The 57,671-nt window shown below is 44.5% G+C and carries 45 protein-coding genes (2 of these 45 cut by a window edge); 32 read left to right on the top strand and 13 right to left on the bottom strand.

Annotated elements, in window-relative coordinates; genetic code table 11:
- The 6 genes in view from L0U88_RS06685 to L0U88_RS06710 are tightly spaced (at most 53 nt apart) and all read left to right on the top strand, a layout consistent with a single transcriptional unit that may run on beyond the window.
- Positions 1-1,354, top strand: the 3' portion of a protein-coding gene (locus L0U88_RS06685; protein ID WP_234864871.1) for a sensor histidine kinase. Its footprint begins 275 nt before the window's first position; only the last 1,354 of its 1,629 coding nucleotides appear in the window; its start codon lies off the left edge, out of view; the stop codon is at positions 1,352-1,354.
- A 53-nt stretch (positions 1,355-1,407) separates the two neighbouring features.
- Positions 1,408-2,808: an ethanolamine permease gene (eat, locus tag L0U88_RS06690; RefSeq protein ID WP_234864873.1), complete on the top strand. Its 1,401-nt coding sequence runs from the start codon at positions 1,408-1,410 to the stop codon at positions 2,806-2,808.
- Positions 2,741-4,102, top strand: a complete 1,362-nt coding sequence (locus L0U88_RS06695) for a glutamine synthetase family protein (RefSeq protein ID WP_234864876.1) — start codon at positions 2,741-2,743, stop codon at positions 4,100-4,102. The genes eat and L0U88_RS06695 overlap by 68 nt, the downstream gene beginning before the upstream one ends.
- 9 nt (positions 4,103-4,111) lie before the next feature.
- The gene (locus L0U88_RS06700) at positions 4,112-5,263 is read left to right on the top strand and encodes an iron-containing alcohol dehydrogenase (protein WP_234864878.1); all 1,152 of its coding nucleotides are present in this window, start codon (positions 4,112-4,114) and stop codon (positions 5,261-5,263) included.
- Between the two features lie 3 nt (positions 5,264-5,266).
- On the top strand, positions 5,267-5,974 hold the full coding sequence (locus L0U88_RS06705) for a gamma-glutamyl-gamma-aminobutyrate hydrolase family protein (protein ID WP_234864880.1): 708 nt from the start codon (positions 5,267-5,269) through the stop codon (positions 5,972-5,974).
- On the top strand, positions 5,971-7,344 hold the full coding sequence (locus L0U88_RS06710; protein WP_234864882.1) for an aldehyde dehydrogenase family protein: 1,374 nt from the start codon (positions 5,971-5,973) through the stop codon (positions 7,342-7,344). Before L0U88_RS06705 ends, L0U88_RS06710 begins: the two co-directional genes overlap by 4 nt.
- Before the next feature lie 13 nt (positions 7,345-7,357).
- On the opposite strand, the gene rbp is transcribed toward L0U88_RS06710, so the two are convergent.
- The 3 genes from rbp to L0U88_RS06725 all read right to left on the bottom strand — a co-directional run bounded on the left by rbp (position 7,358) and on the right by L0U88_RS06725 (position 10,385).
- Positions 7,358-7,636: an RNA-binding regulator gene (rbp, locus tag L0U88_RS06715; RefSeq protein WP_234864884.1), complete on the bottom strand. Its 279-nt coding sequence runs from the start codon at positions 7,634-7,636 to the stop codon at positions 7,358-7,360.
- A gap of 146 nt (positions 7,637-7,782) precedes the next feature.
- Positions 7,783-8,895 carry a family 20 glycosylhydrolase gene (locus L0U88_RS06720; RefSeq protein ID WP_234864886.1) on the bottom strand — a complete coding sequence of 371 codons (1,113 nt, stop codon included), beginning with the start codon at positions 8,893-8,895 and terminating at the stop codon, positions 7,783-7,785.
- A 2-nt stretch (positions 8,896-8,897) separates the two neighbouring features.
- Positions 8,898-10,385 (bottom strand): S10 family peptidase, encoded by a 1,488-nt coding sequence (locus L0U88_RS06725; RefSeq protein ID WP_234864888.1) that lies wholly within the window; start codon positions 10,383-10,385, stop codon positions 8,898-8,900.
- Between L0U88_RS06725 and L0U88_RS06730 the strand changes: the two genes are divergently transcribed.
- From L0U88_RS06730 to L0U88_RS06745, 4 genes are read left to right on the top strand one after another with little or no spacing between them, the layout of a single operon-like run.
- Entirely contained in the window at positions 10,373-11,116 is a 744-nt protein-coding gene (locus tag L0U88_RS06730) for a hypothetical protein (RefSeq protein ID WP_234864890.1), read from the top strand. The two genes, L0U88_RS06725 and L0U88_RS06730, sit on opposite strands and share 13 nt — an antisense overlap.
- Before the next feature lie 9 nt (positions 11,117-11,125).
- A complete protein-coding gene (locus tag L0U88_RS06735; RefSeq protein WP_234864892.1) occupies positions 11,126-13,852 on the top strand; it encodes a TonB-dependent receptor in 2,727 nt (908 codons plus the stop codon).
- A 2-nt stretch (positions 13,853-13,854) separates the two neighbouring features.
- Positions 13,855-15,000, top strand: a complete 1,146-nt coding sequence (locus tag L0U88_RS06740; RefSeq protein WP_234864894.1) for a DUF4249 domain-containing protein — start codon at positions 13,855-13,857, stop codon at positions 14,998-15,000.
- 33 nt (positions 15,001-15,033) lie between these two features.
- Positions 15,034-16,665: a hypothetical protein gene (locus L0U88_RS06745; RefSeq protein WP_234864896.1), complete on the top strand. Its 1,632-nt coding sequence runs from the start codon at positions 15,034-15,036 to the stop codon at positions 16,663-16,665.
- A 10-nt stretch (positions 16,666-16,675) separates the two neighbouring features.
- On the opposite strand, the gene L0U88_RS06750 is transcribed toward L0U88_RS06745, so the two are convergent.
- Positions 16,676-16,825 (bottom strand): hypothetical protein, encoded by a 150-nt coding sequence (locus L0U88_RS06750; protein WP_234864898.1) that lies wholly within the window; start codon positions 16,823-16,825, stop codon positions 16,676-16,678.
- Between the two features lie 90 nt (positions 16,826-16,915).
- Between L0U88_RS06750 and L0U88_RS06755 the strand changes: the two genes are divergently transcribed.
- From L0U88_RS06755 to L0U88_RS06765, 3 genes are all read left to right on the top strand, one after another.
- Positions 16,916-17,320, top strand: a complete 405-nt coding sequence (locus L0U88_RS06755; protein ID WP_234864899.1) for a hypothetical protein — start codon at positions 16,916-16,918, stop codon at positions 17,318-17,320.
- 66 nt (positions 17,321-17,386) lie between these two features.
- Positions 17,387-18,805: a sialate O-acetylesterase gene (locus tag L0U88_RS06760; RefSeq protein ID WP_234864900.1), complete on the top strand. Its 1,419-nt coding sequence runs from the start codon at positions 17,387-17,389 to the stop codon at positions 18,803-18,805.
- Positions 18,806-18,816: 11 nt separating this feature from the next.
- Positions 18,817-19,587 carry an NIPSNAP family protein gene (locus L0U88_RS06765; protein WP_234864901.1) on the top strand — a complete coding sequence of 257 codons (771 nt, stop codon included), beginning with the start codon at positions 18,817-18,819 and terminating at the stop codon, positions 19,585-19,587.
- 3 nt (positions 19,588-19,590) lie between these two features.
- On the opposite strand, the gene L0U88_RS06770 is transcribed toward L0U88_RS06765, so the two are convergent.
- Positions 19,591-20,223, bottom strand: coding sequence for a class I SAM-dependent methyltransferase (locus L0U88_RS06770; RefSeq protein ID WP_234864902.1), 633 nt, complete (start codon positions 20,221-20,223; stop codon positions 19,591-19,593).
- An 8-nt stretch (positions 20,224-20,231) separates the two neighbouring features.
- The gene (locus tag L0U88_RS06775) at positions 20,232-21,272 is read right to left on the bottom strand and encodes a LacI family DNA-binding transcriptional regulator (RefSeq protein ID WP_234864904.1); all 1,041 of its coding nucleotides are present in this window, start codon (positions 21,270-21,272) and stop codon (positions 20,232-20,234) included.
- A gap of 52 nt (positions 21,273-21,324) precedes the next feature.
- Here L0U88_RS06775 and L0U88_RS06780 point away from each other — a divergent pair, with 52 nt between their 5' ends.
- The 13 genes from L0U88_RS06780 (at position 21,325) to L0U88_RS06840 (ending at position 38,624) form a co-directional block, all read left to right on the top strand.
- A complete protein-coding gene (locus L0U88_RS06780; protein ID WP_234864906.1) occupies positions 21,325-22,662 on the top strand; it encodes a sugar porter family MFS transporter in 1,338 nt (445 codons plus the stop codon).
- A 106-nt stretch (positions 22,663-22,768) separates the two neighbouring features.
- Positions 22,769-23,785 (top strand): sugar kinase, encoded by a 1,017-nt coding sequence (locus tag L0U88_RS06785; RefSeq protein ID WP_234864908.1) that lies wholly within the window; start codon positions 22,769-22,771, stop codon positions 23,783-23,785.
- The gene (locus L0U88_RS06790) at positions 23,778-24,437 is read left to right on the top strand and encodes a beta/alpha barrel domain-containing protein (RefSeq protein ID WP_234864910.1); all 660 of its coding nucleotides are present in this window, start codon (positions 23,778-23,780) and stop codon (positions 24,435-24,437) included. The genes L0U88_RS06785 and L0U88_RS06790 overlap by 8 nt, the downstream gene beginning before the upstream one ends.
- A 14-nt stretch (positions 24,438-24,451) precedes the next feature.
- Positions 24,452-25,744 carry an MFS transporter gene (locus tag L0U88_RS06795; protein WP_234864912.1) on the top strand — a complete coding sequence of 431 codons (1,293 nt, stop codon included), beginning with the start codon at positions 24,452-24,454 and terminating at the stop codon, positions 25,742-25,744.
- Between the two features lie 25 nt (positions 25,745-25,769).
- Positions 25,770-26,687, top strand: coding sequence for an ROK family protein (locus tag L0U88_RS06800; protein ID WP_234864914.1), 918 nt, complete (start codon positions 25,770-25,772; stop codon positions 26,685-26,687).
- A gap of 14 nt (positions 26,688-26,701) precedes the next feature.
- Positions 26,702-27,916 carry a glycosyltransferase family 2 protein gene (locus L0U88_RS06805; RefSeq protein ID WP_234864916.1) on the top strand — a complete coding sequence of 405 codons (1,215 nt, stop codon included), beginning with the start codon at positions 26,702-26,704 and terminating at the stop codon, positions 27,914-27,916.
- 274 nt (positions 27,917-28,190) lie between these two features.
- Positions 28,191-28,595: a response regulator gene (locus L0U88_RS06810; protein WP_234864919.1), complete on the top strand. Its 405-nt coding sequence runs from the start codon at positions 28,191-28,193 to the stop codon at positions 28,593-28,595.
- A 27-nt stretch (positions 28,596-28,622) separates the two neighbouring features.
- Positions 28,623-29,786 (top strand): sugar transferase, encoded by a 1,164-nt coding sequence (locus L0U88_RS06815; RefSeq protein ID WP_234864921.1) that lies wholly within the window; start codon positions 28,623-28,625, stop codon positions 29,784-29,786.
- 91 nt (positions 29,787-29,877) lie between these two features.
- Positions 29,878-31,083 carry a glycosyltransferase family 2 protein gene (locus tag L0U88_RS06820; protein ID WP_234864923.1) on the top strand — a complete coding sequence of 402 codons (1,206 nt, stop codon included), beginning with the start codon at positions 29,878-29,880 and terminating at the stop codon, positions 31,081-31,083.
- A gap of 27 nt (positions 31,084-31,110) precedes the next feature.
- Complete coding sequence (gene recG, locus L0U88_RS06825) at positions 31,111-33,231, top strand: ATP-dependent DNA helicase RecG (protein ID WP_255722993.1); 2,121 nt, start codon at positions 31,111-31,113, stop codon at positions 33,229-33,231.
- 74 nt (positions 33,232-33,305) lie between these two features.
- On the top strand, positions 33,306-36,944 hold the full coding sequence (locus L0U88_RS06830; RefSeq protein WP_234864925.1) for a DUF7948 domain-containing protein: 3,639 nt from the start codon (positions 33,306-33,308) through the stop codon (positions 36,942-36,944).
- A gap of 16 nt (positions 36,945-36,960) precedes the next feature.
- Positions 36,961-38,007, top strand: coding sequence for a PorP/SprF family type IX secretion system membrane protein (locus tag L0U88_RS06835; protein WP_234864927.1), 1,047 nt, complete (start codon positions 36,961-36,963; stop codon positions 38,005-38,007).
- Positions 38,008-38,021: 14 nt separating this feature from the next.
- Positions 38,022-38,624, top strand: a complete 603-nt coding sequence (locus L0U88_RS06840) for a hypothetical protein (RefSeq protein WP_234864930.1) — start codon at positions 38,022-38,024, stop codon at positions 38,622-38,624.
- Positions 38,625-38,626: 2 nt separating this feature from the next.
- Here L0U88_RS06840 and L0U88_RS06845 read toward each other — a convergent pair whose 3' ends face one another.
- Positions 38,627-39,166 (bottom strand): LOG family protein, encoded by a 540-nt coding sequence (locus L0U88_RS06845; RefSeq protein ID WP_234864932.1) that lies wholly within the window; start codon positions 39,164-39,166, stop codon positions 38,627-38,629.
- A 67-nt stretch (positions 39,167-39,233) separates the two neighbouring features.
- Between L0U88_RS06845 and L0U88_RS06850 the strand changes: the two genes are divergently transcribed.
- From L0U88_RS06850 to L0U88_RS06875, 6 genes are all read left to right on the top strand, one after another.
- Positions 39,234-40,688, top strand: a complete 1,455-nt coding sequence (locus L0U88_RS06850) for a sodium:solute symporter (protein ID WP_234864934.1) — start codon at positions 39,234-39,236, stop codon at positions 40,686-40,688.
- Between the two features lie 102 nt (positions 40,689-40,790).
- A complete protein-coding gene (locus L0U88_RS06855) occupies positions 40,791-41,486 on the top strand; it encodes an LOG family protein (RefSeq protein WP_234864936.1) in 696 nt (231 codons plus the stop codon).
- A 32-nt stretch (positions 41,487-41,518) separates the two neighbouring features.
- Complete coding sequence (locus L0U88_RS06860) at positions 41,519-42,160, top strand: O-methyltransferase (protein WP_234864938.1); 642 nt, start codon at positions 41,519-41,521, stop codon at positions 42,158-42,160.
- A gap of 4 nt (positions 42,161-42,164) precedes the next feature.
- Positions 42,165-43,373, top strand: a complete 1,209-nt coding sequence (locus L0U88_RS06865; protein WP_234864940.1) for a glucosaminidase domain-containing protein — start codon at positions 42,165-42,167, stop codon at positions 43,371-43,373.
- A 1-nt stretch (position 43,374) separates the two neighbouring features.
- Positions 43,375-43,917 carry a hypoxanthine phosphoribosyltransferase gene (gene hpt / locus L0U88_RS06870; RefSeq protein ID WP_234864941.1) on the top strand — a complete coding sequence of 181 codons (543 nt, stop codon included), beginning with the start codon at positions 43,375-43,377 and terminating at the stop codon, positions 43,915-43,917.
- Positions 43,918-44,110: 193 nt separating this feature from the next.
- Positions 44,111-45,751: a vWA domain-containing protein gene (locus L0U88_RS06875; protein ID WP_234864944.1), complete on the top strand. Its 1,641-nt coding sequence runs from the start codon at positions 44,111-44,113 to the stop codon at positions 45,749-45,751.
- Here L0U88_RS06875 and L0U88_RS06880 read toward each other — a convergent pair.
- From L0U88_RS06880 to dnaJ, 6 genes are all read right to left on the bottom strand, one after another.
- Complete coding sequence (locus L0U88_RS06880; protein WP_234864946.1) at positions 45,706-47,688, bottom strand: adenylate/guanylate cyclase domain-containing protein; 1,983 nt, start codon at positions 47,686-47,688, stop codon at positions 45,706-45,708. The genes L0U88_RS06875 and L0U88_RS06880 overlap by 46 nt on opposite strands.
- A 24-nt stretch (positions 47,689-47,712) precedes the next feature.
- Positions 47,713-53,307, bottom strand: coding sequence for a S8 family serine peptidase (locus L0U88_RS06885; RefSeq protein ID WP_234864948.1), 5,595 nt, complete (start codon positions 53,305-53,307; stop codon positions 47,713-47,715).
- Positions 53,308-53,513: 206 nt separating this feature from the next.
- Positions 53,514-53,969, bottom strand: coding sequence for a Crp/Fnr family transcriptional regulator (locus tag L0U88_RS06890; RefSeq protein ID WP_234864950.1), 456 nt, complete (start codon positions 53,967-53,969; stop codon positions 53,514-53,516).
- Between the two features lie 9 nt (positions 53,970-53,978).
- Positions 53,979-56,732 (bottom strand): Npt1/Npt2 family nucleotide transporter, encoded by a 2,754-nt coding sequence (locus tag L0U88_RS06895; RefSeq protein ID WP_234864952.1) that lies wholly within the window; start codon positions 56,730-56,732, stop codon positions 53,979-53,981.
- Positions 56,729-57,346 carry an HD domain-containing protein gene (locus tag L0U88_RS06900; protein WP_234864954.1) on the bottom strand — a complete coding sequence of 206 codons (618 nt, stop codon included), beginning with the start codon at positions 57,344-57,346 and terminating at the stop codon, positions 56,729-56,731. The genes L0U88_RS06895 and L0U88_RS06900 overlap by 4 nt, the downstream gene beginning before the upstream one ends.
- Positions 57,347-57,434: 88 nt before the next feature.
- Positions 57,435-57,671, bottom strand: partial view of a molecular chaperone DnaJ gene (gene dnaJ, locus L0U88_RS06905; RefSeq protein WP_234864956.1) — the 3' end only. The gene runs 933 nt beyond the window's last position; only the last 237 of its 1,170 coding nucleotides appear in the window; its start codon lies off the right edge, out of view — the gene reads right to left on this strand; the stop codon is at positions 57,435-57,437.

Raw genomic sequence — 57,671 nt, forward strand, 5'->3', positions numbered from 1 at the left:
CCAACTGAGAACGGAGATCAATGAACAGCTTCAGGGTAGCCAGGAAAGTCCGGGTTTATCAAGGCTGAACGCACAGATTGCTACCATCCGTTCTATAAAAAAACATTCTGCTGTACAGGAGAACCGGCTCAGGACATTGCAAAGCATGTTACTGAGATGGCAGGCTTCCGGAAATCAGATCGAAACAGATGAAAAAAATCTGCACAACCTGCTGGATGGAATCATGGCTGAAGAACAGCGGAATCTGGAGGTTCGAAAAGCTGATGTGGAGTTAGGCAATTCCATTGATCAGCGATTGTATGTGCTGTTGCTGGTAACCCTTGTAATCCTGGTACTTTTTGCCGGTTATGTATTATACAAAAACCAGCTGGCTACCCTGCAGGCCAAACAACAACTGGAAAACAACAAACAGATTTTACAATCGATTATTGATAACAGTTCCACGATGGTATATGTGAAGGACATGCTGGGACGCTTCATCTTCAAGAATAAAAACTTTGAAGAAGTGTTTGGCAAATCCGGTGAACACCTTAATGAAAGCCTGGATGAAACTGTTCTCGAAACCAGGACCACTACGGAAATCCAGGAAAATCTCCTCATTGATGGTGTTACCTGTCATTTTTATTCCATTCGTTTTCCTTTGCTTAACAAACACAACCAGGTGTATGCAACCGCCGGTATTCTGACAGATATCACGGATATGATTCAGAAGCAGGAAGCCAGTAAAGAAAAGGAACTCCTTAAAAATACGTTGGCTGTTCAGGAATCGGAACGTATGGAAATTGGCATGGAGCTGCATGATAATATTACACAGCTGCTTGCTTCCGCTAAACTGATGCTGGATACGGCGATTCGCCAAACCACGAGAAAGGATGAGCACCTGGAAAAAGCCCGGGACGATGTGTTCACAGCTATTCATGAAGCAAGGAAATTATCGCATAGCCTGGTGGTACCCGGACTCGAAACCGAATCACTCACGGATGCGGTTATGCGCTTATTGGAAAGGCTCAAAACAGATAACCGGCTGATGGTTCAATTGAAACTGGTTTCCAGGAAAAAAATCAACAGCCTGGAGCCGGGAGTGCGACTGGCACTGTATCGGATTCTACAGGAGCAGGTGAACAATATCATCAAACATGCGGATGCCAGTTCCGTGCTGGTGGAACTGAGATATGTTTCAGATTCCATCCAGCTGATTGTAGAAGATGATGGTGTTGGATTTGATCCAGATCAATATCGGCCGGGCATTGGTTTGTCCAATATCAATCGCAGGGTCAGGCACCTGGGAGGCGATTGCCGGGTACACAGCATGCCCGGGGAAGGTTGCCAGTTAAAGATTCTCATTCCACTCTAGAATTTCCAAAAAAGCGAATTCCGTTTTTTCTTAAATTCACCGAAAAGCAAGTAATGGAGGCCCAAAACCCAACAACAGCCTCCGAGACTCACCTGGCAAGGTCACTCGGATCCTTGATGCTATGGGGTCTTGGAGTTGGATATGTTATTTCTGGAATGTACTTCGGTTGGAATCTTGGATTAGCGGAAGGCGGCACACTGGGAATGGCAATCGCAACCGGTCTGATTATTCTTCTTTATATCACGTTTACGTTTTCTTATACGGAGCTGGCCTGCTCCATCCCTAAAGCGGGAGGAGTATTTGATTATGCCCACCGGGCATTAGGAAAAAAATGGGGCTTTATTGCAGGCATGGCCCAGGTGATTGAGTTTGTATTTGCTCCGCCTGCAATTGCTGCTGCTATTGGGGCTTATTTTCATATTTTTCTGCCGGCTGTTCCCGTGGTGGTGATTGCCATCTTTGCCTATTTTATTTTCACCTCGCTGAATATCGTTGGAGTAAAAGCCGCTGCCAGTTTTGAATTGATCATAACCGTATTTGCGGTATTGGAGTTATTGATTTTTGCCGGCATCACACTGCCTCATTTTGAATGGAGTAATCTCGAGAAAAATGCATTGCCCCATGGTACCACGGGTATCTGGGCCTGTATTCCATTTGCTATCTGGTTTTTTCTTGGGCTCGAGGGCATTGCGAATGTGGCGGAGGAAACCATCAATCCGCAGAAGACCATCATTAAAGGATTTGGTTCTGCCTTGCTGACCCTTATCATTCTTTGTATATTGGTTTTTGTTTCGGGAGTTGGAGTTGCGGGCTGGGAAGCCATCGTGTATGCATCACCGGGAGCACCACCATCTGATTCACCGCTTCCACTGGCAATGGCTAAGGTAACCGGCGACAGTGGCTGGATTTACCATTTACTGATCACCATCGGTTTGCTGGGACTCATTGCTTCTTTTCATGGTATCATCCTCGCCGCGGGCAGAGCCAGTTTTGAATTCGGCAGGATGGGTTATTTTATAAAATCCATGGGGCGCATTCACCCCAAATTCAAAACGCCGGCAACAGCTTTGCTGGTGAACATGGGTATCGGGATTCTTGCCCTGTTAACCGGTGAAACAGGCTCTATTATTACCATTGCCTGTTTTGGTGCGGTAACACTTTATATTCTTTCAATGATTACCTTGTTACGGTTACGTAAACAGGAGCCGAACCTGGAACGTCCATTTAAAGTTCCGTTTTATCCTTATTTCCCTGTGATCGCTTTGATCATTGGCATTATTTGTATGATTGCCATGATCTCGCTGTATCCTGTATTAAGCCTGTTCTATTTTGGAATTCTGGCAATTGCCTATGCCTGGTTTTATTTCTTCGTAAAAAATAATGCTGATGAGCAACACCCAATCACTTCAGGACCTGTTAACCTACCTGGAGAGTCAATCGATCACAAAGGTTAAGATCGCCGTTACGGATATGGATGGTATCCTGCGCGGTAAACTGATTAGCTGGGATAAATTCAAATCAGTTGTACAATCCGGTTTTGGATTTTGCAATGTGGTGTTTGGATGGGATTCCAGTGATGTAGCCTACGACAATGTGCAGTACACAGGATGGCACAGCGGTTATCCGGATGCACAGGCCACTATTGATATTTCCACCTTCCGCCAAATTCCCTGGGAGCAGAATGGTGCCTTCTTCCTGGCTGACTTCACCAATGAAAAGGGCTACAGCCTTGATATTTGTCCGCGTAGCCTGCTGAAAAAAATTGATGCTGAAGCGAAAGCCATGGGTTTTTATCCTTCTTTCAGCCAGGAGTTTGAATGGTTTAATTACAAGCGCCCATCTAAGATCCGGGATTTTCAATCCCTTGAACCAATCACTCAGGGCATGTTCGGTTATTCCATACTGAGAGCTTCCCAGCAGTCCGATTTTTGCCAGGACCTCTTTGATCAACTGACCAAATTTGGTGTGCCTATTGAAGGCTTGCATACGGAAACGGGTCCGGGTGTTTATGAAGCAGCGGTATTGTATGGGCATATCCTGGAAGCTGCCGACCGGGCGGTTTTATTTAAATCAGGCGTGAAAGAAATCGCGCACCGGCATGGTTACCTGGCTACTTTTATGGCTAAAGTGAGTGAAACCTTGCCAGGTTGCAGTGGCCACGTGCACCAGAGTTTATGGACACTGGATAAATCAGAGAACCTGTTTTACAGCAGCAGTTCGGCTAACCATATCAGTGGGTTAATGGAAAGTTATATGGCCGGACAACTCTACTGTCTTCCCTATATATTGCCCATGTTGGCACCAACGATCAACAGTTACAAACGATTGGTAGAAGGGGCCTGGGCACCCACTACCTTAACCTGGGCAGTAGATAACCGGACCACCGCATTGCGCGCATTGCCGGGCAGTCCGTATTCAACGCGACTCGAAACCAGGGTAGTAGGTTCTGACAGCAATCCCTACCTGGCGATGGCTGCCTGCCTGGCTGCCGGTTTATATGGAATAAAACACAAAATGAAACTGGAGATTCCGGAGACTGTCGGTAACGGATATGCGAATAAGGTACATGGTATATTGCCATCCAACCTGCATGAAGCTACCCAAGCCATGAAAAACTCACCGGTTGCCAGGGAATTATTTGGAGATGCCTTCACCGATCATTTCACCGCATCACGTGAGTGGGAGTGGAGAGCATTTGCCAAAGTAGTAACCAATTGGGAAACACAACGATATTTAGAAATCATTTAATAGCAGTTTATGACAAGTTTTGATGTAGTACGTCAGTATAATTTTCCAACTACCATTCGTTTTGGTGCAGGGGCATCCGAAGAATTGGGGCCTCATTTGAAAGGAGCCGGATTTAGTCGCCCTTTAGTAGTTACAGACCCTACCGTGCGGGATTTACCTTTCTTTAAAAAGATCCTTGCTGATCTGGAGCGACTGGGATTAAAGCCGGATGTTTTTTCCAACATTCATAAAAACCCGGTGAAGTCGGATGTGCTGGCCGGCAAGCAGGCATTCCAGGATGCCGGTGCAGATTGTATTGTAGGTATCGGTGGCGGTGCCGGTATGGATGTGGCAAGAGCTATTACATTAAGCATTCATCACCACCGCGATTTGTTTGATTACGATGACCTGATTGGTGGTGATAAATATGTAACAGAAGAAGTGCCTTATTTCGTGACGCTGCCCACCACCAGTGGAACAGGAAGTGAAGTAGGTCGCAGTGCGATTATCTCTGAAGATGATACACACCGGAAGCGCATTCTCTTTTCTCCCAAGTTGCTGGCGAAGATGGTATTTGCTGATCCCGTACTGACCATGGATCTGCCACCCTTTGTGACAGCCGCTACAGGTATGGATGCACTGACGCACAATATGGAAGCCTACATTGCGAAAGGATTTCATCCCATGTGTGAAGGCATCGCCTTGCAGGGTATGACCCTGATTAGTGAATCAATTGTGCAGGCAACCACTGCTCCGGACCTGGCCTCGCGCTCCAAAATGATGATCGCATCTTTGATGGGCGCTGTTGCTTTTCAGAAAGGATTGGGCATTGTGCACTCCCTGGCTCATCCGCTTTCCTCTTTGCTGGATACGCACCACGGATTGGCGAATGCGGTGAATCTTCCCTATGGAATGGATTTTAATGCACCCGGACTGGAACCTGCTTTCCAGCGAATGGCACAGGCAATGAATGTTTCTGGCGGAGATGCAGCTTCTCTGGTATCTTATCTGTTTGATCTGAACGAACAGTTAGGCTTACCCGAAAACCTGGCTGCAATCGGGGTTAAAGAAGAACATCTGGAAACCCTGGCCAGCCTGGCGGAAGCAGATTTTTGTCATCCCAACAACCCCAAACCGGTAAGCAGGGAAGATTTCCTGGCGATTTATAAAAAAGCACTGTAGGAGATGAAAAAGAAAATCGGGATCAGTTTCTCTCGTACCAATTTCCAGAATTACTGGGATTGGTTTACGGAAGCAGATCTTGGCCAAGACCTGGAGCTGGTGTTGTTATCGTTTGAAACACCCGACCATAAGGCGGTTAAGCAATGCGATGCCTATGTATTGACAGGTGGTGTAGATATTGATCCTGTTTATTACCAGGGTGCTGCGGTATATCCAAATCAACCTGATACCTATCAACCGGATCGTGATCAGTTTGAAGCTGCCATTTACCGGCACGCCAAAGAAAAACAGGCACCAGTACTCGCAATTTGCAGGGGTATGCAATTGGTTCACACCCTGGAAGGAGGTAAGCTGATCCAGGACCTGGGGGAGCAGAATCGCCGGCATAAAAAAGATACCGACGAGGATAAACAACACACGGTACAACTGCAACCCGGAAGCCGGCTGGCAGCATGGGCAGCGGAATCAGTTGGACAGGTGAACAGCGCGCATCACCAGGCATTGGATAAGGAAACGCTTTCAGGTAATTGGCGAATCAGCGCACTTGATGATACAGGCCTGATTGAAGCAATTGAGTGGAAAGATGAAAAGGATCAGCCATTTCTGATTGGAGTGCAATGGCATCCGGAAAGAATGCTGAACAAAGAAAAGAATCCATTATCACAAGCCATTAAAGAACATTTTATACAAACTATCCGAGAACAATCATGAGCACATTTAACGTTATAAATCCGGCTACTGAAGAAGTACTGGCAACGCTGGATGAAGACAACCAGCAAACCATTCAGGAAAAATATAACCTGGTAAAAAAGGGACAGTCAGCCTGGGCGGAAGTTCCATTGACAGAACGAATCAATTGCATCCGCCGATTTGACCAGGCTTTAGGAGAGCAAATCGAAAAGCTGGCAGGAACCCTGAGTGATGAAGTTGGTAAGCCCATTCAGCAGGCCAGAAATGAAATCAATGGTGCAAGAGGGCGAATCGCTTTCTTCCTCAATAATTCGGAGAAATGGTTGCAGGATGAGTGGATGGTACTGGATGGAGCTACCAAAGAGAGAATCAGTTATGAACCCCTGGGTATAATCGCCAATATTTCTGCGTGGAATTATCCATATCTGGTAGGTGTGAATGTGTTTATTCCTGCTTTGATTGGAGGGAACGCAGTGCTGTATAAGCCATCTGAGTTTTCCAGCTTAACCGGACTCGCCATTCGTGATTTGCTCTATCAGTCGGGTATACCCGAAAATGTATTCCAGGTAGTATTGGGCGGCGGACTGGTGGGAAGTTATCTGCTGGATCTTCCTCTGAATGGATATTATTTCACGGGAAGCAATCGCACCGGGAAAATCATTGCATCCAAAGTTGCGGAGAAAATGGTTCCCTGTCAGTTGGAACTGGGTGGCAAGGATCCTTTGTATGTTACGGATGAAGTGGCAGATATCAACCAGGTGGCTGGTGCTGCATTGGAAGGAGTGGTATACAACAATGGTCAGAGTTGTTGTGCGGTGGAAAGAATCTACGTGCACGAAAAAGTGTACGATGATTTCCTGAAGTCATTTACTGAGCAGGCGAAGGCCTTAAAAATCGGAAATCCAAAAGAGGAAGGAATTGATATCGGTCCGCTTACCCGAAAAGAGCAACTGGCATTTATCCTTGATCAGATCCAGGACGCGCAAAACAAAGGAGCGGAATTAATAGCAGGTGGTTATCGCCTTCAGCAACCGGGCTATTATATGGTGCCGGCTGTTCTTTCCAACGTGAATCATAACATGAGTGTGATGAAGGAAGAAAGTTTCGGTCCGGTTATTGGCATTCAGAAAGTAAGTAATGATTCGGAGGCTATTGATTTAATGAAAGATACCAGTTATGGATTAACAGCGGCTGTATATACTTCCAATGAAGAAAGAGCAGAAAAAATCCTAAGGCAAATGAATACCGGAACGGTATACTGGAATTGCTGCGACCGTGTGAGTGCAAATCTTCCCTGGTCAGGAAGAAAGGACTCGGGTCTGGGTTCTACTTTATCTTACAGTGGGATACGTGCCTTTGTTCAACCCAAAGCCTGGCATCTCAGAAAATAAATTGCATAAAGAATCAATAGAAGTTGCGGCCGCTTGACTTGCTACGGTCTTCGCGTGGCTTGGCTTCATTTACTTTGATGGTTCTTCCTTCCATGGAAACACCATTCAATTCTTTGATCGCGTTTTCAGCTGCAGTAGAATTTGGCATGTCTACAAATCCGAAACCGCGACTTCTATTGGTAACTTTGTCGATGATTACGTTTACAGAGGAAACTTCTCCATAGGGAGTGAATAACTTCTCTAATTCTTCGTTCTGAACCCCAAATCCGAGGTTGGATACATAAATGTTCATTTCAGTAAATTTTTATAATGAAAATTTTCTGAGGAAAAAAGCAGGAGGTAATTGAAGGCAATTAAGAAGGGATTCTTTTACAAGATGCTGATTAACTCAAATCGTTAACCCGCTCAAGGTAGACTTATAAATCGGTATGAAGGGATTTATTTTGATTCTGCCGGAAACATCGCCCTGAAACAGTTCCAGGGAGTATTGACCTGTGGCTGTTTCCGATCGTCTTTGTTTTTATCGTAATAGCCTGTGAAGAAAGACGTTACGGGCGACCATACAGTTTCCATCACACCCAGGAAACGTTCTTTCATGGGGCCGGTTGCAGACTGCCGGAACTCCGCCATATCCTGCACCTGCTGCACACCCACAGAGGGTTTATTCCAGGAACAGGTAATTACAGAAAAACCTTTCATAGCAAAATATACCGCCGTTTTATCTGGCCGCTCATAGTGCCAGTCGCAGATGACTACATCTTTTGGAATCAGATCAATGGCACGATGTGTGGAATTAAAACTGCCTTCCCACATGCCAATACCGGTTGTTTTTCCATCAATGAGACGATCACCCCAGATCCAGAGTTTGCGGTTGCTGGCTGCTAATCGGTTACGGATGAGTGTTAGTTCTTTCGCAAATAATTCTGCTTTATCCAATCCTCCGCAGCGCGGGCATTTTTCTTCTCCTATATAAAACACTTCATCCATTCCGGCATGAAAAGCTGTTGATTCAAAGGCATCACATAATTCATCCATTAAGGAAAAAACTACTTTGTGCACATCCGGGTGAGAAGGGCAGTAGCTTTTGCAATAGAGCCCGTCTTTATTGGGCCATTCATATTTTTCAGGCATTTCTACCCAGGGCGTTTCATCAAACTGGGGGTACACCCGCAGGAGCTTACCTGTTTTACTGGCCCAGGATTGATGACCCAGCAGGTTAATCTGTGGAATAACTTCTATTCCATTGCTGCGCGCAGTAGTCACCAGTTTTTTTACATCTTCTTTCCGGAGAAAAGGAGTGTCAATGAGTTCGGGGTGAGATTGAAACTGGTAACCATAATCTACCCGTAATACCAGGCGATTAATTTTACGGGGTGCCAGTTCTTTTTGCATGAATACCAGGAAAGAATCCAGATTTTGTTGTGTTGGAGCTGCAATGCTGAAGGCGCGCACCGGAAAGGAATCAATGATCGGTTTTTGTGCAGTTGCGTTCAAATTAGCAACAAGCATTAATAACAAACAAAACTGCCGGATATTATTTACTGGAATCATGATTAATATTTTGCCGGTTGATTGGATGCTGGCAGGCTCTGCTTAATGAATTGACGGATGTCTTCATTGCTGCTCGCCAGGTCTTCTTTTCTAAGATACATCATATGTCCGCTCCGATATCCTTTAAAACTCATTCGGTTCGTAAATCTTCCGGCGGCATCGAGTTGCCAAAGATTGTATTTCGCATTAAAATAATCACAGGCGCCATCATAATATCCCGATTGCACCATCACATGCAGATAAGGATTCATGGCCATTGCTTTGCGCAGGTCTTCACCGGTTTGATCATTGCTGCGATCCCAGGGTGAAACATTCCCAAATACATTGTATTTGAAATCCGTTTTGTATTTCAGTGTTTCTCTCAAGTACATATTGATGGGTGGAGTAAAAGAATGTAACCAGGAGTTTAATTCGGCATTGTAATCCGGGCGATCTCCTGCCTCTTTTCGGTCTATGCCCAGGTAGCGGGAATCCAGCCGGCCAATTGTAAATCCTTTGTCTCGCATCAACTCCTTCCAGAAATAAGTGACAGGCAGATCCAGGTTATGCTGCAACCAAACCTGTTCAGCAATGCCGGAGTAGTTCGCCATTCTCGCAGCTATCTTTTTTTTCTCCGCAGGGCTGAGTTGTCCGCCTCTGTGGATTGCGGGTAATACTTCACGCATGGTAAATTCTTCCACTTCGGGAAGTACCTGCAGCAGATCTTTTTGTTGAAGTTCTACCGGCAATTTTTTATGATACCAAGCTGTGGCTGCATAATAGGGCAGCCGCAGCGCAGCATCGGTGGCAGTTCCTCTTTCAATACCCAGTTCAGTGGGAGATACCAGGATCACACCATTCAGGTAAATCCATTGTGATTCCTGCAATTCACGTGCGAGTCCGGATACCCGGGTAGTGCCATAACTTTCTCCAATCAGGTATTTGGGGGATGCCCATCTTTGGTAACGGGATAGAAAACTGTTAATCCATCCCGCCAGGTATTTGATGTCTGCCTGCACACCAAAGAAGGTCGACTTGGGAACAGTGGAATCCACGATCCTGGAGAAGCCCGTATTTACCGGGTCAATGAACACGATATCTGCCACATCCAGGATGCTGTGGGGATTGTCCTTGAATCCATAAGGCTGAAGCGGATAGCCTTCGTCGTCGATATGCAGGATCTTGGGGCCTGTAAAGGCCAGGTGCATCCATACGGAAGCAGACCCCGGGCCTCCATTAAATGAAAATATCAGTGGCCGGTTGGCTCTGTCTTTTATATCAGTTCGCTCATAATAAGTGTAAAAGAGTCCGGCTATTGCTTTTTCCTGTTCATTCCATACCGGTAAAGTGCCTGCAATTGCCTTATATGTAATTTTCTGGCCTTTTACCTGAACTTCTTGTGGAGTTACAATACTCGTATCAGGATTAAAAATTAAATTATTCCTGGATTGTGCAACGGTAGCTATACTTAGTTGTGTCAACAAGCTAACCAGAACGAATGCTTTTATCATATTCCCATGTTTGCAGTATGAATGTAAAACTATTTAGGGTAATCTTTTTCACCCTGATGGTTCCTCTCTGCATGCTATTTTGCCTGCAAAGCCATGCGCAAACGAAGAATCCATTTTGGCAACATAAATATGATAGTACCCTTGGAATGAACCGTCCGCTTTTCATTGGCTTTAGTTATATGCGGATTGGATACAAAACCAACGGGCATCCTTTTTTTCTTACAGACAGCCTGCTGGCTTGCACTCTCAGTTACAATAAAACCATCTATCGCAATTTACCAGTTCAGCTGGATATTCATCAGCCTGCGCTTGTTACGAATGATGGTAGTAATAATCTGATTTCATTAATTACGGAGCAGGTGGATTCACTGCAAATTGCAGGGAGGTATTTTTTTCCGGTCATACAGGTAGTGGATGGGAGGGCGGTTAATGAATTGATGGAACTGGTAGAAAGAGGACCCATTACTTTGTATAAAAGGCATCGTAAGGTATTACAGAAGCCATCCGGACCGGATGCAAATGTTTTACCTGCATTCAAAGATCGACCTGAATGGCTAGTCAAATCTGCCACTGGATGGAACTGGATAGAAACTGAAAAACAGCTCCTGCAACTGGCACCAGCGCAGTCAGAAGAAATCAAAAGCCTGATCAGAAAAAACCGATGGTCTTTCAGGAAGAATCCGGATCAACTCATCCGATCGGTTGTTCACTATATAAATAGTACGCTTTAAAGCAGCAGTATGAAACAGTTCCTCTTGTTTATTGGATGTTTTTTACTGCTGCAACTACCAGGTACTGGTCAGGAAAAGAACCGCTATTCTGGTACCTATTCGCTTTCCTTTCCTCAACTGATACAGCTGATAGAAACTAAGGAAAAGATCCGGATATTTTATCCGCCTGGTGAACTGGATACACTGCAGGTACTGCTCACCGTTAGTGATCTCACCAAAATTCAATTATTGGATCAATTGCTGGGCAAGCGGGGTTGGTTTGTAGCTGAGGATACTGACGGATCTGTATACCTTTCAAAGGGCAAACCGGTACTGACTCAGTTTCCGGGAACAGGTCAAGCAGCCATAATCCCCAAACAGCCAGAACTTCCTGAAAAGGAAGTATTGCCTGTAGAAAACAGGTTGATTACCATTGGAGATGTTGATAAGAATCCCGCCGGATCAACTGTAGTATTATCTGGCTATATAAAAGCAGCTTCCTCTGGCGAAGGACTGGCAACTGCTGAAGTTCTTGCAGCCGGTAAATCCAAAACTGTTTATACGGATGTGTATGGTTACTATTCCATCGTACTTCCAAGAGGCAGATACCTGTTGAAGATTAACAGTGCGGGTATGCAATCAACCCAGCGACAGGTGCAGCTCAACCAGAATGGAAGGCTGGATATTGAACTGCAGGAGGCAATTAAAAGTTTACAGGCTGTAGTTGTAACAGCAGAAAAAAGTTCTGTTACCCGTAGCCTGCAGGTAGGAGCAAGCCGGCTCAATATTCAAACCATTAAACAGGTCCCGGTTATTTTTGGGGAAACGGATGTATTAAGAGTGGTATTGTCACTACCCGGTGTTACTTCAGTAGGTGAAGCTTCCAATGGCTTTAATGTTCGGGGTGGAACAGCCGATCAGAACCTGATCCTGCTGGGTGATGCTACCGTATTTAATCCTACGCATCTCTTTGGTTTCTTTTCTGCATTTCATCCAGACCTGGTTAAACAGGTAGAATTATACAAAGCCAGTATTCCTGAAAAATTTGGTGGCAGATTATCCTCTGTTCTTGATATAACCTTGCAGGATGGTAATGCAAAAAAATGGACAGGCAATGCAGGAATTGGTCCGCTTACCAGTTCATTGAGCATAGGCGGACCTATTAAAAAAGAGAAAGCAACCCTTTCTTTGGGAGCCCGAACCAGTTACTCCAACTGGATCATGAACCAATTGCCTGATAAGGCATTCAGACAAAGCAGGGCTTCTTTTTATGATATCAACCTGCGTACTGCTTTTAACCTTAATAAAAAAAACACACTCTATCTGACCGGGTACCTGAGCGAGGATGCTTTCCGGTTTAACCGTGATACCAGTTTTCAATATGGAAACAGAAACCTGAATATTAAATGGAAACATCAGTTCAACGCCCTGCTTTCCGGAACATTTACAATTGGTACGGATCATTACCAATACCAGGTTGAAAGTGCAACCAACCAGGTGAATGCCTTCCGGTTAAGGTATGCTATCAATCAGCAATTTTTCCGGTCTGATTTCAATTGGCTCCTGAATGATAAACACCAGCTCAACGCAGGTTTGCAATCCACCTACTACAGTTTGCAGCCAGGCAATTATGACCCTCTTGGAACTTCTTCCCTGGTGCAACCCAAAAAATTGAACCGGGAGCAGGCATTGGAAACTGCTATCTACCTGGGGGATCAGTATCGTATCAATTCCAATTTATCTATAAGTGCTGGAGTCAGGTGGAATCTGTTTCAGCATTTTGGTCCGGGTACAGAGTTTAAATACCTGCCGGGGCAACCCAAAGATACCACTACCATCATCGATACACTGCAATACCGAAAAGGTGAAACCATACAGCGCTGGACTGCACCCGAATGGCGACTGAGCATGCGCTATCTGCTCACAGAAAACAGTTCGATAAAAGCAAGCTTTACCACAACAAGGCAATTCCTGCACATGTTATCGAATACAGTTACTATTTCACCTACTGATATCTGGAAGTTGAGTGATCAGCATATTCGTCCGCAGGAAGGCTGGCAGTTATCAGCAGGTTATTATCGAAGTTTTGCTTCCAATAAATGGGAAGCTTCTATTGAAGTTTATTTTAAAAGAATTGCAAACTATCTCGATTTTAAAAGTGGTGCCCGCCTGCTTCTCAATGAACATCTTGAAACTGATTTGATCAATACAAGGGGTAAGGCCTATGGCGCGGAATTTTTACTGAAAAAACCGGACGGCAGATTGAATGGCTGGTTCAGTTATACCTACTCACGGATTTTGCTCAAACAGGATGATCCATTGGCGGGAGAGTTGATTAATAGGGGCAACTATTATCCGGGCAATGCTGATCGCCCGCACAATATGAACCTGATTGCGAACTATCGGTTTTCACACCGGTTGAGTTTGTCCTGGAATCTGATTTTTACTTCAGGCAGACCGATAACCTTACCGATAGCAGTTTTCAACCAGGGTGGTGTAACCGGATTGATCTATTCTGACAGAAATGAATACAGGATCCCGAATTATTTTCGGTCCGATATTTCTTTTACCATTGAGGGCAATCACAAAGTGAATCAACGATTCCATAATGCCTGGTCAGTAGGAGCCTATAATATCACCGCCAGGGAGAATCCTTATTCTGTTTATTATGTTCAGGAACAGGGTACTATCAATGGCTATCAGCTGTCCATTTTTGGTACGATCATTCCCTTTGTATCCTATAAAATAAAATTTTAAAGATGCGGTCCTCCTTGCTATATAACTATTTGCTGGTGTTCCTGCTGAGTGCGATGGCCTGCAGGAAACCCTATATAGCCCCCGTGCAGCAGCAACCCAACCAATTCCTGGTGGTAGATGGACTGATCAATGCTTCTCCAGGTGGTGTGTCACGGTTTACCTTGTCCTTTTCAAAGAGTCTGGGAGATACCACGCTTCAATACCCGGTGAACAATGCAGAACTCAGGATTGAAGGCACGGATGGATCAATATATAGGCTGGAGGCATTAAATGATTCAGGTGTTTATATAAGTGCTCCCCTGCAACTTTCTGCTGCGAACAACTATCGGTTGCTTATTCGCACTGCAGATAACCGTTCCTATCGGTCTGCATTTGAAAGGGTGTTGATTGCACCGGAAATTGATAGTATCGCCTGGGAAGCAAACCCTGATCTGAACTTTTTTCTCTATACAAAGGATCCCTCCAATCAACAGCAATATTACCGGTGGGAATTTGAAGAAACCTATCAGACAACGGCACAAAATCCTTCCTTCTGGGCAGTAGTAAATGGGAGAATTGTGGAAGCAGATGCCACCAATCAGACGGCTTCCTGCTGGATCACGGATCCTTCAAAAGAACTGCTGATAGGAACAACAACCGGACTTTCATCTGCTGTTGTATTCAAGGCTCCTTTGCATACGATCTCTAAACCCGATAAGCGGTTGTCCATCCGCTACAGCATGTTGGTAAGGCAGTATGCCATCACGCCGGAAGCGTATCGTTATTACAGATTAATGAAACAGAATTCCGAAGAGCTGGGTGGTATTTTTGATCCGCTTCCTTCACAATTAAATGGGAATATACAATCTGACTCAGATCCAGAGGAGCCGGTGATTGGCTACATTGCTGTAGGGCAAACTACCGAGAAGAGAATATTTGTTAATAACCAGGAGTTGGATAACTGGCCACTTATTACAACCGGATATGATTGCAGTGTGCGGAATGTTCCCTCTAACCCGACTGATTTTACCATTTTTAATTACTCGGATCCGGAATATGGATTCTGGTATTTTTCAAGTGGGCAACCACCCGGACTAGTACTAAGTAAAAAGCTTTGCCTGGATTGTCGCTTATCAGGAGGCACCAATCAAAAACCTTCATTTTGGTAAACCATGTGTATCCGCTTTCTATACTTGTTTCTGTTGACGGTATTATATAACAACGCCGATGCACAGCGCGCACATCCTGAAAGGATTTTTGCACAAACCGACAGGTCGCTTTATTTGTCGGGGGAATCTCTTTTTTTCAGTATTCTGGTACTGGAAGGAGAAACCAATACTGCCGCACAAAAAAGCAGGGTGGTGCAGGTTGAACTGATTAATGATCAAAAAAAATCCCTTCTACAAAAACTTGTACTGTTAGATGAGGGTAGAGGCGCAGGCAGTTTCTCTATTCCTGATTCCATGGCATCAGGTGCCTGTGAATTAAGAATCTATTCTTCATGGATGAAGAATTGGGGTGAACAAAGTTTTTACCGTCAATCCATTTGGGTACTCAATCCCTATGATACCAGTTATTTTGGTCAGCATGCTGGCAGGTGGACAGAGAATCCTTCTTCAATACCGGTTGCAGACATTCAGCTTGATAAGGCACACTATTCCAAAAGATCATTGGTGGCTGGCTCATTACCGGTGGATGAAGAAAATCCTTTTATTGCACTCACCGTTTCCGTGCTTCCTTTGGAGGAAGTTATTGTTCCTGTCAATTCAATAAGTGCCCAACAAGAACCGATTCAATCGGAGCAGGTTGTTTACCTGCCAGAGTGGGAGGGACCTTTGTTCCAGGCACGTATCATGGATGCTGTAACCGGGCAGCCAATTGAAAATCAGCTGGTGACCCTGGTGCAACCTGGAACCTCCTTTGTGCTCAATGTTGGCAAAACCAACCGGCAGGGGATAAGTTGGTTCAATCCCGGACCTGCACTCCAAAAAGGGGATCTCATTATTCAGCAAGTGGGTGCTGCAACTAACAGACGAACCGCCACTATAGAAATGCTTCCGGTTTTTGTGCCTGCTGAAAAATTTGAGGCAGGCCCCTTTCCGGAATTAACGAAAGCCCATCATGAATTATTCCGGCAACGATTTGTACAGTTGCAATTACAAGAACTACTTTTTCCTAAAGAATCGGATTCAGCACTGGAGAAAGATTCATTTCAGCTGGGTAAACCGGATACCAGGTATCAGCTTGATCAGTATATCCGCTTTAAGACCATGCAGGAGATCTTTAGGGAGTATATCAGTGAAGTACGGGTAAGGGTTCAGGATAGCAGTTATCAGATACGCATACGTAATAAGTGGATCCCGGGATTTTTTGAAACAGATCCATTGATTTTAATTGATGGGATCCCGGTTTGGGATCCTGCCATCCTGATGGAAATGGATCCACAGGAAGTAAAATCCATTGATGTATATACGCAGCGAATACGAATAGGAAATTTAGTAAAAGAAGGGGTGCTGGTGTGCAGGACCTATGCAGGTACCGGCGGGCGATCAGCCATCAGCAAAGATGCCATCATCCTGTCTTTCCCTGGCATCCAACAGGAGCGATTGTTTATTGATCCTGATTATTCAACTCAGCAAACGGGAATGCAGCAGCTTCCGGATCGACGCTCGCTGCTGTATTGGAATCCAGCTCTGGAAAAGAGTAAAACAGGTTCATTCATTCCCTTTCAGTTTTATACATCCGATCAGGCAGGATCTTATAAAGTACTTATCAGGGGTATTGATAAAAGGCACAGGTCCTTTGAGCAAGTGGCCGTTTTTGAGGTGAAATAGTCGTTGGATATCATCCCGAAAATTCGCTGAAATCCTTTCCTGTAGCTGGTTTTAGTATTTCTTTAAGAGGTTTAAAGTAAGTAAAATCAATAAAACTTGGCTTGCAGTAAAGGGAATGCCGTTCTATTTTTGCTGTATCCCTTCCGATTGCTACTTCCATAGTCAACTATTGCTACCATCTCCGATTGCCGCCGCAAAGAGTTTTTTAAATTATCTAACCGCAAAAAGAATTACAATGAAAAACACAAGTATGAATCTGAAGTCAGTGTTGGCAAGTTTGGCAATCGCTGCGCTGGTGGCTGTATCAACCAATCCTGTTTTGGCTAACACCGAAAAAAGAGTAAACAAAAACCGTGTTCCTGTTGAAGTAAAATACGTTGGTAGCAATAACCAGTCTCCTGTTGTTGAAATCAGTCTCGACAACGAAGAAGGAAAAGAAATAACTGTTCAACTCAGAGACCTCGACGGATATGTTCTGTACACCGCAACTACCTCTGAAAAGAAAATTACCCGCAAATTCCAGATTGATAACTCCAGCCTGGAGCCAATTCAACTGAAAGTTGCTATAACCATTAATGGTAAAGTTCAAACCGAGGTTTTCCAGATTAATCGGAACCGTACAGTAGTTGAAGATGTTGTAGTTTCTAAATTATAATATCAAGTGTAGGGTTAACCTTTAATTTTTTTGGGGCTTCCGGGCCCCTTTTTGTATTTTAGGAAAATGAAAAATTTCCTTCAACGATGCCTGCCAGCGCTGCTGATCCTGATCTGCAGTGCCGGTTTTTCACAATTGCGACTCCCCGCTATTCTTCAATCCGGTATGGTTCTTCAGCAAAAAGACTCTGTCAATCTTTGGGGTTGGGCTGGTCCGGGTGAAAAAGTAACAGTAACTACCGGTTGGGATAAAAAGCAATATGAAACAACCGCGTCCGACCTGGCAAGATGGATACTCAAAGTAAAAACTCCTGCCGCAGGAGGTCCTTATTCCATCACCATCACCAGCAGAAATACGATCGTACTGGAAGATGTGTTGATTGGAGAAGTCTGGGTGTGCTCAGGGCAGTCCAATATGGAGTGGAGTTTTTACAACGGCGTGAAGGATATCGCGCCGGAATTTCCAACAGCAGCCAATGCTTCCATTCGCCTCTTTCACGTAAATAAAACCGGCGCTGATTTTCCACAGGATGACCTGAAAGCTTCATGGGCAAAAGCCGATTCCAACCAGTTGAAATCCTTCAGTGCCGTGGGGTATTTCTTTGGAAAAAATCTCCATGAAAAACTGAATGTTCCTATAGGTTTGATCAATGTCAGCTGGGGTGGAACACCTGCTGAGGCCTGGACACCGGAGGCAGTGGTTACTGCTGATCCCCAACTCAAAGCAGCAGCAGCAAAACTGAAAAAAGTGGCCTGGTGGCCAACTGCCCCTGCGCAAGCTTATAATGGAATGATTGCACCTATTACCCTTCATGGAATCGCAGGTGTGATCTGGTACCAGGGAGAAAGTAATACCGGCACCTATTCCACCTACCGGCAATTGTTTACCAGCATGATCGACAGCTGGCGGGCTGCATGGAAAAAAGACCTGCCTTTTTATTATGTTCAGATAGCACCGTTTAAATATGGAACTACCGGTATCGGCGCACTTTTGCGCGAGGCCCAGGCTGCAGCAGCCTCTCATCCCAATACAGGCATGGTTGTTATAACAGACCTGGTAGATACAGTTACTGATATTCACCCTTCCAGGAAAAAGCCCGTGGGCACCCGGCTTGCCAATTATGCACTTGCATCTACGTATAACTTGCCAATTGCAGACTACAGGAGTCCGGAGTACAGTTCATCTGCTATTGAAAAAGGCAAAATCCTCGTGAAGTTCAACTATGCAGAAAAAGGAATCCGTATGAAGGGTGCCAATCCGGAGGGCTGGTTAATCTCTGATATCAATGGTACCAACTGGCTCGTACCCAAAGTGAAAATTGAAAAAAATAATGTAATTCTCTGGCATCCGGATCTTAAAAATCCCATGTTCGTACGATATGGTTTTGGAAATACCAGCATCGGAAATATGGAGTCAGCTGCAGGGCTACCACTTGCACCATTCCGGACGGATCATTTCCCCATTGAACAGATTCCTGAAAATTAAAAGTAGCAACCATGTTACGTCTGCTCTTCTTTGCTCTTGCCTCCCTGCTGTTTATCAACAGTCACGCTCAAACGAAAAAGGAATTCTATGAGCTGAGAATATACCGTTATGAAACCCAGGAACAGAAAGCTGCCATTCTCCGATATGCGGAAGAAGCCCTGTTACCTGCCTTACATAGGTCGAAAATCAAGAATATCGGGGTGCTTGAACCTAGTCCGGCTGATACCATCAGCCCCCCCGCCATCTATATTATTCTGCCTGTCAGTTCTGTTCAGTCGGCTGCTGATTTGAGTGCGCGACTTGAAAAAGATGCAGTTTACCAAAACTCAGCTGCATTTTTTATCAATGCACCTTTTGATAAGCCACCTTTTACCCGGCTTGAAACGGTCTGGATGAAGTCCTTCATGCTGGCTCCTCCTCTTCAGACGCCGGTTTTTTCTACCGAACGCCAAAACCGGATTTATGAATTACGAAACTATGAATCGGCTACAGTAGACCGTTATAAAAGCAAGGTGCATATGTTCAATGAAGGAGGCGAAATTGAGCTGTTTAAAGAACTAAATTTCAATGCTGCTTTTTATGGTGAAGTAATTACTGGTAGCCGGATGCCGAATTTTTATTACCTGACCTGTTTCGAAAATTTTGCTTCCCGCGAAGCGCATTGGAAAGCGTTTTTCAGTCATCCCAAGTGGAAGGAAATGCTTGCAAAAGACATGTATAAAAATAATGTGTCGAAAGCAGGAATACATTTATTACGACCGGCTGCCTGTAGCGACTGGTAAGAATCACAGCGAATATTTATAAACAGATATATCGGTTCCTTTTACTGTCCGTATTTCTGTATGCCTGCAAAATTCATGGAGCGACTCTAACAATTCCCTTGCGGCCAAACGGTGTGGGGTAGTCAGTAATACAGTGGATCCCTGGTTCAAATAATGTCGTATGAGTCTTTCAACAGCAGCCTGGTCTTCTGTGTTGTAATTCGTATCGCTTAGCAAAACCAGGTCAGCATCCCAATCAGGTAATCCATCCCTCCAATTGTAAAGGGCAGCCTTCATATTGGTAAACCTGTTGGCAAGTATGGATTTGTTGATGTTATTAACTGGCTCTTCCAGGTAATCGGATGCAATTACAGATTCAGCTCCGTTAGCAGCCAGGAGAGAAGGTAGTCCAAGTCCGGCTGCAAATTCAATTACCTTTTTTTGATTGAATAATTCAGGGTGTTCATCCAGGTATTCAGTCATCGCCCAAGCCGATGGCCAGATTCGTGCCCAATATGGAAATTCATTTTTTTTGCCTTCGGCTACTGATTGCTGATAGTTCAGCCGGATACCTTCCTCATCCGGTATTGCTATCAGGATACTTCCGGATGTATATGCCAGTTGCTGAAGGGTTGGAGATAACTTGTTTTCAGGCATACCGGAAATTATTGAGTGATATTCTGTTGAGTGGAAGCCCTCACATGCAATTGAACTGGTAAGACAATTTTTTCAGGTGTGAAGGATTTATGCTTGTTCTCAATTCGTTCAATCAGCAATATGGCTGCTCTTTTTCCCATTTCAAATGCATCCTGTACCATTGTAGTCAGGGCGGGAGAAAAAAGCTCAGGGGCATTAAAATTGCTGAAACCTGCCAATACAATGTCCTCCGGAATTTTTTTACCCGTTCTTCGTAAATATTGAAAACTGGATTGTGTCATCCGATCGCTGGCAGCCAGTATGGCATCTGGCGGTTGCGGTAATGTAAATAATGCATCCAGCGCCTGTTCCACTTCTGCAACAATAGCACCGCCATGTGCACACTGTTTCAGTAAGGTTTCGTCAATAGCTAAACCTGCTTCCTTATAGGCTCGTCGGTAGCCTGTCAGTCGCTCTTGCGTCATTGCGAGATGAGTCGGACTTGTAATATGAGCAATGCGCCGGTAACCCTGGTCAAGCAGGTGTTTGGTCAGTTCAAATGCACCTCCCTCATTATCAGATTGTACAATATGAGTAGGAAGTCCCTCACAAATCCTGTCAAAAAATACGATGGGCAATCCGCGTTCATGATAGGGTTCCAGGTGTTTGACATCCCTGGTTTCGGTTGACACAGAAATCAGCAGGCCATCAATCGCGCGCATGGTAAGATGGTCCAGGGCTTTTTTTTCATTTTCCAATGATTCATTGGTTTGCGTGATGATCACCAGGTATCCTTTGGAAGAAGCAACGGACTCGATTCCATTGATGACTTCACCCAAAAAACTATTGGGGATGGTGCATAATACCAGGCCAATACATCTGCTGTTTTTATTCTTCAGGCTCTGGGCCAGCAGGTTGGGGCGATATTTATGCTCCCTGGCATAAGCCAGCACTTTTTCCCTAACGGGTTCAGATATCTGGTAACTCCCTTTAAGTGCCCTTGAAACAGTAGAGTACGAAAGATTCAGCGCTTTCGCAATATCTTTTATAGTAATCGATTGAATATTCACTAGTTTTTCTATAGTATATTTAAAGAATATTGCTCGCCTAAAATTACAATCAATGGGGAATAGCACCGGAACTAATTTTGCCGTACGTGTTTCTCTTATCGCTGCACTGGGTGGTTTTCTTTTTGGCTTTGAAACTGCCGTTATCTCTGGTGCAGAAAAAACAATTCAGTCGTTGTGGAACCTGAGTTCAGGATGGCAGGGATTTACAGTTGCCTCCAGCCTGATCGGAACCGTAATCGGCTCACTGATTGCAGGCATGCCTGCACAGCGTTATGGAAGAAAAAAAGTACTGCTTGTTATCGCATTTTTATACCTGTTATCTGCGATTGGATGTTCCCTTACTTCCATTTGGGAATTATTCATTTTGTTTCGCTTTATAGGCGGATTGGCAGTAGGTGCTTCTTCTGTGGTAGGCCCCATGTATATTTCTGAAATCGCGCCTGCCGAAATCCGGGGAAGACTGGCAGGTTCTTTTCAACTGAATATCGTTGCAGGTATTTTCGTAGCCTACCTCACAAATTTTTTGTTTGTTGGTATGGGTGAAGATTCCTGGAGATGGATGCTTGGGGTGATGGTGGTTCCTTCTCTGCTTTTTGCTATTTTGTTGCGAAGCATACCTGAAAGTCCGCGCTGGTTATGGATCAACGGAAAGCCGGAAGAAGCAAAAAAAATCTTTGAGCGAACCGGTGATCTGCAGGCTGTTGCAGAGATACAGGAAGAAACCAGCAGTGATATCAGCCCGGTTCCGGAAAAACTGTTTACATCGAAATTCAGAAAGCCCATTTTGTTTGCTGTACTGCTTGCGATGTTCAATCAACTGGCTGGCATCAATGCAATTTTATATTACGCTCCACGCATTTTTGAAATGGCAGGATTTTCCCAGGCCGATGCCTACTTACAACCTGTTTATATTGGAGCTGCCAACCTGCTGTTTACCTTGCTGGCCATGACCATGATTGATCGGTTTGGCAGAAAAAAACTTCTCATTATCGGTTCATTGGGAATGATCCTGTTTTTAGGACTGACAGCAATGGCTTTCAAAGGTGATATGGCAGGAAATCAACTGGTGTTGATTTACCTGATCGGCTTTATTGCATTCTTTGCTTTTTCACAGGGGGCTGTGATCTGGGTTTTCATTGCTGAGATTTTCCCGAACTCGGTGCGTTCCCAGGGAGGATCATTGGGCAGTTTCACACATTGGATCATGGCAGCTATTATATCCTGGACCTTCCCGATTATTGTGGAAGGGAGTCCGCAAGGTGGTTATTACTCCTTTCTGTTTTACACCGTGATGATGGTATTGCACCTGATTTTTGTCGTTCGGTTTCTTCCGGAAACAAAAGGGAAAAGCCTGGAACAGATCCAGCAGGAGCTTGGGATTGAAAAGTAAAAACTTGCTCCGTGAAAACGTTTGCACAATTAAATAGTAAGCGCTATCGGTGTTTTGCTTGCTGAATCCTTAGTTTAGCCAGTAATGCAAAACAGTAAGTGAACGAATGAAAAAGATTGCTTGTCTGGGAGAATTTCTTTTACGGATGTCGCCGGAATTACCTGCTGCCTGGATGCAGCAGGCTTCCATGCCGGTTTACCTCGGTGGAGCCGAGTTCAATGTGGCAGCCGCACTCAGTCATTGGCAGCATCCGGTTAAATATATTTCTGCCCTGCCTGAGAATAGCATGGCGGATGATGTGCTGCTGGAAATGCAGCGCATGGGATTAGATACTTCAGCAATGCAGCGTAGTGGAAATCGTATCGGAATTTATTTTCTTCCCCAGGGTGCTGATCTGAAAAACGCCGGCGTAATTTATGATCGAGCGGGGTCTTCTTTTTCCACACTGCAACCAGGAACCATCGATTGGAAAAACCTGCTTAGCGGTTGTGATCTCTTTCATTTCAGCGCGATTAGTCCCGCCCTGAATGCAAGCGCCGCTACTGTCTGTAAAGAAGCTGTTGAAGCTGCTGCTGCATTAGGAATCACCATCTCCGTTGATCTCAATTACCGGAATAAACTGTGGAAATATGGTACAGCTCCGGCTGAAGTGATGCCGGAATTAATAAAGCATTGCAGTATTGTAATGGGAAATATCTGGTCGGCAGCAGAATTACTCGGAGCGCCACTCGATAAAACATTGATAGCATCACAAACAAAAGCAGCTTATCTACAACAAGCCACAACTACGGCTGCGTATATCCGTGAGTTGGCGCCTTCCTGTACTTGGGTTGCCAATACGTTTCGGTTTGATCAACAGGAAGGGATTCAGTATTACGCAACACTGGACACAAGGCAAAGCCAGCTTGTTTCAAAAGAATGGAAAGTTCAGCATATTATTGACCGGGTTGGCAGTGGCGACTGTTTCATGGCCGGATTACTACACAGTTGGGTACAGCAATCGGATATTGCTGCTGCGGTAAACCTGGCGGCAGCTGCTGCGGTTGGCAAACTGCAGGAAAAAGGCGATTTTACCCGGCAAACCCTTGACTCGATTCATCAAAAAATTGCACAACATGGCTGATCATTCAACTATCTACACCAAACTCAGGGAGCAGGCTGTATTGCCCTTGTTTTATCATCCTGATTATGCTGTTTGTGAGCAAACCATGCAGGCATTGTATGATGGGGGTATCCGGATGGTGGAGTTTACCAACCGGGGAGAGCAGGCCCTGGACCATTTTACGGAACTGATCAAAAAAAGAAATACCAGCTGGCCGGATCTGACCCTGGCAATTGGTACCATCAAAACACCCGCGCAGGCTACTGCTTTTCTAAATGCAGGGGCAGACCTGGTGATTTGTCCGGGTACAGTACAGGCAGTTGGAGAAACCGTACATGCGGCAGGTAAACCCTGGATTCCGGGTGCTATGACCGTTTCAGAAATTTTACTGGCGCAGTCTACCGGTGCGGAGTTCATTAAACTATTCCCTGGAAATCTGCTCGGGCCTTCTTTTATGGCAGGGATCCGGGATATATTTCCTGAGCTCAGTTTTATGCCAACTGGTGGAGTGGAGCTAACGATTGATAATTTGCAGGCCTGGTTCCGGGCGGGAGTAAGCGCAGTTGGATTGGGCAGTAAATTTCTGTCGAAGGAATTGCTGGCCAGTGGTGATTATACGCAGATAACAAAAGATGCCAAACGAGCGCTTGAACTGGTGAAGCAGGTAAAATAAATGTACTTGACCATATGAAAAATGAAAAAACGAAGTATCGGTGGACTATATGCGGACTGGTATTTTTTGCCACTACGATTAACTATCTGGACCGGGCTGTAATAAGTCTATTAAAAGGTCCGCTTGAACTTGAATTCGGTTGGTCTGAATCAGACTATGCAGATATTGTAATTGCCTTTCAGTTATCCTACGCCATCGGTTTATTGTTGATGGGGCCCCTGGTTGATAAGATAGGAACCAAAATGGGCTATGCACTAGCCATCATCGGCTGGAGTTTCGCAGCAGGTGGTCATGCACTGGTGAGTTCCACACTTGGATTTATTGTAGCAAGAGCTGCCCTGGGCATAACAGAGGCAGGTAACTTCCCGGCGGCTATCAAAACCGTAGCGGAATGGTTTCCCAAAAAAGAAAGAGCACTGGCAACCGGACTCTTTAATTCAGGCGCCAATGTAGGCGCCATCCTGGCACCGCTGACTGTTCCCTATATAGCAGCCACCTGGGGATGGGAGTGGGCATTCATCCTGACTGCTGCAACTGGTTTTATCTGGCTGATTTTCTGGTTTAAATCCTACAGCGCCCCTGCTGTACATCCAAAAGTAAACAGTGAAGAACTGGCCCATATTAATAGTGATACTGCTACGGAACCAACGACAGATGATAGTCCTAAACTCCCTTGGTTCAGCCTGCTTGGATTCCGGCAAACCTGGGCCTTTGTGCTTGGTAAGTTTCTTACCGATCCCGTTTGGTGGTTTTACCTTTTCTGGCTGCCTTCTTTTCTGAAAGCGGAATACCAGATGGACAATACTGCAATTGCTATACCGGTTGCCCTGGTTTATATGATGTCAACGGTAGGAAGCGTGGTAGGAGGCTGGTTGCCTTTACGCTTTATCAAATCTGGTTGGCCTGTATTCAGAAGCAGGAAAACAGCCATGTTTATTTATGCATTGGGAGCTTTGCCGGTGATGCTGGCACAATGGCTAGGTAGTATCAATATGTGGCTGGCTGTGGTGATAATCGGACTGGCGGCAGCTGCCCACCAGGCCTGGAGTGCTAATATATTTACTACTGTATCCGATATGTTTCCTAAATCTTCTGTAGGATCTGTAACCGGCTTGGGCGGGATGGCCGGCGCATTGGGGGGCATCTTAATTGCCAAGATGGCCGGACTGCTCTTCGATCATTATAAGGCGCTGGGCAAGATTGAAGCCGGTTATTTTATCATGTTTCTTGTTTGTTCTATGGCCTACCTGGTTGCCTGGGGAATCATGCACCTGCTGGTTCCTAAAATGAAAGAGATCAAAGTTTGATTATTTTAGACATCAAAAAACAACCATGCCAACTGCCATTTGGGGAATCGATCTTGGGGGAACAAAAATTGAAGGGGTAATCCTGCCTGCTACCGGTGATCCGCAACCGATCCTTCGAACCCGCATTCCAACAGAAGCCGATAAAGGCTATCAGCATATTGTTTCCCAAATAGGAGTGCTGGTAAAGCGCATGATGGAGGAATCCGGATTGAAGCCTGAAAGTATAGGCATTGGAACTCCGGGTGTACTGGATCCCATTCTGCAAACCATGAAAAACTGCAATAGTACGGCACTCAATGGTAACCCCTTAAAAGCGGACCTGGAAAAAGAGCTGGGAATACCGGTGGTGCTGGCAAACGATGCCAACTGCTTTGCACTGGCTGAAACACATTGGGGTGCAGTTAAGCAGGAGGCTCCTGACGCCAGGATGGTTTTTGGTATCATCATGGGAACCGGCGTAGGTGGAGGTATCGTTTATAACGGAGTAATCTGGGAAGGCAAAAATGGAATCGCCGGAGAATGGGGACATATCTTTCTCGATGAATCTGGTGGACCCTGTTATTGCGGTCGCGCCGGTTGTGTGGAAACCATATTAAGCGGGCCAGCATTGCAGCGATATTATACTAAGGAGACCGGACTAAAAAAGACCCTGAAGGAAATTGTGGAAGCAGCCAGCCAGGGAGAAGACGCAGCTATCCAGACCCTGCACCGATTGCATCATTATTTCGGGAAAGCAGTATCAATTATCACCAATCTGCTGGATCCGGATGTGATCATTGTTGGTGGAGGGGTTGGAAATATTACCAGCATTTATACCGACGGAAAAGCCAGCCTCGAAAAACATATCTTCAATAACCGGCTGGATACACCTGTTCTGGCACCGAAATTGGGCGACAGTGCAGGTGTTTTTGGTGCAGCTGCATTGGTAGCTGGTCCTCGCTAAGAGCCGGAGCCAACATGGAAATTTTTTTTCAAATACTGTTTTGGGTAAGCCTGCTGTTGCTTATCTATATCTATATAGGATATGGACTACTGGTCTATGTCCTGGCACAAAGAAAACCAGGGTACGCGCCCGGCAAGCTGACTGACGCCGAGCTGCCTTCGGTTACAGTCCTGATCCCGGCCTTCAATGAGGCAACCGTAATAGGAGGGAAGATCCGTAATTCCCTTTCCCTGCGATATCCAAGGGAGAAATTCAGGGTGCTGGTAATAACCGATGGTTCCACTGATGGTACAGAACAGATCGTGCGGGCATTTCCACAGGTGGACCTGCTGCATGAAACTGAGCGACTCGGAAAAGCGGCTGCCATCAACCGGGCCATGCAGGATATAACCAGTGATCTGGTAGTTCTGACAGATGCCAATACTGTATTGAATGAAGAGGCCTTGTTGCAATTGGTACAACCCTTTGACTATCCTGCGGTTGGTGCAGTATCAGGAGAGAAACTGGTAGTGAGTTCAGCATCCGAAGAACTTTCATCGGAAGGAGAGGGTCTTTACTGGAAATATGAATCCTTTCTGAAGCAGAATGACGCCCGGCTTCATAGCATTGTGGGAGCCGCCGGAGAATTACTGGCATTGAGAACCAGTCTGTTTACTCCGCTGGAGCCGGATACCGTACTGGATGATTTTATACTTTCCATGCGGATCTGTGAAGCAGGCTACAGGGTAGCGTATCAACCGGATGCAAGAGCTGTTGAGACAGGTTCTTTTAATCTGGAAGAGGAACAAAAAAGAAAGATCCGGATTGCAGCAGGAGGGTTCCAGGCGCTGGGCAGATTATCCAAAAGCTGGCAGTACGGGAACAATCCCCTTTTGTTTTTTCAATTCTTTTCCCACCGGGTTTTACGCTGGGTGGCAGCAGCACCGGCATTGATAATGCTGGCGCTAAGCACGGTTTACCTGGTAGTAAAAGGAGCTGGTGGAATATACGAACTGGCCGGATTGCTTCAGCTGCTCTTTTATAGCCTGGCTGTGATCGGCTGGCTGGGGGCTCGTACAAATACGAAATGGCCCATCGTATATATACCCTATTATTTTGTTTTCATGCATTGGGCTATCCTGGCGGGGTTGATAAAATATCTAACAGGTGGAACAGACGCCAAATGGGAAAAAGCAAACCGCATAAGGGTTCCCGTTAATCCGGATCAGGAGGAAGCATCCGGTGAATAAGTATTTTTACGCTGAAATAGAAAAAAGTCCTCCGTAGATTTCTTAAAATCGAAATATATATTACTTTTACCCCACGATAGCCTAAGTAAATGCACTTAGGAAGCTTGCTTACCGTTCCACAATCCTAAGAACTCACCTCCATTAGTAGTATTTTTCTGATTACCCATCAGGTAGCGCTGATGTTGATTGTTCCAAGTACCCATTGAAAGCCTAACCGTTCCAATTGAACTCCTATTGAAAAATTGAGTTTCTAACAAAACTTAATTATTCAAGGATGAAAAGAAAAATACTCGTAATCACAGCTAGTAAATCGATTCGATTTTTACTGCACACTGTTTTGAGTGAACAATTTACCGCCATCACTGCTTCTGAAGCAGGAGATGCTATGTATTGGTTAACCAGGTCGGAGCTGCCTTCTGCTATTGTAGTAGATCCTGAACTGCCTGATACCGCTAACTGGGAAATTGTTGAATACTTTAAAACAAGTGAGCTGTATAAGAACATACCTATGGTAGTCATTTCTTCTTTGGAAGAAGAAGAAATCGCCACTGTGTGTTCCCGTTATGAAGTGGAAGCAGCTTTTCATAAGCCATTTAATCCCGTTGACCTTATAAAAACATTGGAAGCTTTGATCAAATCACCTGTGGCAGGTTCAAAAAAACTGTTGAAAGTAGTTTGATAAAACTTTCGTATAAACCTTACCTGAATGGAACAAACTTTACAATTAACCCCAATAGCTTCCCAGCAGCCTACGTATCGCAGGTATTCTATTACCCGCGAGCATCAGGCCGCACCGGTGGCTGTTTTGCATAACAGGGAATTTTTCTTTATAGGAAAAAATTCCCGCAATATTGATTATCTCGTTCACCTGTTTGAAGGTGGATATGCCGCTGAATCCGTTCCGAAGGCGATAGCAATTCTTCAGCGCATCGATTCTCAATCAAAAACTATACCACAAGTTATTATCGTAGAAGGAAATTTGGAATTAGCTGAAGCAGCTAATCTGAATGCCTACCTGAAGTCAATTGAAAAGTTCCGTGCTATTCCGGTTATCATGGATTCTGCCGGCAAAATGGTGGAAGCAAAAGACAAAGCTTTGCTGATGCGTTTATTCGATGACGTTATCGATACCCGCAAAGCAGATGACAAGCTGATCCAGCGCGTTGATTTTCTTTCAAAAGTGAAAAAGAGGAACTGTTCCCGGTCTGAATATAAAATGGAACAAGTGGCTGAGCAGGCGAAACTGACGCCGCTCGGATTTGGAAGAAGACTATTTGATATCCTGGTATCTTCAACTGCACTGATACTGTTGAGTCCGCTGATGTTGCTGATCGCTCTGATCATCAAACTGGAGAGCAGGGGGCCTGTTTTTTATATCTCGAAAAGAGCTGGTCGCGGTTACCGGATATTCAACTTTTATAAGTTTCGTACCATGAAGCTCGACGCCGAATCTCAGAAAGATGAGGTGAAGCATCGAAATGAGTACAATGAAGACAATGGATGTGTTTTCTTCAAGATTACCAATGACCCGCGTGCAACCCGCTTCGGTCGTTTCCTGAGAAATACCAGCCTGGATGAACTTCCCCAATTTTTTAATGTATTGATGGGTGATATGTCAATAGTTGGTAACCGTCCTTTGCCCTTATACGAAGCTGCCATGCTTACCACAGATGAATGGTCAAAGCGGTTCATGGCCCCAGCTGGCATAACGGGTTTATGGCAGATCCGTAAAAAAGATCGCCATTGCATGTCTGTGGAAGAGCGCATCAAACTGGACATCACCTATGCGCAAAAACAGAATTTCCTATTTGATTTATGGATCATAGCTCATACACCGCCAGCCCTGATTCAAAAATCAAATATTTCCTGATCAACTTAATTCCCAACCAAAAGCCGGCCTGATGCCGGCTTTTTAGGTTGTATTTAGAATACCGTTCTTTTTTTATACTTTTCCGATTAATGTGGTAACATTTTTATACATAGCCGGATTATTGATTTTTATCTACCTTTTTTGCAGCATAACCTATTTACTGGTAGTTGCAATAGCCGGACTTATGTACCGCGAAGACCCAATCCCTGAGGCCAGTGAACTGGCAAACATCCTGGTATTAATTCCAAGTTTCCGCGACGATCACATTATCTGCCATACGGTTCAGGAAGCAATTTTGCACAATTATCCCAGAGATAAATTTGACGTGATGGTAGTCGCGGACTCCCTCAAGCCGATGACAGTACAACAACTTCGGCATCTTGGTGCAAGTGTGCTGGAGGTAAATACCAGGATGAAATCGCGCTCCATCCATTCCGCAATGGAAACATTGCTGCCCGGTCAATATGATCTGGTAATGCTGCTGGATGCAGACAATATCATGAAACCGGATTGCCTGCGACTTGTAAACAATGCGTATAAAGCAGGTCACCAGGCCATTCAATGTCATCGCACCGCAAAAAATGAACAAACCAGTGTAGCCCTACTCGATGCAATCAGCGAAGAAATCAATAACCACCTCTTTCGGCAGGGGCAACAGGCTCTTGGTTTTTCTGCAGCTCCTTCCGGCTCCGGGATGGCATTCGAATTTAACCTGCTTAAATCCATCTTCAACTGGAAACCGATTTTGGAGAACCCCGGTGAAGACAGGGAAATTGATATGCAATTGTTGAAAAGGGGTATCCAGATGCATTACCTACCGGAAGCATGGGTGCTGGACGAAAAAGTGGCCAGTCATGATGTGTTCGAAAAGCAACGCCTGCGCTGGCTGGAAGCCCAGTGGTACCATCTTCGGATGTTCTGGGAACCGGATATGATTGGCATCTATAAAGACCGCCATTATTACAATAAACTGGTGCAAAACTTATTATTACCAAGGTCGCTATACCTGGTTGTTTTTTCGGCCATCCTTGTATTGGTCATCATTCGATATGCCACCGGATGGGCTTTTTTCTTTCCGGTGCCCGGTTGGTGGCTGAGCCTGCTCCTGTTTTTCCTGCTTACCCTTGCCATCGCCATGCCTTCCAGGTACTATTCTTCTCCCACCATCAAAGCATTACTCAGTTTACCTGCCCTGATGGTAGCCATGTTAAGAGCATTGCTGAAAGTAAAAACCGGCAGAAAAGAGTTTATTCCAACTCCGAAATCCTATACCGGGCTGAAAGAATCTCAGAAATAATCCCGGTATGCTAATTTTGAGCCCAAATTGTTTTCCATCAACTTTGATGCACCCATATTATCCAGTCCGATTGAATACCTGAAAGGGGTAGGCCCACTGCGGGCAGATATCCTGAAAAAAGAACTTCAGATTTTCACCTTCCGTGATCTGCTGGATCATTTTCCACTCCGGCATATTGATCGAACAAAAATTACTCAACTCGCTTCGGTTAGTCCCTCCATGGAATACATCCAGGTAGCAGGTACTATTCAATCCATGCAGGTCCTGGGAGAAAACCGGGGCCGTAGATTGGTGGCGCAACTCAAAGATGGAACCGGCATATTGGAACTCGTCTGGTTCCAGGGAATTAACTGGATACAGAAAAACATTCAGATCGGACAGGCTTATCTCGTTTATGGTAAAACCGGCTATTTCAATGGGATGCTCCAGCTAACGCATCCGGAAATGGAAGTCTATACGCCTGCCAAAGCTGGCGGAAAAGCATTTCTTGAACCCATCTATCCGAGTACTGAAAAACTCAAGGCCAAATCCCTGGGCGGGCGGCAATTAGGCAAACTAATGTTTACCCTGCTGGAAGCTTTGCAGGAAAGAGATCTTCCCGAAAATCTGCCTGCTCGTTTGTTGCAGGAATACCAGTTTCCTTCGAGATATGAAGCCTACCAGCAGATTCATTTTCCCATATCCGAACTGGCCTACCAGCGCGCACTCGCCAGGCTGAAATTTGAAGAGTTGTTCATTGCACAACTCCGGCTTGGATTGATAAAACTAGAACGGCACCGCTATTCAAGAGGTGTCATCTTTTCACAGGTGGGAGAACATTTCAACAACTTTTATCATAATCACCTGCCCTTTGCGCTTACCAATGCACAAAAACGTGTGCTAAAGGAAATAAGGCAGGATATGGCCCATGGAAGACAGATGAACCGCCTCTTGCAGGGGGATGTTGGAAGCGGCAAAACCATTGTGGCATTGCTTTCCATGTTACTGGCTGTAGATAATGGATTCCAGGCCAGCCTGATGGCACCCACTGAAATTTTAGCCACTCAGCACTACCAGGGACTCTCTGCGCTTCTAAAAGAGATGCCTGTTAAAATTGCATTACTAACAGGATCCACAAAAGCTGCAGCAAGAAAAAAAATACTGAAAGAACTGGCAGCTGGTGATTTGCATTTATTGGTAGGTACACATGCTTTATTAGAGGATCCGGTTCAATTCCGGCAACTGGGATTGGCCATTATTGATGAACAGCATCGCTTTGGTGTTGCACAACGGGCGCGACTCTGGAAAAAAGCAAATATTCCTCCCCATGTACTGGTTATGACAGCCACGCCTATCCCAAGAACACTGGCCATGACTGCCTACGGGGATCTTGATTATAGTATTATTGATGAGTTGCCTCCTGGCAGACAACCCATCACAACTGTTCATCGTTTTGATTATTCAAGAGGCCAGGTTATGGATTTCATAAAAGAAGAAATTCAAAAAGGCCGACAGGCATATTGCATCTTTCCGCTCATTGAAGAATCTGAAAAACTGGACCTGGAAAACCTGATGCGGGGATACGAAAACATCAAAGCATTTTTCCCCGAACCCAAATACTGGATCAGCATGGTGCATGGCAGAATGGCGCCGGATATCAAGGAAACCAATATGCAACGATTCGTACAAAACGATACTCAGATCATGGTGGCAACAACAGTGATAGAAGTAGGTGTTAACGTACCCAATGCGAGTGTAATGGTAATTGAAAGTGCAGAAAAATTCGGTTTATCACAGCTCCATCAGTTAAGAGGGAGAGTCGGAAGAGGAAGTGAAAAGAGTTTTTGCATATTATTAACAGGCACCCAGCTAACCAATGAGGCACGCGAACGGTTGAAAATTATGTGTGCTACAAATGATGGTTTCCGGATTGCAGAAAAGGACCTGGAATTAAGAGGCCCGGGTGATATTGAAGGCACCCGTCAGAGTGGAATGTTGAACTTCAAGCTGGCAGATCTCATAAAAGATAAACAATGGCTGGATGCCGCAAAATACCAGGCAGCACAGGTGCTGGAAACAGATCCGGAATTGAAGCGGGAAGAAAACAGCGCATTAAAATTATACCTTCAGGCGCAGAAAGGAAAACTGGCCTGGAGCAGGATATCGTAAATCTACTGACTGGAATAATCGATTATTTGATGTAAATTCAATAGACCTTGAGACGCACAATCCAAATACTCATCTTGACCCTATGTTCTTTTGCAGGATTTTCTCAAAAGAATACACTTGGCCTTGAGTTTGTTGAAAACAAAGGGCAATGGGATCCCTCTGTAACTTTTAAAGGGGATCTCGGAAACGGTGCTTTTTTCCTTCAGCATAAAGGCTTCACGGTACTGCAACACAATCCCGATGATCTAAAAAAACTGGCCTCTCTCGGGCATGGACATATGCACGATGAACCATCCGGTGGGGGAAAGGGAAATAAGAATAAAGCAACCGCTTCTAAAGCAAGTGTTGCCATACCAACAGAAGGTGGAGCAGAAGATGAAACATTTGTACTTCGTTCACATGCTTACAAAATGGAATTGGTTGGAATGACTGCCAACCCGCAACTCATTCCCGAAAAACCATTGCCGGGAGTGGTATCTTATTTTTTAGGAAATGATCCTTCCAAATTCGGATCGAATTGTCGTGTATACAGCACCGTTACTTACAAGAATGTATACCCGAATATTGATATCCGATACTATTCCGATGAAGGATTCCTCAAATATGAATTCATAGTGCAGCCTGGTGGTAATCCATCTCAGATTGTTATGAAATACGATGGGGTTGATAAACTATCCCTGAGCAAAGGAGAACTGGTTATAAAAACAAGTGTAGGAGAAGTTCGGGAATTGCCGCCTTACACGTTCCAGGTTGGTCCAAAAGGCAGAACTGAAATCCCTTCGCGATATGCAGTGCGTGGCAACCAGGTGTTCTTTCAACTGGAAGCCTACGATAAATCTGTTCCACTGATAATTGATCCCACGCTGATCTTCGCAACGTTCACTGGCAGCCGGTCTGATAACTGGGGATATACAGCTACTTATGGTCCGGATGGTAGTTTATATAGTGGAGGAATTGTTTTCGGAGATGGATTTCCAACATCACCGGGAGCATTTCAGACAAGTTTTCAGGCAAGCCGTGGACAAAGTAAATTCAACATGGGGATCATGAAATTTGATCCTTCCGGAACCCAGCGATTGTATGCTACCTATATTGGCGGCGACAATGCAGACCAACCACATAGTTTAATTGTGGATCCGCAGGGCGATCTCGTAATTGCAGGCAGAACCAATTCCTCCAATTTTCCGGCACTCCGCACTTTTGGTCCGCAAGGCGGCTATGATATTGTACTGGCAAAACTGAATCCAAGTGGTACTGGCCTCATTGGATCCATCCGGATCGGTGGTGCCGAAAACGATGGAGAGAACTCCGGCGACAGTCATACCGGTACAACAAGACAGCTGATTAATTTCTATGGAGACGACGCCAGAAGTGAAGTGAATATTGACAGAGCCGGAAATATCTACCTGGCTTCCTGTACGCGTTCCAATAATTTTTTCACTACTGCTAATGCCCCTTACCGGACGTTTGGCGGCGGACAGGATGCCGTACTGATTAAAACTGACCCTTCCCTGTCAAACGTGTTGATGTCCACCTACCTGGGAGGTTCTGCCTTTGATGCAGGTTTTGTACTTGGTATTCATCCCTTCAATGGCGATATCTGGATTTGTGGTGCAACCCTGAGTGACAATTTTCCGGGTGATAAGTCGGGCACTTTAGGTCAGACTTTTGGAGGAGATCAACCGGATGGTTTTATTGCCATCTTCTCCGGCGATGGAACCGTACATAAAAAATCAACTTATATCGGTACACCACAACGTGATGCAGTGCTGGGTTTTGAATTCGACCGGCAGGGTGATCCTTACATTATGGGAATCACCTTTGGAAACTGGCCACGTATCAATGCAGTGTATGGTACCGATGGTGCTAAACAATTTATCGGCAAACTAAGACCTGATCTTTCAGGCTGGGTTTATACAACTACTTATGGAACCAATTCCAGCTTACCTAATATTTCCCCTGTTGCTTTCCTGGTAGATCGTTGTGAAAATGTGTATGTTTCCGGTTGGGGTGGAACCAATCTGGCTAATTTTAATATGGCTGGTACCACCGGTATGCCGGTTACAGATGATGCGATTAAGCGTACCACAGATAACAACGACTTTTATTTCATCGTAATCAAACGCGATGCAACAGAGTTGCTCTATGGAAGTTTCTTTGGCCAGAATGGAAATTTCTCTGAGCATGTGGATGGCGGTACTAGCAGGTTCGACCAGGAAGGAGTGATTTACCAGGCCATGTGTGCAAACTGTTACAGTTCTTCCCTGACTCCAACGCGGCCTGTATTTCCAGTTACTCCTGGTGCATGGTGTTGCTCGAATCGTTTCTCCGGCTCGCACAATACAGGAAATGGAGCGGAATGTAATCTCGCTGCCCTTAAAATCGCTTTCAATTTTGCAGGTGTGGGGGCTGGCGTTACTGCCGCCATCGGTGGAGTATTTGATACCTCCGGTTGTGTTCCACTTACTGTTACCTTGCGGGATACCATCCGGAATGCGCAAAGTTATGAATGGAATTTCGGGGACGGTTCACCGGATCAGATTACCACCAATTTTGAAGTGCAGCATACTTATACGCAGGTCGGCAATTTCCGGGTGCGATTGATAGCTGTGGATTCCAATAGTTGTAATATCAGGGATACTGCCTACATCAATATGCGTGTACGGGCAGACGAAGCGTTGATTGATTTCAATGCCGTCAAACTGGATCCCTGTGAATCACTGTCTTTCCGGTTTGATAATTTATCTACTCCCCCTGCCGGCAAACCTTTTACCGATACTAGTTTTGTATGGGATTTCGGTGATGGTACCAGGATCATATCCGGACCACAATCGGTTACTCACAGTTACCAGGCTGCCGGTACATACAGAATCAGATTAATTATCCGGGATACAATCTATTGTAATTCGGGTGATTCGGTATTGAAGGAATTTAACCTGGCTCCCCTTGTAGAAGCACGCTTTGAACTTCCAAACGGATGTGCTCCTTATACGGCAGAAATTGAAAACACAAGTATAGCCGGACAAACCTATTTATGGGATTTCGGAGATGGTACTACTTCTACAGAAAAAACACCTGTCAAGCTATTCCAGAATCCAGGAACCTATCGGGTAACCCTCACCGTTACTGATCCTAATACCTGTAACATTACCGATCAAACGTTCAGGGATGTATTAGTTCAGAGTGCCCCTACGGCGGCCTTTACTTATAGTCCGGTTACTCCCATAGAAAATACGCCCACTATCTTCCGGAATAATTCTTCTGCAGATGCCATTGCTTTTGCATGGGATTTTGGAGATGGCGAAACCCTGAATACCTCAAACAGGTTACCAATTGAACATCAATACAATCGCACCGGTCAGTACGATGCCTGCCTGGTTGCTGTTAATCAGTCTGGTTGTGCGGATACCCTCTGCCTGCCGGTGGAAGCACTGATTGTTCCTAAAGTGGATCTGCCTAATGCCTTCACGCCACTGGGATCAGCTCCCAATAATGTGATCTATGTTCGGGGATTTGGAATTGGCAGAATGCGATTCATGATCTTCAATCGCTTTGGTCAGAAAGTATTTGAATCCAACAGCACCAAACTTGGATGGGATGGTCGGTTTAACGGCGTGGTACAGCCGATGGATGCCTATGCTTATATCCTGGAAGTTGAATTTACCGATGGAACCAGGACTACCAAAAAAGGTGATATAACCCTGATCCGTTAACACAAAAAGAAGTAGCATGATGAAACGTGGAATGTACTTGTGGCGCTTCGGATTTTGCTGCCTGCTGGCGCTTTTAACAATGAACCTGAGTTATGCACAGGATCTCCGGTTTTCGCAGTGGTTTAATTCTCCTCTTACCACCAACCCTGCCAATACCGGATTTATTCCTGATGCGGATTTTCGGATTGGGGCCAACTACCGGAGTCAGTTTATCAACGTGATGGATGTGCCTTATAAAACCATCAGCATTTTTGGTGATGCGCAGATCATGCGCGATCGCATTGAAAATGGCTGGCTGGGTGTAGGTGGAGTTATACTGAGAGATGTTGCCGGAAGCGGAAACCTGACTTCTACCAAAGTATATGGATCACTCGCCTATCACCAAATGCTTGGATTATCCAGTTTACTTTCAGCCGGTTTTAACCTTGGATGGGCGAATAAACGCATTGATCCGACCCGTTTGAAATTTCCGGATCAATTCAACCAGGCTACCGGTTTCTTTGATGCAGGTGTGCCAACCAATGTGGCTTTCAATTCTACCAGTATCGGTTATATGGATATGCAGGTGGGACTGAACTATGCTTATTTCCCGACAGAAGATCTATATGTGAATGGTGGTTTTTCTGTACATCATATCAATCGTCCCAGGGAAACATTCTTTACTGAAACGGGTTTTGACAACCGCCTGGCTCCACGTTATATCGGTTTTGTGAATGCCAGCATTAAGGTGAATCAACAGGTAATTGTTAATCCAATGGCTTATTATACCAACCAGGCGAGTGCCTCTGAACTGGTTGGTGGTTTAAGTGCCAACTACAATCTGAGCGGCGATGGTGAAACCCAGGTGATAGGCGGTATGTACTACAGGATAGGGGAGTCGCTGATTCCACTGATCGGATTTCAATGGAAAAATTTCAGAATGAGTTTCACCTATGATGTTACCACTTCCTCTCTTGCACAATACAACAATGCCCGCGGTGCAATTGAATTTTCTCTGTTGAAACATGGATTTTACAGTGAAGGCCAGGGTAATCTACGGCAATCCCTCTGTCCGACTTTTTAGAGTAAATTTGAACCATGAAGAAAAGAAGCTTACTTGCGCTAACCTGTCTTTGCCTTATCACAGGCAGCCTGTTTGCACAGGATGATACTGCAGAAGAAACACCCAAGGGATTCGACAGAAGCCGCCTCTTTGTAGGAGGAAACTTCGCCATGAGTTTTGGCAACTTTACCTTCATCAATATTTCTCCGCAACTGGGCTACCGGTTCAATGATTTTCTCGCAGCCGGTATTGGAATAAATGGCCAGTTTTCCCAGCGGAAATATCGTTCCGGCAGCACTGTGGTTCAAAAAGACCGGTACGGTGTTGCAGGTATGAATCTGTTCGGACGCCTTTACCCTATTAAGCAGGGTTTTATTCAATTACAACCGGAAATGAATTATATCTGGGGAAGTAATATTGATTACACTTCACAGCAGGAAGTGAAAAGATCAATTAATGGAAAAATTCTGCCTTCCCTCCTTGCTGGAGTGGGAGCCTATCTGCCTGCAGGCAGAGCTGGCGGACTCATCATCATGGCCCAATATGATCTCTTAAATAAGCGGGGAAACTGGCCCAATCCCAGTACTCCTTATGGAAATAATATCTTCATGACCGTGGGCTTCAATGCAGGATTTTGATCCTATTGAATCTTATTAAACAACTCAACCGGGTTATCACATACGATAATCCGGTCTTCAATGGGTTCATATAAAAATTGTTCTGTGGCAGCCTGGCGCATAAACAGGATGAGATGCTGGTAATAAGCTCCTGAATTGAGCAGGTATATTTTCTTGTCGTGAATCTTGAGCTGGTTCCAGGTGAGCATTTCAAAAAACTCATCCATGGTGCCGAATCCCCCCGGTAAAATAATTGCGGCATCACTCATTTCATACATCATTCGCTTGCGGGTATGCATGTCAGGTACTACTGCCAGCTCTGTTATTCCAGTATGTTGTTGTTCCCATTCGGTTAATACCTTGGGAATCACTCCCATTACTTCTCCACCATGTTCCAGCACTGAGTCTGCAATGATGCCCATCAATCCTTTTTTGCCTCCGCCATACACGAGTTTGATCTGCAGCATGGCCAACAATTTGCCCAGTTCTGCTGTGTGTTTCGCGAATATTGGGTTATTGCCGGCCTGCGATCCGCAAAAAACAGCAATTGCTTTTATATTCATAGATAATTGTGTCAAAGTAAGCGTATTCCTATTTACATTGTGTCAATTTTTATAAAATCTTTGTCGCATGTCCTCTACTTTGCTCTTCACATTTGTGATCGCATATTTTGCTGTTTTACTGGTTGTTGCCTACATCACTTCCCGAAACTCCAACAACGAAAGTTTCTTTATCGGAAACAAAAATTCGAATTGGATGCTGGTAGCTTTTGGTATGATCGGTACCTCATTGAGTGGAGTGACCTTCGTATCGGTTCCCGGCACCGTAGCCACCTCCGCTTTCAGCTATATGCAGGTGGTAATCGGTTACCTGCTGGGTTATATTGTGATCGCCTATGTGTTGTTGCCGATCTATTATAAAATGAACCTGACTTCCATTTACAATTACCTGCAACAACGATTTGGGTTCACTGCCTATAAAACCGGCGCCCTGTTTTTTATTATTTCACGTACGATCGGCGCAACTGCCAGGCTTTACCTGGTGATCAATGTTCTTCAACTTTTCATACTCGATGATTTGGGTATTCCTTTTGTTGTTACCTCCCTGATCATCCTGCTCATGATTCTGCTTTATACCTTTGAAGGGGGCGTAAAAACAATTGTTTATACCGATACCCTTCAAACCAGTTTCATGTTACTCGGGTTGGTAGTTTGCGTTATCTACATCATGAACAACCTGGGTCTCAATTTCAGTGAAACCATGTCTGCCCTCTCCGCCAAAGGGTATACCAATATTTTCAATTTTGATGTCAACAGCAAGGGCTTCTTCCTTAAGCAGATTCTGGGTGGTGCTTTTATTACCATCGCCATGACAGGCCTCGACCAGGAAATGATGCAGAAGAATATCTCCGTAAAAACCTTGAAGGACTCTCAGAAAAATATCATGACCTTCAGTGTGATCATCGTTTTCGTGAATTTTCTTTTCCTGCTGCTGGGCGGATTGCTCTATATCTTCGCTGCACAAAAAGGAATGAATGTATCCGGTGATGATCTCTTCCCAACAGTGGCACTGAGTTATCTTCCGCCTATTACAGCTGTGATTTTTATCATTGCCCTCATCTCAGCACTTTTCCCCAGTGCAGATGGAGCGCTTACGGCCCTCACTTCTTCTTTCTGTATCGATATGCTTGGCATTAAGAGAAATCCATCCCTTACGGAAAAATCTCAAAAGCGCATACGCATGACCGTTCACCTGACTTTCACGGTGATTTTCATGGTCTGCATCCTGATCTTCAAACTGATTGATAACAAATCAATTATCGGGGTGATTCTGGATCTGGCAGGATATACCTATGGACCATTACTCGGACTCTTCTCCTTCGGCATCCTGACCAACAGGAAGTTTGCCGACAGTATAGCGGTTACTATTATCTGTTTGCTTTCACCGGTGCTTAGTTACCTGATCAGTGAAAATGCAGATAAGTTGTTCGGCGGATACCAGATCGGTATTGAGCTGCTGCTTATCAACGGATTAATCACTTTCCTGGGCTTGTTAATGATCTCCAAAAAACCTGCCCTGGCATAAACTAAAGCAGGAAAATCTACGTTTTAAGGATGTAAACCTACGATGCCATCCATCGATTTAAATGGGTGGCATTGTTGTCTCCTAACCTTAAAATGGAAGACTATGAACGATACGATCCGTATGACGAAGCAAAGGCGCTGGAGTGAATCAAAAGCGCAGTCGAGCTGGCAGATCTTTAAAATCATGGCAGAGTTTGTGGATGGATTTGAAGCACTGGCCAAACTGGGGCCCTGTATCTCCATTTTTGGATCAGCACGTACTGAACCAGGTCACCCTGCATATGAACTGACGGTAGATGTTGCCAAACGTTTGGCAGATGAAGGTTTCGGTATCATTTCAGGTGGTGGTCCGGGTATTATGGAAGCTGCCAACAAAGGTGCACAGTTGGGTGGCGGAAAATCGGTGGGACTGAATATCGAACTGCCTTTTGAACAGCATGCAAACCCTTATATCGACAGAGATGCCAACCTGAATTTCGAATACTTCTTTGTTCGCAAAACCATGTTTACCAAATATTCTCAGGGTTTCGTTATGATGCCCGGTGGCTTTGGTACCATGGATGAATTCTTCGAAGTTGGTACCCTGATCCAGACCGGAAAAATGTTGCAGGTTCCGCTGATCCTGGTGGATAGCTCTTATTGGGGCGGACTCATGAACTGGCTCGAATCTACCATGCTGAAGGAAGGTTATATCTCTCCTGAGGATCTGGACCTGCTGAAAATGGTGGATACTGCTGATGAAGTAGCTGAACAGGTATTGCATTTCTACAGTAAACATCCGCTGCAGCCGAACTTCTAAAATTTTGGGCTATTTTTACACAAATTGTCCACTTGGAAGAATTGATTCATCAGCCGATAAATGAATATGCAGAGCGGTTTAGTTCTGCAGAATCACCCCTGTTGGAGGAGATTAACAAGTATACGCAGGCAAATCATCCGCATGCGCATATGCTGAGTGGTCGCTTGCAGGGGCGATTTCTTTCTATGCTCAGTCGGCTCCTTCAACCTCAATACATCCTGGAGGTCGGAACCTTTACTGGATACAGTGCACTTTGCCTGGCTGAAGGACTGACTCCAACCGGCAGCTTACATACCATTGAAATAAGGCAGGAAGATGCAGAAACAGCAAAAGCTTATTTTGATCGTTCTGCCTATGCCAATCAGATTCATCTGATGGTTGGTCCGGCTGCCACCATCATTCCACAATTGCCTTTTACCTGGGACTTGGTTTTTATCGATGCAGATAAAACCGGGTACATTGAATATTATGAACTGGTGGTTCCCAGGCTCAGAAAAGGTGGGTTGATTATTGCAGACAATGTGTTGTTCCATGGTCAGGTGCTTGAAACCGTGATCAGTGGAAAAAATGCGAAAGCCATACATGCATTTAATGAACATGTAAAGTCTGATCCAAGGGTGGAGACCAGCCTGGTTACCCTTCGCGACGGACTTTTATTAATCCGGAAAAACTAAGATCATGAAGCGTCCAATCCTATTGATTCTGTTTATCGCTTTTATCAGCCGGACCAATGCCCAGCAAAATCCGACTGTACTTGCGTATATACAGGAATACCGGCAACTGGCTGTAGATGAAATGCTCCGCACCGGTGTACCGGCTGCCATCAAACTGGCCCAGGGAATTCATGAAACCATGGCCGGCCAGAGTGACCTGGTAATGCGTTCGAACAATCATTTCGGAATTAAGTGTAAGTCTACCTGGACAGGTGATAAAGTCTATCACGATGATGATGCTGCTGGTGAATGTTTCCGTAGTTATGGATCAGCGTCCGATTCATACCGCGATCATTCAGATTTTCTAAAGTCCAACCAGCGCTATGGCTTTCTTTTCAAGCTTGATCCAACCGATTACGAAGCCTGGGCTTATGGACTTAAAAAAGCAGGTTATGCAACCAATATCAAGTATTCCCAGATTCTGATCAAACTGATTGAAACCTATAACCTGCAGGACTATACGCTGATTGCACTCGGTAAGAAAGCTCCATCCAATGAGCTGTTGGTAGGTATTCGTCCGCCAAAGGAAGATGTGATAGAGATTCCTGTTCCACCTGTTGTTACAAATTATCCTTCCGGAGTTTTTGAAATCAATTATACCAAAGTTTTATATGCGAAGGCGGGAACCAGCTTGCTTGCACTGGCAGATGAACATCGGGTTTCTCTGGCGCGCTTACTAGACTATAATGATATTACCCCGGGAGAAGGTGACCTCCTGGCAACCGATCAACTTATTTTCCTGCAGCGGAAAAAGAAAACAGGAGCCGGACTCTTTCATATTGTAGGTTCAAATGAAACTTTGTATGATATCGCGCAGGCAGAAGGTATTCGTTATGGCACCCTGCTGGAATTGAATCACCTGCACCCTGATATGGAGCCGGCACCAGGAGAACGTTTGTACCTGAAAGAAAAATCGCCCAAACAGCCACTGCTGGCTGGTGATAAACGTCCGAAACAAAGATCCGAGCTGGCTTATACCAGTTCCAGGCCAACTGATTTGGTACAGCAGGCATCCTTCAAACAAAAACCGGTACAGCACATCGTGCGGGAAAAGGAAACCCTCTACGGTATCAGTAAAAAATACGGAGTTAGTATTGAGCAGGTTAAAGAATGGAACCAGTTGAATACTAATGGACTGAAAACCGGCCAACAATTACTTATTTACACCAACTGATATGTCTGTTTTACAGGTTAAGGATAAACTGTTCGAGCCCTATCTGACGGCTGAAGAAATCAATGGGCAGGTACAGCGACTGGCAGCAGAAATCAACCGCGATTACGAGGGAAAGAAGCCCCTGTTTATAGCCATCCTGAATGGTTCCTTCATGTTTGCCTCAGATCTCTTTAAAGCCATCCACATAGACGCAGAAATCTGCTTTATTAAACTGGCTTCTTATAAAGGGACCAAGTCTACCGGCCAGGTGATAACTGCTATAGGGCTGGACACAGATATCCACGACCGGCATGTTATTATTGTAGAGGATATTGTAGACACCGGTAAAACCTTGCACGAGTTTCTCCCCCAGTTACACCACCAGCAACCGGCCTCCCTGGAACTGGCTGTATTGTTGCACAAACCGGATGCCACGCGCTTCCCGGTTCCACTCAAATACCTGGGATTCAGTATCCCGGATAAGTTCGTACTGGGTTATGGATTAGATTATGATGGGCTTGGACGCAATATTCCGGAGATTTACCAGTTAAAGGAGAACCATTAAAGCTCAACCGGCTTTTTTGGTACCCCTAAAACCTAATATGACCTAATTTCGAGTTGTAATTCCCGCCGTCCTGAAAACTGTAGTTGCCATATTATTCCTTGTACTGGCAGGATCGTACGCAGATGCACAGTATTATTTTCGAGGTGAGATAAGGGATGAAACCCAGAAGCCGCTTTCGAATGTAAAAATGACCATGCATTCTACGGGCTACCTCTTTTATTCCGGTGCTTCGGGAGGTTTTGGTATCACCTCTGCCAAAGCGGAGGACTCGGTTACACTAAGTCTCGACGGTTATAAAGTTTCCACCTTTCTTCTCAAAGGCAATAAGGAAAATAGCCTCGTTTTACCCCTACTGGTAAAGAAGGCATCCCAGCCTGAAAAAAGACTGATGTCGCTGGCCCGGGATATCAAGCCTGCCGAGCTGGCAAAATTCTCGGTAGGTGGTGAAACCTATAGCAGCCTGCGGGAGAACGATTATATGGAGGCGGCCAAATTCCCGACCATTGATTTCGCAGTGAATACGGATAAAGCTTCCTATAGTAATATTCGGCGTTTTATTAATATGGGTAGCACAGTGCCGCCGGATGCCGTGCGTATTGAAGAAATGCTGAATTATTTTGCCCTTGAGTATGAACAGCCAGAAGCTGGCCAGGATTTTTCTATCCGTACCAGTTTATCTGAGTGCCCCTGGCGGCCTGCCAATCAGCTCTTCTATGTGAAGCTTAGTGCCCGTAAACTGGACATGGCCCAGGTTCCGCCCAGCAACCTGGTATTTCTGATTGATGTATCCGGTTCGATGGATATGCCCAATCGCCTGCCCCTTCTCAAAACAGCCTTTAAACTGATGGTGAATAACCTTCGCCCGATTGATACCATTTCCATTGTGGTATATGGAGGCACAGTGGGAGTTTGGCTGCAGCCTACTTCGGGTGTTGAAAAAGAAAAGATTAATAAATCCATTGAAGAATTGTCTCCTGGCGGAAGCACGGCCGGCGAATCAGGTATACTGGCTGCTTACCGGCTGGCTGAAAGTACCTTTATCCCCAATGGCAACAACAGGGTTGTTCTGGCAACCGATGGCGATTTCAATGTTGGGCAAACCTCAGAAGAAGCGCTGGAAAGGATGATTGTGCAACAACGACAAAAAGGAATTTATCTCACCTGCCTCGGAGTAGGAATGGGCAACTATAAAGATTCCAAACTGGAAGTGCTGGCCAAAAAAGGCAATGGAAACTTTGCCTACCTGGATAATGAAAAGGAAGCTGAGAAAGTCCTTGTGAAAGAGCTTACCCAAACCATGTATTCTGTGGCGGATGATGCCTTGTTGCATGTGAGTTTTTATCCCGCCAACGTGAAGAACTATCGACTGATCGGGTTTGATAATAAATTCAGTGCCTTATCAGCTGAAGGCGATGGCCTGCTCGAAGGGGGAGAAGTTGGTTCAGGACATACGCTGATGGCCATCTTTGAATTAACACCTGCAGAAAAGTATGATTCCAGTGCAGCACTGGCAAAAATAGAATTGAGTTATAAACACCCGAACGACAGTCTCCAACAAAAGCTGATCCGTGAAGTGACGGATAGCCGGATCCAGTCTTTTCAAACCCTTCCATACACGTATCGCATGGCTGCAGGTATTACCCTCTTTGGATCAGTATTGAAAGAATCCAGGTTTGTAAAACCGGCTAATTTGCAGGATGTACTTACTATTATTAATCCCATCTCCAACCAGGACGACCTGGTGCAACAGGAACTGATTGCCCTGGTAGAGAAAGCGAAAAAGATCTATTATAAAGGGAAGGCTTCCAAGCTCAAGCCCAATTTGTTTTGGTGAGTTGTTGGCTGAACAAAGTACATATCAATTTCTCCAATATTTTTTGCAGTAATTTTTCCTCTGTAGGTACATGGATAATCGCTTTTGATTAGCTCATATATATTTTCGGATACATTGACCTGTCCGGGTTCACCATTGCTTTCCATTCTGCTGGCAATATTTACCGTACTACCCCATATATCATAGGCGTATTTTGTTTTACCCACAACACCTGCCACAACCGGACCCACATGGATGCCTACCCGAAGTTCCCAGGGTGCCAGATTCTTCTTTGCTCTTTGCTTGTTCCAGCTTTCCATATATTGAATGATCTCAAAGGCAGCTGCTACAATTTTTTTGACATGATTGGGATCCGGACTAGGAATTCCTCCGGCACACATGTAAGAATCACCAATGGTTTTTATTTTCTCCAGCCGATATTTAGTAATGATATCATCAAAGGCTATAAAACATTCATTGAGTTCAGCAAGTAACTCCTGCGGAGAAAGTACATCCGCCATTTTGGTAAAGCTTTTGAAATCGGTAAAAAGAACTGAAACCTGCTCAAAATATTTAGGCGTTGCTACACCCTCTGTTTTTAATTCATTTGCTACTTCGGCAGGCAGGATATTCAGGAGTAATTTTTCAATTTCTTCATTCTTTTTATCGAGAATGGCGTTCGTGCGGGCTTTCATCCTGTAGTTTCGGTAGAGCATTACAGCAAAAGCCACAATTACTAATAACCCAATTAAGGAGGCATTTTTAGCCAGCTTCTGCCGGTTAATTTCAAGTTCCTTTAATTGCTTGTCTCTGGTTAACAGATCAATTTCGTTTTCCTTTTTTTCGATTTCAAAATTGAAGATCAGTCTTGATAGTCGCTGGTCTGCAGAAGCATTATAGATAGAGTCTTTGACACTGGAATACAGGTTTTGGTATTTTAAGGCATTTGTGAAATCTTTTTTCAGTTCATAGGATTTGGCAAGTCCCCCATAAATATTTTCCAGTTGATTAAATGAATTGGTTTCCCTCGCAAAAATTTCTGCCTGCTGGTAAGATGAAATGGCCGTTTGAAAAAAGCCCTGCTCCCGATAGGCATCAGCAAGTCCGATTAAAGACTCTGCCATCTCCAGTTTTGCATCGAGCTTTAATGTCATGTTATAGGCCTGCAAATGATACTCTATGGCTTTGTCCAGCTGGTTTTTTTTGAAATACAGGTTCCCCATTTTATTCAGCGTATAGGACATGCTGATGCTGTCTGTAAAAGCTTTGAGTGCTTTGTCAAAATACACCATCGCTGTTTTCTCATCATTTCGGGTTGAATATATTTCTCCCAGGTTCGTAGCTGTAGTACCATAGGCATCCATATCGCCTAATTCTTCCAGCATAGGAAGTGCTTTTAGAAAATAATCCAGGGCTTTATCATGTGTTTCCGGATTATCATGGTAAACAGTTCCCAGGTTATTCAGGGCAATAGCCTCCCGTAACTTCAGTTTATTTTCTTCTGCAACTTTTAGCGAGCGTAAATAATAATCCAGTGCCTTGATTTTATCACCCTGGTTATAATAAATAACACCGATATTACTCAGTACAGTTGACACGCCTGTCTTATCTCCAATACTGTCGTATGTAAGGTGGGCTTCTTCCCAATACTGAATGGCTTCCACATAGTTCCCCTGTACATAGCGAATATTGCCAAGGGTTTTAACTGCCATTGCAGCTCCTGCCATATAACCGGATTGCCGCGCGAGTTGGGCAGCCTCACTGGCATACTTAAAAGAGGAGTCGGCTGAGTTGCTCATGAACTCTCTGCTGATATTCAGTAAAGACTCTACTCTTGCTGAATCGGTTTTTTGTAGCGAAAGGGATTTTTTAATGCTGTCAATAGTAGGCTGCTGCCCTTCTGTTTGTAAATAAAAAAACAGAATCGGCAGCAGCAGAAAACTATAGTGTACTCTCATGCAATTGGATTTCTTTCTATGATTTTATAGTTTGGTAAAGCGGAAAATTTTTCTGGTATTTTTCAGCTGGACATTCAATATGTACTGACCTGCCGGTAATTGCTGAATATTTAGTTGCCATTTATTTCCATACTGCCTCTGAGGCGCTGGAAGCACTTGTTGCTGACCTGACAGATGGAAAATCCTGAACTGACCCGGACCAATTGTTTCTGTCGTATTCAATTCAACTGTCAAATACTGACTGGATGGATTTGGATACACCCTGTCTGAAAGAATGATTGATTCATCCTGTGGTGATAGCCCTGATTCCGTATTAATACCAGATTTGCCCTTGCCAGTGCATTTTGATGAAGTTGAACTGGCTTCACTGGTCGCTGAAGCTTTTTGATTCACTTCAAAACTATAAACAATCCAGGTGAGCTTGTTGCCATCGAACAGTATTTCAAAAGTTCCGCCTCCAGGCAGGAAGAGTTCAGGTTGCTGACCTGAATAAGCCCCGCTCGCAGCGATTAGATTATCTGCTCCTATCGGAATGTAAATGGCAGCAGCATTGGCATTTTCATAAGCGAAATTTGCTTTGTAGCTAAAGCCATTGACAGGCGTTCTCAATTGTTCAACACATTTTAAGATGGGTTTTATCTTTTTAGTGGAATTGCTGAACGGATTTACATAAAGAGAATCTTTCTCATAGATGACAACAAAACTGGACGGAGCAGACAATACCATGGGGGATTGAACTTCAATCTTATATATACCCGGAGCTCCCCCGGAAGTATAAGCACTTCCAAATACAGGTTCCTGCACCACCAGGTTTTGCAGATTTTGCAGATCCGTTGCACTGAGTCCGCGGAACTGGTACGTGTATGTTGGTACCGGTGCGCCCTGATTCAGGATGATGCTGTCCGGATCCACACGCACTGTCAATGCCGTTACTGTCAGTTTACCAGGCGCATATTGGAGTTCGTAATTGCTGGGTTCTGTTAACGTAATGCCGGATGGAATCACTGAGTAAGTACCTCCTGGTACAAGTCCCGTTACCGGTTGCTGATTTTGATCCAATATGGCAAAACCAAGTTCTCCCGACAGCACTTCAGACAATTGATCGTCGAATTGCAACCATTGTACAGTTGTATCGTAATTATTGTCCACTGTACCATATGGATAGGTTTTGTCAGAAACTCCAATTGTTAGTTTCGATTTGTTGATGGTTAGGTTAGCCGGTTCATACACCACTTCATAATTTTCCGACAACAGGGCTGCTGGAATAATCTTATGCGTTCCTGCTGTTAAACCGGTTATGAGCGCGATGGATCTGTATTCTTCCAATACACCTTCTGCTTCTTCAATATCATTTTCATCAATAATCACTGCGATATTGTTTTTATTTCCCTCTCCGGAACCTTCATTGGAAACAATCGCAGAAGCATTGGTTAAGGTGCTTACAATACCTCTTAAACTAACGATTCCTCTAAGGCTTACAATTCCCCTTAAACTTACAATACCACGCAGGTTGGCTATACCTTCTGCAGCTTCCATGGTGATGATCGGATCTCCTCCAAGATATTGGGTTAGAGAGCCAGGAGCAAGATCCAATACGTTGGTTGTTTCGTATTGAGGCACCCCGCTAACAATACCCCGCAAACTCACAATGCCGCGCAGACTTACAATGCCACGCAAACTTACCAGGAAGCCCAAATCTTCCAGTCCGGCTAATTCATCCGTTGTCAACTGACTGCCATCCAGCAACGCACTGGCATCATTTACCAGGTATTGCTCGTGAGTCGTTTTCAACGCATTTAGTACTGCCTGTTGCTGATCTGCAGGAATTACATGTGTTCCTTCAATCAACGAATACGTATAACCGAAATCTGCAATTTTCTGTCCATACTCAAGGGTTTTATCCTGTACTTCGATTTTGACTGGCAGCTTCGTTACACGCAATGTTCCATCCGGAGTACCTGGTGCAATAAAGGTTCCATCTTCACTTGTAGGCGGATACGTATATAGCTCTGTCAATGCCAGGTCTCCAGGATCTTCCAGATTGAGTACTTCCATTTTCGCCCTTATAAAATAAGGTGAATTGATAGGCGAAAACTGGGTCGCATTGGTCGTGAATTGCAGGTTGTCCAATCCGATAGATGCGGCAGTTATACCTAATTGTTCAATCGGTGTTCCATCAATGGATATAATGGCACGGAATTTATCAATGGGTATCGGCTCGCCGAATTTTTTAGTTGTATCTACTATTTCTATTGTGATCGTTTTCTTTTCAATTGATAACAAGGAGACAACTTCAGAACTTCCGCCATCCGTACCGGTTGCTGATATCGGTGGTGTATATACCTGCACTGTCGGATTTCCCAGGATGGCGCCTGGTTTAACTACAATAGTAGAGCTGTTCACGATGCTATATTGAGTAGCATCAATTGCCTCTGAACGGATGAGTACCTGGCTGGTTGGTCTGAAATACGAACCGGTAATTGTGAATTCAAAATCAGGATCTGTTGGAACTGGTGCACCTGCTTCCTGGCTGAATTCAATCTTTTCCAACAATGGTACTGGCGCCGCAAAACTGCCTATGGCTGCAAGGGGCTGTACCAATCCGGCACCCGATTTTGCATCTGCTCCGGCTGTCTCAATATCCAATGCAGACGAGCGCATTAATTGTTTTAATGCAGCAGGAGATAGGGGAGTCGGACTAACAAATTTCTTACTGGCTTCCAATATCAAAGCAGCAGCTGCAGCGGCGTGTGGTGCAGCGGCAGATGTTCCAAAAAAGTTTATAAAACCATCACTGTCAAAATCATTTGATCCCAGAGGAACAGTAGTATTTACACCATTAGGAGCGCTAAAATCAGGCTTTGCACGAATGACTCCATTTACCGGTGTACCTCCCAGTGAAGAGAAAACTTCTGTGCTTATTTGTCCGGCTATTGCTCCATTCGTTGGTTTGGTGTATCGAACCGCAGCTACTGTCATAGCCCCTGCTGCATTGGCCTGCCCAACAATGGTGCTGCTTCCTTCCTGGAACTCTTCTATGGTTGCTTCTCCTCTGAATATGATATATTTCAAATTGACAGGCGTATTACTTGCATTAGGAGCACTGCCAGCTTTGACAATCAAAATATTGGTAAAGGTGTTCGCCTCTGTATAAAATGGCATTACTTCAATAGGATCTCCACCTATGTTATTGCGGTTGAAACCAAACAGCGTAGAGCCATTGTCATTTGTTAGGTAAATATCGAAATCATGCTGTGTTCCTGTTGCTTCCGGCCCGATGGAATACACATCATCCTGCCACTGGAGTACAATTGTATAAGTTCCCGGAACCAGCTTGATTCGCTGGAATATATCACCTGTTCCACTGAAATCATGTGCCTCACCAATTATGCCGGCAGGAGCTGCAGTTGGTCTGAATGCCCGTTGGTAGGACTTATTCCCATAGTTCCCTGCAGCAGAAAAATAACTTACACCTACTGCTGTTACCTGGTCAACCGCCTGTGCTACTTTTCCATCTTTGAAGAAGGGTTCTGTAATGAAGGTGATATCATCTACCATAATATCACACTGCGCAATGGATTGTAGTTCGAGAATGCCTTGCGCAAAATCACCCGGACTAATAAATCCGGTTCTGAAAGCCAGGCTGGCTGCAGGTGCCAGATCGTGAATTATCTGCAGCATGGCTCTTCCTTCATCGGATCTTCTTCCGTAAGGAAATTCTTTTACTATTTCCACAGGTGTCTGAAAATTGGTGTTTTCAGGTCCTGGTAAATCACCATTCTGAACATCTGTTCGCGCCGGTCCTCCGTCTGGTGGATTCAGTGGCGTTGCTCCTGTTGTATTATAGCTGTCTGACAACACCCCGATTTTTACACCTGCTCCTGCCAACTGATAGGCAGCTCTTACCTGGTTGGTTGCTATAGAGGAATCACCCTGGCTGGAGGTCTGCCCAAAATCAGTAACTGGCGGATAAACCGGTCGGCAGAAGTTGATTAGTTTTTCATCCAGACTTCTTCTGTTATCCTCATTGAAGCTGTTTAGTTTCTGAAGATTGCTGATAGGCATCCGGCCAGTTATGATATATTCATTACTGCCATTGGATATCAGGTTGTCAAGTCCATATGGAGAGCCGGCCTGCGTCAGCAAATCGAGCACGTACGCGCGTTTGCCTGCATACACAATGATCTCAACAAAAACGCCCTCATTTTGAATCAGGAATAAATCCTGGGTATTGGCACCCCCGCCAGGGTTTTTAGACAAAAAGTCCAATTCCGATCCTATCAGATCCTCCACTTTTCCGGTAACCGGAGGCTGATACAAAGGACATACATCTGAATTGTCTTCCACCAACACATCATCTGTACTGCTGCATCCTGTTACAGGATCTGTAACCGTAAGCAAATAAACTCCGGTTGCTGCAACTGTGAGGCTGGAACTTGTTCCCAAAATGGTTCCCCCTGCATTCTTCCATGTAAACAGGGCATTAGGAGTTTGCGTTCTTGCTGTAAGCGTAGCAGTTGGACTGCCTGCGCAGGACAGGGTAGTATTGGAACCTGCATCCGCAACGGGTGGTTCGGTGCAGGATTCCAGTGCAACATGATTTAATTCAACACTGCTGCCAATGGTTATTTTCTTTCCTGACCAGATGGCTCCCGTAATTTTTGAGATACTGGATCCTGATCCGATCACTACATTACCATTAGGAACATAGATAGTACCAAACCATTGCGATACAGTACTGCCAGTACTCCCGTTACTCTGAATCCAGGCAGTTTGTTTGTCTTTGGAACTGGAGCCATTTCCCTGTGCTTCCGCATAGATACGGGCTGCAGATCCGGTTCCTTTTAAATCAACTGCCAGTTTTCCAAGATCAACATCTCCCTCTATCAGTAATTTAAAAATGCCCGTGGTATTGGTTCCGAAATCAAAAATGAATTTGTTGAAATTGCCGGCGTTTCGGATTAGTTTAAAGGTATAGGTACCCGGACCGTTAAACGTGATGGTTTTATTACCGGTTAATTCAATTGCACCATATACACCCGGACTAATACTTCTGGTGTTGGTTATGGATGTACCTGCAACATTTTGAATAGCTGCGGGGCTGGGCAACATAGGTAACACCGGTAGATCAGGTGTCTGCTGGCGCACCACACCATTGATCGGTTGCGGTCCTGTATAGTTGGTTCCAACCGGATGCGTAATAGTTCCAAGGATGGTTCCACCTCCCACAAAAATATTACCGGCTGCATCCAGGTTTCCAGTTACCTGTGAATTGGAACCCAGACTAATAGCCTGTGAATTATTGCCAATATTAGCAGCTGTTAAGTTGCCAATAACCGTATTGCTATTGGTTAACTGAATAATTGAATTGGTGTGAATTGAGGAATTAATGGTAGCCGATCCGGTGGATCGTACCATACCATATCCACCAATCCTGCCAGATTTTAACTGATTGGCAGATCCGATTTCAATTCCGCAGGAGGTACAATTGGGCGCGCCACTAAATAAAAGGTACTCGTTTAGTTTTGTCTGTGCGTTTGTATAAGGTTGTATACATACGAAAATCACAGCGATCAGCAGCTGCCACCGCCGGAACAGTCGAGTGTCCATTTTTCTCATAGTCAAACGTTTGAGAACCAATCCAGGCAGCTTTGGGCTAAACCAGATCGATTCTGTGTGATGGGGTTGAGATACTGTTAGGGGTACGTTTGATCAATGACAGGAAAAAGGATTTGTAGCAGTTTTTCTTAGTCGTTTAGCAGATTATTGGAAAGGTACATTTTTTACAAACGTTCTGCAAGGGGAAAAATACCCATTATCCCGGATTATTTTACAATTTGGACCGAGCGTTCATTTTGAGCTCTTAATCTCTTGCATAGAATCTTAATAAATCCCCTGGCAATCTCAGGCCTTGAGTCAATCAGTTCATAAAATGGCTCCTGGTTAATTCGGAACAGGGTGCAATCTGTTTTGCAGGTAGCACTAGCCGACCTGGTTTCGGCGTCGAGCAGGGATAATTCTCCGAATACCTCCTTTTCTCCCAATTCTGCCAGCCCTACGGAACCCTTATGGATATTTATAACTCCCCTGTTTATTATAAACATGCAATCTCCAATTTCCCCTTCCCGGAATATGGTGGTGCCCTGCTCAAATTCTTCTTCTTCCATCAGAGGTGCCAGGTCTGCCAGAATATTTTCCGGAGTATCTCTGAATATTGGAAGGGATTTGAGTAATAATACCTTTTCAATCAACAATAACCGATCTCCTGTATTCTGACTCATACTATTGATTTATGCTAAAGCAAACGCTGCTGTTTCTTTAAGCAGACTGTTTTTTGAATGTAGAAATTTATCATAATTGCTGCTCTCTACCGGAATTTCATATTTTCTGGATATATATAAAGTACAAGCAGTTGTCCAGTCGTGATAGCGGATTGGCTTTTCAGCTAATATGCGTTGCATTACTGTGTCAATTTTGCTAAAGTCACTATCCTTGTAAATAGCCCGAAGGGCATTACAGCGTTCTTCAATGCTGGAGTTTTCAAATAAAATACAGAAATATTTACTCAGTTCTTTCTTTACTGTCACTTCAATTATTTCCATTGCATTGGCAATGGTTTCTTTTTTATTTGCCAGTAAAGCATTTCTTGATTTTTGAATATTTTCCCGGTTGTATAATAAGCCAAACAAACACAACAAAAGCTCCCGAATTTCATTTAACTCAATTTGTATGGCCCCATATAATAAACTGCTCGGTTGGTTTTTGTCCTGCAACCCACGTTGCATAAATAATAATTCGGTTGCGTAAAATATATAGGCTTTGGTTAATTCTTCCAATTCAGAACGATTTGCAGGTGACGCTTTGAACTTACTTCTGTATAGCGCTTTTATTAATGTCGGGTGATTGGAGGAAGGTTTTGTGATCAATGTTCCAAGAAAATTTCTTGCATCCTCGCCGCCAATTTGCCCCAGGACCTGCAGCAGCGGCACTTGCTGCGTTTCATCAAGCTGTTCTTTTAAAAAATAGGTTGAGATGGGTTTGACGGCTTGTTTCCCTGCTCTGAATAAGGCCGCTTTAACCTGTTTCTCGTAATGAGGAAATAGTTGTAAGCAAGTCTGAATGGTTTCGAAGGAAGCAGCTTTTCCAATAGCGTAAATGGCCATTTCAACCAGGTTTGCTGATTTTTCTGTTTGAAGAAAAAGAGCCAGCAGGGGGTGATCATAATCGTCAGCTGCTGCTTTCAATATGCTCAATCCATACTGGCGGTTTGTTTCATCAGGTGATCGTAACAAGGAGGCAACCTGTTCTTCTGCAGTAAATCGTACTGCCCTGTTTTTATTCGATAACATACCACATAGCGCAGCTGCATTTGCCGGATTGTTGGACTCCTGTAGAAAATCCGACAAGTCAGTATGTTTATGTGATAGTTTACTGATGGCATAAATCGCTTCCTCCCGTAGCTGGCTGGTTGCAGATTCATTCAGTAGTTGTTGGATCGCTGGTTTCAGCTGGTGAATTTCCTTTTGGCTGATTAACTGGATCGCATCCTTTTTTACCTGCACGGAGGGGTGCTCTAAAAACAGGGATAATAATTCAATGGATACCGGATTCTGTTTGCTTGCCACCATGGAGAGCACACTTAGGACTTCCTCTTCAGCTCCTGATTTGATTTTGTCTTTTATCTTATTGATTGTTTCGGTATCGTTTAACGTAAATTCTTCCTGGCTGAAATACCGGCTGGATATGGTATTTACCAGCATATTCAAATACTCCCTGTTCACATATACAATCCCTATGAGCCAGATGCCAGCAAGTGCCAGTAATGCAAAAGAGAGGGTCAGCAGGTCAATTGTTTGCTGAATATTAAATAATAATAAGAGCAGGAGTCCACAGAAAAGCGTCGCAAATGGATCCATGATGCCTTTAATGATATTATGCGCCCTCATTCGTTCGTGAATGGGCAACGGCTGCATGATAGTGAGTAATACAGGAGAATTAATCGCTGTTCTTAATACATCTACAGCAATAGAGGATGCTCCAAATATGTAAAAGATAAATCGTTCGTCTGAATTGAAAAAGGACAATCCTATTATAATAGATATTAATCCCACTAATAAAAAAGGCGTAATAAACAGCGACTTTTGAACACCCAGATTGGTAGTGAGCCTGCTTGTAATTACTGTCTTCGTGATCAGTGCTATAATTCGTAAGCCCGCCATGAACATGGCAATAAACCGGGCCAACTCAACATCATTTTTATAGGACTCCTTGATTTTTGCATAAAATCCGTAATTGATTAATATGATACAGGCAGATGCCAGTAGCGATATAATGGCAATTCTCCGAATGATCTTACTACTGATAAATGTCTGGTATAAATTTCTGATGGGATGGTGGCTATGATGGATGGTGTTATCTGAAGAATGATGCTCCTGTGATTGATCCAGCATTCCCATGATACGCCTGTAAAACGGAATGGATAACAACATGCTGATCACACCCAGAAATAAGAGGTTTAATGTTCCGGTATAGGGAACAAACAATAGCGCCAATGTATAACCGATAAACTTGGCTGGTATATCTCCTGAACTGACTACACCAAACAGGCGTTTGCTTTGCCGGATATTAAACAGCCTTGCAGCAATACCCCAGAACTCCAGGTTATTTAAGAGATAAAGTACATAAAACCAGGCCAGGCTGAAATAGTATAACCAGTTGTCAGTTATGGCAGTACTTCCAATTCGAACCAGCAACATGGTGCCCGCCATAAATAGTATGATGCCCTCATTAAACTTCCTGAATGGAATATGATGCTCCAGTACCGTATATGCAAATCCTGTAAACCATAATAAACCAGCAGACAAAACCATTACCCATGGCAACTCATGTACCGGAAACTTTTCGAGGAATCGGGCAAATTCGGCAGTAAAGAAAAAAGAGATGCCCGCGCCCTGAAAAAATTGTAACCAGAACAATTGCTTTACTATTGGCCACTCCTGCTTTTGAATGTTGAGCAGATTCAGCCAAAATCGGTTGCTTTTCATTTCCCGTCCCTGTTTTGTGATGCTTTTTCCTGGCTGTCTTTCAGGATTTGCAGATGCCTTAGTTTTCCGGGTTGTCGATTAGTTTGAGAACTTCTCGTGAAGTATTGATGCTTTTCAAAAAATGCAATCTGGATGGGATCCCATTCCTGTTCTGTTTTAATGATGCCGTATTCCAGGAACTCTTTCATCAGATGCTGGCTTATAGGAGGGAAATCTTCTCTTCCCAGGTAATCGAGGTCGGCATCACAAATAATTTCTTCCAATAAATTGGCCGGCGATTGCGGAATCCGGGTTGCCATGATCATGCCTTTTATGGATTCCAAGTCGTTAGTGCCAAGTGTTCCGTTACTAAAGTCATCCATTAATATTTCACAAGACCTCAGTTCATGTCCTCTGTAGGTATCCAGGAAACCGATATCATGGTATAAGGCTGCAATCCGGAGTAACAATAACTGTTTTTCATTATTAATGCCCTCTTCTCCTGCAATTCGAACAGCTTGTTTTAATACATCTTTTGTGTGCTGCAGGTTGTGATAGGTTAATCGCTTATCCAGCCCTTTTTCAAGGCGTTGAATAATTGATTGTTCCAGGTCTCGAAAGCCAGACTCGGTCATGGGTTACCCGTTTAAAAGTGGGAAGGCTAGGAAAATTCAATAGAAATATAACAAAAAAGCCGCAGATGGTTGTCTGCGGCTTTTATTATCAGGAGAAAATTTCTCTCACTTTGTCAAAGAAACTTCGTTCGTTCTTGTCTGGCTTGGGCTGGAAATTGTCTGACTGCTGCAGCTTCTCTATCATCGCCTTTTCTTCACTGGTCAGGTTCTGCGGGGTCCATACATTTACATGAATGAGCTGATCACCCTTTTCATAACTGTTTACCGCCGGGAATCCTTTTCCTTTTAATCTGAATATCTTTCCGCTCTGCGTTCCTGCCGGGAT

It is taken from the genome of Flavihumibacter fluminis (assembly GCF_021491375.1).
GTDB classification, from domain to species: Bacteria; Bacteroidota; Bacteroidia; order Chitinophagales; family Chitinophagaceae; genus Flavihumibacter; species Flavihumibacter fluminis.

What these genes read in the sequence shown, in the direction of transcription:
- eat (WP_234864873.1), top strand. Translation starts at nt 1,408, where the DNA reads ATGGAGGCCCAAAACCCAACAACAGCCTCCGAGACTCACCTGGCAAGG.
- L0U88_RS06695 (WP_234864876.1), top strand. Translation starts at nt 2,741, where the DNA reads ATGAGCAACACCCAATCACTTCAGGACCTGTTAACCTACCTGGAGAGT.
- L0U88_RS06700 (WP_234864878.1), top strand. Translation starts at nt 4,112, where the DNA reads ATGACAAGTTTTGATGTAGTACGTCAGTATAATTTTCCAACTACCATT.
- L0U88_RS06705 (WP_234864880.1), top strand. Translation starts at nt 5,267, where the DNA reads ATGAAAAAGAAAATCGGGATCAGTTTCTCTCGTACCAATTTCCAGAAT.
- L0U88_RS06710 (WP_234864882.1), top strand. Translation starts at nt 5,971, where the DNA reads ATGAGCACATTTAACGTTATAAATCCGGCTACTGAAGAAGTACTGGCA.
- rbp (WP_234864884.1), bottom strand. Translation starts at nt 7,636, where the DNA reads ATGAACATTTATGTATCCAACCTCGGATTTGGGGTTCAGAACGAAGAA.
- L0U88_RS06720 (WP_234864886.1), bottom strand. Translation starts at nt 8,895, where the DNA reads ATGATTCCAGTAAATAATATCCGGCAGTTTTGTTTGTTATTAATGCTT.
- L0U88_RS06730 (WP_234864890.1), top strand. Translation starts at nt 10,373, where the DNA reads ATGCTTTTATCATATTCCCATGTTTGCAGTATGAATGTAAAACTATTT.
- L0U88_RS06725 (WP_234864888.1), bottom strand. Translation starts at nt 10,385, where the DNA reads ATGATAAAAGCATTCGTTCTGGTTAGCTTGTTGACACAACTAAGTATA.
- L0U88_RS06735 (WP_234864892.1), top strand. Translation starts at nt 11,126, where the DNA reads ATGAAACAGTTCCTCTTGTTTATTGGATGTTTTTTACTGCTGCAACTA.
- L0U88_RS06740 (WP_234864894.1), top strand. Translation starts at nt 13,855, where the DNA reads ATGCGGTCCTCCTTGCTATATAACTATTTGCTGGTGTTCCTGCTGAGT.
- L0U88_RS06750 (WP_234864898.1), bottom strand. Translation starts at nt 16,825, where the DNA reads ATGGAAGTAGCAATCGGAAGGGATACAGCAAAAATAGAACGGCATTCC.
- L0U88_RS06755 (WP_234864899.1), top strand. Translation starts at nt 16,916, where the DNA reads ATGAATCTGAAGTCAGTGTTGGCAAGTTTGGCAATCGCTGCGCTGGTG.
- L0U88_RS06760 (WP_234864900.1), top strand. Translation starts at nt 17,387, where the DNA reads ATGAAAAATTTCCTTCAACGATGCCTGCCAGCGCTGCTGATCCTGATC.
- L0U88_RS06765 (WP_234864901.1), top strand. Translation starts at nt 18,817, where the DNA reads ATGTTACGTCTGCTCTTCTTTGCTCTTGCCTCCCTGCTGTTTATCAAC.
- L0U88_RS06770 (WP_234864902.1), bottom strand. Translation starts at nt 20,223, where the DNA reads ATGCCTGAAAACAAGTTATCTCCAACCCTTCAGCAACTGGCATATACA.
- L0U88_RS06780 (WP_234864906.1), top strand. Translation starts at nt 21,325, where the DNA reads ATGGGGAATAGCACCGGAACTAATTTTGCCGTACGTGTTTCTCTTATC.
- L0U88_RS06785 (WP_234864908.1), top strand. Translation starts at nt 22,769, where the DNA reads ATGAAAAAGATTGCTTGTCTGGGAGAATTTCTTTTACGGATGTCGCCG.
- L0U88_RS06790 (WP_234864910.1), top strand. Translation starts at nt 23,778, where the DNA reads ATGGCTGATCATTCAACTATCTACACCAAACTCAGGGAGCAGGCTGTA.
- L0U88_RS06795 (WP_234864912.1), top strand. Translation starts at nt 24,452, where the DNA reads ATGAAAAATGAAAAAACGAAGTATCGGTGGACTATATGCGGACTGGTA.
- L0U88_RS06800 (WP_234864914.1), top strand. Translation starts at nt 25,770, where the DNA reads ATGCCAACTGCCATTTGGGGAATCGATCTTGGGGGAACAAAAATTGAA.
- L0U88_RS06805 (WP_234864916.1), top strand. Translation starts at nt 26,702, where the DNA reads ATGGAAATTTTTTTTCAAATACTGTTTTGGGTAAGCCTGCTGTTGCTT.
- L0U88_RS06810 (WP_234864919.1), top strand. Translation starts at nt 28,191, where the DNA reads ATGAAAAGAAAAATACTCGTAATCACAGCTAGTAAATCGATTCGATTT.
- L0U88_RS06815 (WP_234864921.1), top strand. Translation starts at nt 28,623, where the DNA reads ATGGAACAAACTTTACAATTAACCCCAATAGCTTCCCAGCAGCCTACG.
- L0U88_RS06835 (WP_234864927.1), top strand. Translation starts at nt 36,961, where the DNA reads ATGATGAAACGTGGAATGTACTTGTGGCGCTTCGGATTTTGCTGCCTG.
- L0U88_RS06840 (WP_234864930.1), top strand. Translation starts at nt 38,022, where the DNA reads ATGAAGAAAAGAAGCTTACTTGCGCTAACCTGTCTTTGCCTTATCACA.
- L0U88_RS06845 (WP_234864932.1), bottom strand. Translation starts at nt 39,166, where the DNA reads ATGAATATAAAAGCAATTGCTGTTTTTTGCGGATCGCAGGCCGGCAAT.
- L0U88_RS06850 (WP_234864934.1), top strand. Translation starts at nt 39,234, where the DNA reads ATGTCCTCTACTTTGCTCTTCACATTTGTGATCGCATATTTTGCTGTT.
- L0U88_RS06855 (WP_234864936.1), top strand. Translation starts at nt 40,791, where the DNA reads ATGAACGATACGATCCGTATGACGAAGCAAAGGCGCTGGAGTGAATCA.
- L0U88_RS06865 (WP_234864940.1), top strand. Translation starts at nt 42,165, where the DNA reads ATGAAGCGTCCAATCCTATTGATTCTGTTTATCGCTTTTATCAGCCGG.
- hpt (WP_234864941.1), top strand. Translation starts at nt 43,375, where the DNA reads ATGTCTGTTTTACAGGTTAAGGATAAACTGTTCGAGCCCTATCTGACG.
- L0U88_RS06875 (WP_234864944.1), top strand. Translation starts at nt 44,111, where the DNA reads ATGCATTCTACGGGCTACCTCTTTTATTCCGGTGCTTCGGGAGGTTTT.
- L0U88_RS06880 (WP_234864946.1), bottom strand. Translation starts at nt 47,688, where the DNA reads ATGAGAGTACACTATAGTTTTCTGCTGCTGCCGATTCTGTTTTTTTAT.
- L0U88_RS06885 (WP_234864948.1), bottom strand. Translation starts at nt 53,307, where the DNA reads ATGAGAAAAATGGACACTCGACTGTTCCGGCGGTGGCAGCTGCTGATC.
- L0U88_RS06890 (WP_234864950.1), bottom strand. Translation starts at nt 53,969, where the DNA reads ATGAGTCAGAATACAGGAGATCGGTTATTGTTGATTGAAAAGGTATTA.
- L0U88_RS06895 (WP_234864952.1), bottom strand. Translation starts at nt 56,732, where the DNA reads ATGAAAAGCAACCGATTTTGGCTGAATCTGCTCAACATTCAAAAGCAG.
- L0U88_RS06900 (WP_234864954.1), bottom strand. Translation starts at nt 57,346, where the DNA reads ATGACCGAGTCTGGCTTTCGAGACCTGGAACAATCAATTATTCAACGC.